The organism is Nocardiopsis sp. SBT366 (assembly GCF_001083815.1).
GTDB lineage: Bacteria > Actinomycetota > Actinomycetes > Streptosporangiales > Streptosporangiaceae > Nocardiopsis > Nocardiopsis prasina.
In genome coordinates this window covers 57,672-110,689 of sequence record NZ_LAVM01000004.1, presented here as the reverse complement: position 1 = coordinate 110,689, position 53,018 = coordinate 57,672, and the positions used below count along the sequence as shown (strand labels likewise).

45 protein-coding genes and 2 pseudogenes (1 of these 47 only partly in view) are annotated in these 53,018 nt (G+C 70.6%); 19 read left to right on the top strand and 28 right to left on the bottom strand.

Going from position 1 to position 53,018, the window contains the following annotated elements:
- A pseudogene (locus ADX84_RS26520) lies at positions 1-723 on the top strand (hypothetical protein); the annotation flags it as partial.
- A gap of 16 nt (positions 724-739) precedes the next feature.
- Here the strand turns inward: ADX84_RS26520 and ADX84_RS02270 are convergent.
- Positions 740-2,359 (bottom strand): antitoxin YezG family protein, encoded by a 1,620-nt coding sequence (locus ADX84_RS02270; RefSeq protein ID WP_234003819.1) that lies wholly within the window; start codon positions 2,357-2,359, stop codon positions 740-742.
- Between the two features lie 77 nt (positions 2,360-2,436).
- The gene (locus tag ADX84_RS02265; RefSeq protein ID WP_049566560.1) at positions 2,437-2,847 is read right to left on the bottom strand and encodes a YchJ family protein; all 411 of its coding nucleotides are present in this window, start codon (positions 2,845-2,847) and stop codon (positions 2,437-2,439) included.
- 88 nt (positions 2,848-2,935) lie between these two features.
- Here ADX84_RS02265 and ADX84_RS02260 point away from each other — a divergent pair, with 88 nt between their 5' ends.
- Positions 2,936-3,499 carry an NUDIX hydrolase gene (locus ADX84_RS02260; protein WP_082206254.1) on the top strand — a complete coding sequence of 188 codons (564 nt, stop codon included), beginning with the start codon at positions 2,936-2,938 and terminating at the stop codon, positions 3,497-3,499.
- Positions 3,500-3,702: 203 nt separating this feature from the next.
- Here ADX84_RS02260 and ADX84_RS02255 read toward each other — a convergent pair whose 3' ends face one another.
- Entirely contained in the window at positions 3,703-4,302 is a 600-nt protein-coding gene (locus tag ADX84_RS02255; protein WP_049566557.1) for a histidine phosphatase family protein, read from the bottom strand.
- Positions 4,303-4,504: 202 nt separating this feature from the next.
- Here ADX84_RS02255 and ADX84_RS02250 point away from each other — a divergent pair, with 202 nt between their 5' ends.
- Positions 4,505-5,236 (top strand): class I SAM-dependent methyltransferase, encoded by a 732-nt coding sequence (locus ADX84_RS02250; RefSeq protein ID WP_082206253.1) that lies wholly within the window; start codon positions 4,505-4,507, stop codon positions 5,234-5,236.
- An 82-nt stretch (positions 5,237-5,318) separates the two neighbouring features.
- On the opposite strand, the gene ADX84_RS02245 is transcribed toward ADX84_RS02250, so the two are convergent.
- From ADX84_RS02245 to metH, 7 genes are all read right to left on the bottom strand, one after another.
- The gene (locus tag ADX84_RS02245) at positions 5,319-7,100 is read right to left on the bottom strand and encodes an ABC transporter ATP-binding protein (protein ID WP_049566552.1); all 1,782 of its coding nucleotides are present in this window, start codon (positions 7,098-7,100) and stop codon (positions 5,319-5,321) included.
- 65 nt (positions 7,101-7,165) lie between these two features.
- On the bottom strand, positions 7,166-8,179 hold the full coding sequence (locus ADX84_RS02240; protein ID WP_049566548.1) for an ABC transporter permease: 1,014 nt from the start codon (positions 8,177-8,179) through the stop codon (positions 7,166-7,168).
- A 94-nt stretch (positions 8,180-8,273) separates the two neighbouring features.
- Positions 8,274-10,022, bottom strand: a complete 1,749-nt coding sequence (locus tag ADX84_RS02235; RefSeq protein ID WP_049566544.1) for an ABC transporter substrate-binding protein — start codon at positions 10,020-10,022, stop codon at positions 8,274-8,276.
- Between the two features lie 98 nt (positions 10,023-10,120).
- Positions 10,121-11,152 carry an ABC transporter permease gene (locus ADX84_RS02230; protein WP_049566541.1) on the bottom strand — a complete coding sequence of 344 codons (1,032 nt, stop codon included), beginning with the start codon at positions 11,150-11,152 and terminating at the stop codon, positions 10,121-10,123.
- A gap of 627 nt (positions 11,153-11,779) precedes the next feature.
- Positions 11,780-12,250 carry a hypothetical protein gene (locus ADX84_RS02225; RefSeq protein WP_049566538.1) on the bottom strand — a complete coding sequence of 157 codons (471 nt, stop codon included), beginning with the start codon at positions 12,248-12,250 and terminating at the stop codon, positions 11,780-11,782.
- Positions 12,251-12,491: 241 nt separating this feature from the next.
- Positions 12,492-13,205 (bottom strand): HAD family phosphatase, encoded by a 714-nt coding sequence (locus ADX84_RS02220; RefSeq protein WP_049566593.1) that lies wholly within the window; start codon positions 13,203-13,205, stop codon positions 12,492-12,494.
- Between the two features lie 90 nt (positions 13,206-13,295).
- Positions 13,296-16,766, bottom strand: coding sequence for a methionine synthase (gene metH / locus ADX84_RS02215; protein WP_082206257.1), 3,471 nt, complete (start codon positions 16,764-16,766; stop codon positions 13,296-13,298).
- Between the two features lie 302 nt (positions 16,767-17,068).
- Between metH and ADX84_RS02210 the strand changes: the two genes are divergently transcribed.
- A complete protein-coding gene (locus ADX84_RS02210; protein WP_049566533.1) occupies positions 17,069-17,908 on the top strand; it encodes a PAC2 family protein in 840 nt (279 codons plus the stop codon).
- Between the two features lie 229 nt (positions 17,909-18,137).
- Positions 18,138-19,334, top strand: a complete 1,197-nt coding sequence (locus ADX84_RS02205) for a glycosyltransferase family 4 protein (RefSeq protein ID WP_049566531.1) — start codon at positions 18,138-18,140, stop codon at positions 19,332-19,334.
- Positions 19,335-19,377: 43 nt separating this feature from the next.
- Here the strand turns inward: ADX84_RS02205 and ADX84_RS02200 are convergent, their stop codons facing one another.
- Both ADX84_RS02200 and ADX84_RS02195 read right to left on the bottom strand, forming a co-directional pair.
- Entirely contained in the window at positions 19,378-19,803 is a 426-nt protein-coding gene (locus tag ADX84_RS02200) for an ABATE domain-containing protein (protein WP_049566589.1), read from the bottom strand.
- A 197-nt stretch (positions 19,804-20,000) separates the two neighbouring features.
- Entirely contained in the window at positions 20,001-21,230 is a 1,230-nt protein-coding gene (locus ADX84_RS02195) for a hypothetical protein (protein WP_049566526.1), read from the bottom strand.
- A 105-nt stretch (positions 21,231-21,335) separates the two neighbouring features.
- Here ADX84_RS02195 and ADX84_RS02190 point away from each other — a divergent pair, with 105 nt between their 5' ends.
- A complete protein-coding gene (locus tag ADX84_RS02190) occupies positions 21,336-21,881 on the top strand; it encodes a nitroreductase family deazaflavin-dependent oxidoreductase (RefSeq protein ID WP_049566523.1) in 546 nt (181 codons plus the stop codon).
- A gap of 79 nt (positions 21,882-21,960) precedes the next feature.
- Here ADX84_RS02190 and mshC read toward each other — a convergent pair whose 3' ends face one another.
- The 3 genes from mshC to ADX84_RS02175 all read right to left on the bottom strand — a co-directional run bounded on the left by mshC (position 21,961) and on the right by ADX84_RS02175 (position 23,967).
- A complete protein-coding gene (mshC, locus tag ADX84_RS02185) occupies positions 21,961-23,184 on the bottom strand; it encodes a cysteine--1-D-myo-inosityl 2-amino-2-deoxy-alpha-D-glucopyranoside ligase (protein WP_082206252.1) in 1,224 nt (407 codons plus the stop codon).
- A gap of 94 nt (positions 23,185-23,278) precedes the next feature.
- Positions 23,279-23,467 carry a hypothetical protein gene (locus tag ADX84_RS02180; protein WP_053107235.1) on the bottom strand — a complete coding sequence of 63 codons (189 nt, stop codon included), beginning with the start codon at positions 23,465-23,467 and terminating at the stop codon, positions 23,279-23,281.
- A gap of 197 nt (positions 23,468-23,664) precedes the next feature.
- The gene (locus tag ADX84_RS02175; protein WP_049566517.1) at positions 23,665-23,967 is read right to left on the bottom strand and encodes a hypothetical protein; all 303 of its coding nucleotides are present in this window, start codon (positions 23,965-23,967) and stop codon (positions 23,665-23,667) included.
- 241 nt (positions 23,968-24,208) lie between these two features.
- On the opposite strand from ADX84_RS02175, the gene ADX84_RS02170 reads away from it, so the two are divergent.
- Together ADX84_RS02170 and ADX84_RS26935 are read left to right on the top strand one after the other, a co-directional pair.
- A complete protein-coding gene (locus tag ADX84_RS02170; protein ID WP_049566514.1) occupies positions 24,209-25,021 on the top strand; it encodes a family 16 glycosylhydrolase in 813 nt (270 codons plus the stop codon).
- A 41-nt stretch (positions 25,022-25,062) separates the two neighbouring features.
- Positions 25,063-25,194 carry a hypothetical protein gene (locus tag ADX84_RS26935; protein WP_255352542.1) on the top strand — a complete coding sequence of 44 codons (132 nt, stop codon included), beginning with the start codon at positions 25,063-25,065 and terminating at the stop codon, positions 25,192-25,194.
- A gap of 80 nt (positions 25,195-25,274) precedes the next feature.
- Here ADX84_RS26935 and ADX84_RS02165 read toward each other — a convergent pair whose 3' ends face one another.
- A complete protein-coding gene (locus ADX84_RS02165; RefSeq protein ID WP_049566581.1) occupies positions 25,275-26,054 on the bottom strand; it encodes an NRDE family protein in 780 nt (259 codons plus the stop codon).
- Positions 26,055-26,317: 263 nt separating this feature from the next.
- Here ADX84_RS02165 and ADX84_RS02160 point away from each other — a divergent pair, with 263 nt between their 5' ends.
- The 4 genes from ADX84_RS02160 (at position 26,318) to ADX84_RS02145 (ending at position 31,851) form a co-directional block, all read left to right on the top strand.
- Positions 26,318-28,789 (top strand): HAD-IC family P-type ATPase, encoded by a 2,472-nt coding sequence (locus ADX84_RS02160; RefSeq protein ID WP_369801039.1) that lies wholly within the window; start codon positions 26,318-26,320, stop codon positions 28,787-28,789.
- Positions 28,790-28,897: 108 nt separating this feature from the next.
- Positions 28,898-29,488: an NUDIX domain-containing protein gene (locus ADX84_RS02155; RefSeq protein ID WP_049566511.1), complete on the top strand. Its 591-nt coding sequence runs from the start codon at positions 28,898-28,900 to the stop codon at positions 29,486-29,488.
- A gap of 60 nt (positions 29,489-29,548) precedes the next feature.
- Complete coding sequence (locus ADX84_RS02150; RefSeq protein ID WP_049566509.1) at positions 29,549-29,920, top strand: helix-turn-helix transcriptional regulator; 372 nt, start codon at positions 29,549-29,551, stop codon at positions 29,918-29,920.
- The gene (locus ADX84_RS02145) at positions 29,917-31,851 is read left to right on the top strand and encodes a cation-translocating P-type ATPase (protein WP_049566506.1); all 1,935 of its coding nucleotides are present in this window, start codon (positions 29,917-29,919) and stop codon (positions 31,849-31,851) included. The genes ADX84_RS02150 and ADX84_RS02145 overlap by 4 nt, the downstream gene beginning before the upstream one ends.
- Positions 31,852-31,855: 4 nt before the next feature.
- On the opposite strand, the gene ADX84_RS02140 is transcribed toward ADX84_RS02145, so the two are convergent.
- Entirely contained in the window at positions 31,856-32,335 is a 480-nt protein-coding gene (locus tag ADX84_RS02140) for a GNAT family N-acetyltransferase (protein WP_049566503.1), read from the bottom strand.
- A gap of 103 nt (positions 32,336-32,438) precedes the next feature.
- Between ADX84_RS02140 and ADX84_RS02135 the strand changes: the two genes are divergently transcribed.
- On the top strand, positions 32,439-32,927 hold the full coding sequence (locus ADX84_RS02135) for a nucleoside deaminase (RefSeq protein ID WP_049566501.1): 489 nt from the start codon (positions 32,439-32,441) through the stop codon (positions 32,925-32,927).
- Positions 32,928-33,093: 166 nt separating this feature from the next.
- Here ADX84_RS02135 and ADX84_RS02130 read toward each other — a convergent pair whose 3' ends face one another.
- Positions 33,094-33,420, bottom strand: a complete 327-nt coding sequence (locus tag ADX84_RS02130) for a nuclear transport factor 2 family protein (protein WP_049566498.1) — start codon at positions 33,418-33,420, stop codon at positions 33,094-33,096.
- 206 nt (positions 33,421-33,626) lie between these two features.
- Here ADX84_RS02130 and ADX84_RS02125 point away from each other — a divergent pair, with 206 nt between their 5' ends.
- The gene (locus tag ADX84_RS02125) at positions 33,627-34,340 is read left to right on the top strand and encodes a potassium channel family protein (RefSeq protein ID WP_049566495.1); all 714 of its coding nucleotides are present in this window, start codon (positions 33,627-33,629) and stop codon (positions 34,338-34,340) included.
- A gap of 6 nt (positions 34,341-34,346) precedes the next feature.
- Here ADX84_RS02125 and ADX84_RS02120 read toward each other — a convergent pair whose 3' ends face one another.
- Positions 34,347-34,943 carry an FxsA family protein gene (locus ADX84_RS02120; protein ID WP_049566492.1) on the bottom strand — a complete coding sequence of 199 codons (597 nt, stop codon included), beginning with the start codon at positions 34,941-34,943 and terminating at the stop codon, positions 34,347-34,349.
- Between the two features lie 161 nt (positions 34,944-35,104).
- The gene (lnt, locus tag ADX84_RS02115) at positions 35,105-36,748 is read right to left on the bottom strand and encodes an apolipoprotein N-acyltransferase (protein ID WP_049566490.1); all 1,644 of its coding nucleotides are present in this window, start codon (positions 36,746-36,748) and stop codon (positions 35,105-35,107) included.
- Positions 36,749-37,387: 639 nt separating this feature from the next.
- Here lnt and ADX84_RS02110 point away from each other — a divergent pair.
- Positions 37,388-38,608 carry an ABC transporter ATP-binding protein gene (locus tag ADX84_RS02110; protein ID WP_049566487.1) on the top strand — a complete coding sequence of 407 codons (1,221 nt, stop codon included), beginning with the start codon at positions 37,388-37,390 and terminating at the stop codon, positions 38,606-38,608.
- Between the two features lie 140 nt (positions 38,609-38,748).
- Here ADX84_RS02110 and ADX84_RS02105 read toward each other — a convergent pair whose 3' ends face one another.
- A complete protein-coding gene (locus tag ADX84_RS02105; protein WP_049566483.1) occupies positions 38,749-39,246 on the bottom strand; it encodes a TspO/MBR family protein in 498 nt (165 codons plus the stop codon).
- A gap of 193 nt (positions 39,247-39,439) precedes the next feature.
- Between ADX84_RS02105 and ADX84_RS02100 the strand changes: the two genes are divergently transcribed.
- The 4 genes and pseudogenes from ADX84_RS02100 (at position 39,440) to ADX84_RS02090 (ending at position 44,445) form a co-directional block, all read left to right on the top strand.
- Positions 39,440-41,620, top strand: a complete 2,181-nt coding sequence (locus ADX84_RS02100; RefSeq protein WP_049566481.1) for a prolyl oligopeptidase family serine peptidase — start codon at positions 39,440-39,442, stop codon at positions 41,618-41,620.
- A gap of 274 nt (positions 41,621-41,894) precedes the next feature.
- A complete protein-coding gene (locus ADX84_RS02095; protein ID WP_049566476.1) occupies positions 41,895-43,109 on the top strand; it encodes a JmjC domain-containing protein in 1,215 nt (404 codons plus the stop codon).
- Between the two features lie 72 nt (positions 43,110-43,181).
- Positions 43,182-43,373: pseudogene (locus tag ADX84_RS25205) on the top strand (ABC transporter permease); the annotation flags it as partial.
- A gap of 211 nt (positions 43,374-43,584) precedes the next feature.
- The gene (locus tag ADX84_RS02090) at positions 43,585-44,445 is read left to right on the top strand and encodes a (2Fe-2S)-binding protein (protein WP_049566574.1); all 861 of its coding nucleotides are present in this window, start codon (positions 43,585-43,587) and stop codon (positions 44,443-44,445) included.
- Positions 44,446-44,478: 33 nt separating this feature from the next.
- Here ADX84_RS02090 and ADX84_RS02085 read toward each other — a convergent pair whose 3' ends face one another.
- The 7 genes from ADX84_RS02085 to ADX84_RS02060 form a co-directional block, all read right to left on the bottom strand.
- Entirely contained in the window at positions 44,479-45,273 is a 795-nt protein-coding gene (locus ADX84_RS02085; RefSeq protein ID WP_049566473.1) for a DUF4352 domain-containing protein, read from the bottom strand.
- Between the two features lie 502 nt (positions 45,274-45,775).
- Complete coding sequence (locus tag ADX84_RS02080; protein WP_369801037.1) at positions 45,776-47,101, bottom strand: MFS transporter; 1,326 nt, start codon at positions 47,099-47,101, stop codon at positions 45,776-45,778.
- Positions 47,102-47,175: 74 nt separating this feature from the next.
- On the bottom strand, positions 47,176-47,415 hold the full coding sequence (locus ADX84_RS02075) for a hypothetical protein (protein WP_156208005.1): 240 nt from the start codon (positions 47,413-47,415) through the stop codon (positions 47,176-47,178).
- A 163-nt stretch (positions 47,416-47,578) separates the two neighbouring features.
- Entirely contained in the window at positions 47,579-47,983 is a 405-nt protein-coding gene (panD, locus tag ADX84_RS02070; RefSeq protein WP_049566464.1) for an aspartate 1-decarboxylase, read from the bottom strand.
- A gap of 418 nt (positions 47,984-48,401) precedes the next feature.
- A complete protein-coding gene (locus ADX84_RS25900; RefSeq protein ID WP_156208004.1) occupies positions 48,402-49,031 on the bottom strand; it encodes a hypothetical protein in 630 nt (209 codons plus the stop codon).
- A gap of 521 nt (positions 49,032-49,552) precedes the next feature.
- Positions 49,553-52,396: an RNA helicase gene (locus ADX84_RS02065; protein ID WP_049566462.1), complete on the bottom strand. Its 2,844-nt coding sequence runs from the start codon at positions 52,394-52,396 to the stop codon at positions 49,553-49,555.
- A gap of 12 nt (positions 52,397-52,408) precedes the next feature.
- On the bottom strand, positions 52,409-53,018 hold the 3' portion of the coding sequence (locus ADX84_RS02060) for a diacylglycerol kinase family protein (RefSeq protein WP_049566459.1). The gene runs 287 nt beyond the window's last position; the window shows 610 of its 897 coding nt (coding positions 288-897); its start codon lies beyond the right edge, outside the window; it ends in the stop codon at positions 52,409-52,411.

The window sequence follows — 53,018 nt, the reverse complement described above, 5'->3', positions numbered from 1 at the left end:
GGGGCGGTCGCCCTGGACCACCGCCCCACCCACGCCACGGGGCCGGACGGTCACGGCCACTGCACCGTCGAACTCACCGCGCTGGGCCGTTACGGGGTACGCCAGCTCCTGCTGGAGGTGGGCATCCACGCCCCGTTGGTGGACACCCTCGCCGAGGCCAGCGCCGCGCGCTTCCTGGACGCGCTGTCGGTACTGCCCGTCGAGGAACGGCTCTCCGAGGCCGGGCCCTGGTTGGACCGGCGCGGTCCCGCCGAGGCGCTGCGGCAGATCAGCGCGGTCGTCCACGGGCCCGGCGTGGCTCTGCGCCGCTGGGTCGGCACCCAGGTCCTCAACACCACGAGTTCCGAACTCGAACCCGAGCTGCGCTCCCTGCTGTACTCACCGCGCCCCGCTGTGGCCAGCATGGCGGCGGTGGTCCTGCTCTCCTCGGGAATGCTCACGCAGCGAGGCATCGACCGGGTCCTGGGCGAGCACGGACCGTGGGTGGTGATCGACATGATCGCCGCGGCGATCACCCCCGACAACGCGGACCTGCCGGAGTTCCTGTCCGCCCAGGGCACCCCGGACGTCGAGCGGACCGTGTTGGAGGACCCGGATCCGGTCCGGCTGAGAGCGCACCCGGACACCCTCCCCGTCCTCGATGCCCTGTCCCGCCATCACCCCGATCCGGACACCGCCTCCCGGGCGGGCGAGCTGGCCCGGCGCCTGCGCGAACGGCGCTGACCGCCGGGCCCGCGTCTCAGCCCCGACGCGCCAGGGAGTCGACGAGGGGGACGAACTCGTCGTCCGAGGTGTGCAGGGTGACCGACCTGGTCTCGTGGTCGAGGGTCATCCCAACCGGTCGCAGGTCGAGCGGCTCCCCCAGGGCGCGGTCCCGTGACCCCGGGTGCCACCAGTACAGCTGCGGGCTGATCGGCTTCTCGGCGTCCTCGACGAACCGCTGAGCGAGCTGGCCCAGGTGGTCCATCCCCGCGATCGGGTGTCCCTGACCGAGCGGGTGGGCGAGGATCACCTCGGGTACGGGGAAGGCCACAAGGACACCGTGCGGGGCCTCACCCACGAACCGGTCCAGCGCGTGCGCCTGCGCCGCGACGTACGGGTGCTGGGCGCCGAGGTGAACGATCCTCGCCCCGCTGAGCTCGTGTTCGCTCGCCTCCACGGGCTCCTCCAGCGCGCTGGCGACGGCCTCGGTGAAGACCTCGGCGTCGGGGCGTCCGGACCGCTCGTGGGTCACCCGCGACAACGGCTGGAGTGACTCGGGGCTGTCGATGACCACCGTCTGCCACAGGCCGGGGGCGATCTCCCGCGCCAGGAGCTGTTCCGGTACGTCCTCGGGGAAGGCGCTGGCAGGGTAGAGCCGGACTTTCAACCGCCCGGAGGCGGGGGTACTCACCGCCTGGTTGTTCCGCGTGGCCTGGGCGAACTGTTCGAGGGCGGCGCGGGCGAACGCGGAGGCGTGCTGGTTGACCTGCTCGGGGGTGGCCCCCTCCACCCCGGAGCGGAAGGAACCGATGTCCGTGCTGATACTCGGGCCGTCGGGGAGCTGGACGACCAGGGTGTTGATTCCCTGGAAGGAGGCCTGCGCGCCGACCTCGTGGAAGGCGTGACGGAGCGCGGACACCACCACGGCGCCGTCTGCGGTCAGGGCGGAGAGGATGCCCTGTTCCCGCGCGCTGTCCAACAGGTGGTTCGCGACACTCGCGGCGATCCCGGACCTGGCCTCGGCGGAGCTGACGGCCGCTCGTTCGAAGGTCTCCCGCAGGTCGCTGTCCGGGAGTGCGCCGATCCCGGGCACCTGCAGACTCACGCTGGTGGGAGGTGTGTGCTCCGCGCTCAGGCCGACCTCCCGGCAGGCGGCGGCCAGGTCAGCGCCGAAGTCCGCGTACAGCCGGTCGAGATCCTCCGGCCGGGCGCGCTGCAGTTGAGCGCTCCACCACTGCGGCAGCGTGTCCTCGCCCCGGGGGTAGCGGCGCAGCTCCTGGAGGTAGGCCACGGGCGCGACGTCCTCGGGGAGACCGGGGTCGGTGTCGTGGTTGTACTCGGCGCGGAACTTCCCGGGGGCCTCGAGCGAGAGCGTCATGGACAGCCAGGTGCCCTTCCCCGCCTCGTGGAAGAGGTCCTTCAGGGCCAGGGCTCCCTGCGTGGCCTCCGGAGGCGGGGGGAACTCCAGGACCGAGCCGTCGGTGCTCGCCGCGACCACGTCCTCGTGGGAGAAGCCCCCCACCCGCCAGAACCCGTACGTCACGTTCTGCCAGTTCTCCGGCATGATCGCGGCCAGGCTCGCGGCGATGGACTCCAGTGTCTCGCCCTGACGCACCGGGTCGGGGATGCCGCTGGTCTCGGGGGTGTGGGACGACATGTCAGGCTCCGGTCGGTCGGGGGGTGTTCACGGTTCCTTCCTACCGTGTCGCACCGACGGCCGTCCGGTGTCCGGCCCTACAGGGCGTCGAGGTAGACCCAGGCGCCGTCGTGGCGCAGGAATCGGCTGTGCTCGTGCACCAGCCCCGCCTGGCCGTCCTCCCGGTAGTGGGCGCGGAACTCGACGGTGCCCTCGTTGTGGAACGGTGTCCCCTCACCGGTACCGAGGATCTCCAGCCCGACCCACTCGGTGGCCGGGTCCAGCCCGACCTCGGCCGGGCGCGTGTCCGGGTGCCATGAGCGGAGGAGGTGGGCCTCGTCGCCGACGGCGAAGGCGCTGTACCGCGAGCGCATGAGGTCCTCGGCGGTGGCGGCCTTCGCGGAGCCGTCGTGCAGCCTCCCACAGCACTGGCCGTACGCCCGGGTCCTGCCGCAGGGACAGGGCTGGTCGGCGGACAGGGGTGGCTGGAGGCGTGGGCGCTTGGACATACGTCCATTGTGACGGCCGCCCGCCACTCGATGGGCCCGGCCGGTGCGTGGACCGGTCGGGTCGTACCGGGGCGCTACGGTCGCGGGGATGCGACGAGATCCCCTTGAACAGCGGTCCCTGGACGCGGTCCTGGGCGACACCGGTCGTGCCCGAAGAGAGTTCGATGGCGCGCACGCGTGGCTGGTGCGAGCGCTCGACACCCACATGAACCCGGTTTCGGCGGAGGTCTGGGCCTTTGACCGCGAGTTCGAGCACGTGCTCCTGGTCCGGCACCGCTGGCGGGACTGGGTCTGCCCGGGCGGTTCGGTCGACCCGGGTGAGAGCCCCAGGGCGGCGGCCTCCAGGGAGTTCGCTGAGGAGACCGGTCTGCGGGCCCGTGTGTCGGTCGTACCGACCGCAGCGTGGGTGCGCTCCTACCGCGCGGACTGGGAGCCGACTCTCGGTCTGGCCTACACGACGGTCCTGGACAGGGCCCTGCCCCTGGGTGGGGAGGCCGGTCAGCCTGCGGCCTGGTTCCCGCTGGACCGTCCCTGGGAGGGCGCGTTTCCGGAGGACCGGGAGCGCATGGCCGTGGAGGCCCGGCGTCTGCGGGTGGAGCGGACGTCCGTGCCGGGAGAGGGGGCCGACACGGGCGGCGGACCGGTCTACTGACCGGGGCGGTTGGGGTGGCGTGGGTCAGGGGGCGGGAGCGAGCGGGGAGGTGGCCCGTCATCGGGTGCGGGACGTGGACGGGGGATCGGGAGTACGTTTCCTGTTCGCGCTTCGATGTCCATCCACGGGGACCGTACCCAGAAGACTGGCGGGCACAAAACACGAAATCGCCTTTTCCTCGCGATCATGCCTTTTTCGATGCCTCATTCCGGGGACTCCCAGGAACGGTTCCAGGAGGTCAGGACGGGACGCCCGTGTTCCGTCCCGAGAGAGCTGACCGAACCCGTGTCGAGACGGAAGAGAGCCCCTCCCGAGGGCGGTAGCCCGAGCCTTCTGGCGGTCAGGACGCGCAGGAGGTGGCTGTGGGCCACCAGGACGACGTCGCCCCTTTCCAGCGCCGGGGCGAGGTGGTCGAGCACCCGGTCGGCTCTCACGCCCACCTGTTCCGGGTCCTCACCGGGGAACCCGTTCGCCCCCGGCGGCACCCCGTCCGTCCACAGGTTCCAGTCGGGCGTCTCCCGGTGGATCTCGGCGGTGGTGATCCCCTCGTAGGCGCCGTAGTCCCACTCCACGAGATCGGGATGGGTGTCAGCGCCCACGAGCCCGGACAGTTCGGCGGTGCGCACCGCCCGACCCAGCGGGCTGGTGAGCACGAGCGCGAACTCCCGGTCCGCCAGCATCGGGCGCACCGCCCCCGCCTGACGCTCGCCCTCCTCGGTGAGGGGAAGGTCGGTACGGCCGGTGTGCCGACCCACCCTGCTCCACTCGGTCTGCCCGTGCCTGACCAACACCAGTTCACCCATCCCGGTTTCCTTCCCGGCACACGGCCAGCGCATTCTCACGCGATCGAAAAGCCTCCGAAAGTAACATCTCCGAAAAAGCAACGTTAACCCAGACAAAAAACGACTGCCCTCTCCGAAAAGGACCCCCATCCCACGCGGGGATAGGATTCGAGGCGATTCACCAGCACGAACGCGGAACCCACCCCCGGGAGGAAGAAGAGAAATGCCCACCGTTGATTGGAATCGCCGGACCTGGGGAGGTACGCACACCTGGGAGCGGAGCGGTGACGAATGGGCCCACATGGCCGCGTACTGCGGTCAGCCCTACGAGGAGTGGAAGGCCGGGCTGGTCGAGGAGCTGCTCGCCCCGGGGGCGGCCCGGGGCACCTCCCTGGAGATCGGTCCGGGACACGGCCGCTGGACCGAGCACCTGCTGGAGCACTCCACCCGGGTCTGGATCGTGGACGTCAACGAGAGCTGTCTGGACCGCTGCCGTGAGCGGTTCGAGGGCCACCACGGTCTCGACGTCCACCACACCCGCGGGTACTCGATGGACCCGGTCCCCGACGCGTCGATCTCGTTCGTCTGGTCCTTCGACGTCTTCGTCCACCTGGACCCGGACGTGATCTCCGGGTACCTCGGCGAGGTCGCGCGTGTGCTGGAACCGGGGGCGAGCGCGGTGATCCACCACGCGGGCAAGCCCGACTGGTCGCTGCGCCTGGCCCCGGTGAACCGCCGGGCGGGCCGCCCCGGCAGGATCGCCCAGCGCTGGCTGAGTCAGCGCCGGTGGCGCGACGACGGCAACCGCTCCGACGTCTCCCCCGAGGCCTTCGCCGACTGGGCCCGGGAGGCGGGACTGGAGGTCACCGGGCAGCGAACCTCATGGGGCCCCGAGGGCCAGTACACCGTCGACAAGTACCGAGACTGCGTCACCGAGCTCCGCAAGCCCGTGTAGGCGCACCCGTCCCGGGGAACGAACACGGGGCCCCGGCCACTGTCCTCCAGTGGCCGGGGCCCCGTCGCGCTCGTCCTGTCGACTAGGCGGCGTCGGCGGCGCGCTTGGCGACTCGCTCCGCGCGCAGTTCACGGGCCTCGTCGGGGTCAAGGACCGGGGCGGCAGTGAGCAACTGCCTGGTGTAGTCGCTCTGCGGATTCTCGTAGACGGAGTCGCTGTCACCCATCTCCACGATCTCGCCCTTGCGCATGACCGCGACGCGGTCGCTGACCTGGCGCACCACGGCCAGGTCGTGGGCGACGAAGATGTAGGTGAGACCGAAGTCGTCCTGAAGCTCCGAGAGCAGGCGCAGCACCTGGTCCTGGGTGGACACGTCCAGCGCGGAGACGGGCTCGTCGCAGATGATGAGCTTGGGCTTGAGGATCAGCGCGCGGGCGATGGCGATGCGCTGGCGCTGGCCTCCGGAGAAGGCGTGCGGGAACCGGTTGTAGTGGTTGGGCTCCAGACCGACCCGCTCCAGCAGCTCCTGCACCTGCGAACGGATCTTCTTCCCGTCCCGCTCGCCCTGCACGCGCAGGGCGGTGCCGATGCTCTCGCCGATGGTCAGGCGCGGGTTCAGCGACGAGTAGGGGTTCTGGAAGACCATCTGCACGTCGCGGCGGAGCGGGCGCAGCCCGCGCTCGGGCATGTGCGTGATGTCCCGGCCCTCGAACTCCACCGTGCCCTCGGTGGGCTCCAGCAGCCGCATGACCATCCGGGAGAGCGTGCTCTTGCCCGACCCGGACTCACCCACGACGCCGAGGGTCTCGCCCTTGTACAGGTCGAAGCTCACACCCTTGACCGCCCAGAAGTCGGTTGCCCGGCCCCACGTCCCACCGCGCACCCTGAAGCGCTGGGCCACGTCCCGGACCCGCAGCAGCGGCTCCTCCTCGGTGGAGGCGGGCACGAAGGCCTCGAAGTCACCCGGCTTGGTGACGGTACCCTTGCGCTTCTCCCGGTCCACGCGGTTGGCCCGGTCCTGCGCGCGGCGCTCGGCCCGTGACATCTCCACGCGCGGAACGGCGGCCAGCAGCGCCTGCGTGTAGGGGTGCTCGGGTGCGGACAGCACCTTGCGCACGTCGCCGCGCTCCACCGCCTGGCCGTGTCGCATGACCACGACCTCGTCCACGGAACCGGCGACGACGGCGAGGTCGTGGGAGACCAGGATCAGCGCCATGTTGAGGTCGCGGCGCAGCTCGTCGAGCAGGTCCAGGATGCGCGCCTGCACGGTGACGTCCAGGGCGGTGGTGGGCTCGTCGGCGAGCAGCACCTTGGGGTCGCACATCAGACCCATGGCGATGACCACGCGCTGGCGCATGCCGCCGGAGAACTCGTGCGGGTAGGAGTTGATCCGCTTGGCGGGCTCGGGGATACCGACCCTGTCAAGCGCCTCCACCGCGCGCTCCCTGGCGGCGGCCTTGCCGGCCTTGGGGTGGTGCACCAGGTAGGCCTCGACCAGCTGGTTGCCGATCGTGTACTGGGGGTGCAGCGACTGCATCGGGTCCTGGAAGACCATCGCGATGTCGTTGCCCCGCATCGACCGCAGCTTCCTGTCGGTCGCGGTCACCACGTCCTGGCCGGCCACCTCGATGGACCCGGTGATCTCGGCGCGGCTGCCCCGGTGCAGACCCATCAGGGCCAGCGAGGTCACGCTCTTGCCGGAACCCGACTCACCCACGATGCCCAGCGCGCCACCGGCGGGCACCTCGAAGGAGAGACCCTTCACCGCGTGGACGTCGCCGTCCATCGTCGGGAAGGTCACCCGCAGGTCATCCACGCGCACGACTGCGTCAGAGGCAGCCGATGCCGGTCCGGTCGAGGCCATGTCACATTTCCTTCAGTAGAGCTGGTCTGGTTCAGCGCTCGGCGCTGGGGCGTGTGCGGCGCGCCCTACCTGGCGATGCGCACCCGTGGGTCGACGACCGGGTACAGGAGGTCGACGATCAGGTTGCAGACGACGATGAACACCGCGCCCAGGAGCGTGACGCCCAGGACGACGGGCAGGTCCTTGGACACGATCGAGGTGATCGCGTAGGCACCCACGCCGTTGAGGGAGAACACCGTCTCGGTGAGGATCGCGCCGCCCAGGACCATGCCGATGTCCAGACCCAGGATGGTGACGATGGGGGTCAGGGTGGGCCGCAGGGCGTGCTTGAAGATCACCTTGCGCTCGCTCAGACCCTTGGCCCGTGCGGTGCGGATGTAGTCCTCGTTGAGGGTCTCCAGCATGCCCGCTCGGGTCTGCCGCGCGTACTGGGCGGCGTGCAGGAACGCCAGCGTCACCCAGGGAAGGAACATGACCTGGAACCAGGCCACCGGGTTCTCGGTGAACGGCACGTAGCGCGACACCGGGAACAGACCCCACTCGTGGACCAGGAAGGCCAGGGCGAGCAGACCGGTGAAGTAGATGGGCAGGGAGACGCCGATGAGGGCGACGCCCATGGCCAGGCGGTCGAAGATGCTGCCCCTCTTGACAGCGGAGAGCACGCCGACGGCCACACCGCCGATGACCCAGATCACCGCGGCGCCGAGGCCGAGGGACAGGGTGACGGGGAGGCGGTCGAGGAGCTGCGGCAGCACCGGGGAGTTCGTGGTGAAGGAGTACCCGAGGCACGGGGCCGCGCACTGCACCGTCTCCCGGCCGAAGGTGAACTCCTGGCCGAGCAGCAGCGTGCGGATGAAGTCGTAGAACTGGACCGCGACGGGCTGGTCGAGGCCAAGGCGCTCCACGGTGGCGTCGAGCGCCTCCGGGGTGGGCGCCTTGCCCACGTACATCGCCGCCATGCCGTGCGGGGTGACGCCCGCCCACCTGGGCAGGACGTAGAAGATCCAGAAGGTCACCGCCGTGACGACGGCGAGAAGCAAGAGACCCGCACCAAGGCGGCGGAGAACATAATTCAGCATCGCGGTCGGCGGCGGGGACACCCGAGGGATCGCCTCGGGCTCCCCGCCGCTTTCACCTGCCTTCTCGTACTAGTTCAGGCTGGTAGTTCGGGACCTAGCCCCGGTCGACGCCCAGCGCCATGAAGTCGTACATCATGTACGCGGGGTGGTAGTAGGCGTTGGTGAGCTCGTCGGAGCGGTAGATCAGCGTCTTGTCGAAGACCACCGGCAGGATGGCGGCGTTCTCCATGACGAGGGTGTCGATCTGGGTGTACAGATCGGCGCGCTCGTCCGGGTCCTCGGTCTTGAGGGCGTCGTCCCAGAGGCCGTTGATCTCGGGGTCGTCGAGCTCGGAGGTGTTGAAGTTGCCGGTCTCCATGATCGCGTCGCCGTGCGTGATCTTGGAGGCGAAGCCGTAGCCGGTCGGCCAGTCCGGGCCCCAGCCCGAGACGCTCAGGCCGATGTTGTTCTCACGGACGTAGTCCTGCGAACCGGCGTACTGGCCGAAGAAGTCCCCGGACGGGAACGACTTGATCTCGACGTCGATGCCGACGCGGGCCAGCGACTGCTGGAGAGCCTCGGCGGTCTGGACGTCCTTCTCACGCTCGGTGCGGACCGCGATGTTGGTCTTGAAGCCGTCGGACTCGCCGCACTCGTCGAGCTTCTCCTGGGCCTTGTCCAGGTCACCCTTGTCGTCAGCGGACGAGTACAGGTCCGAGTCGGTGTTGGAGCCCGGGATGGCCGGGGGGAGCAGGGTGGTGGCGAGGTCACCACCGGTCGCGCCGCCCCAGGCACGCCACATGCTGTCGCGGTCGGCGGCGTACATGATCGCCTGGCGGCAGGCCACGTCCTCGATGATCGGGAGGTGGATGTTCACGTAGCGCAGGGCGCCGGAGAACGGGTTGTCCAGGTTGCCCTGGGCGCTCTCGTCGTCCAGGAGGCGGGCGTTCATCGCCGGGCCCACGCCGGTGCCGGCGAGGTCCACGTCGATCTCGCCGCTGAGCAGGCGCTCGTCGATCTCGTCCTGGGAGACGCCGATCTCGACCTCGATGCGGTCGGGCAGGGCCTGACGGACGGGGTCGGTGTCGGAGTCCCAGTGCTCGTTGCGCTCCAGGTTCAGCTTGACGCCGGGCTCGTACTGACCGTCGAACTTGTACGGGCCGGAGGAGAGGACGTTCTCCTGGTACAGGGCCTCGCGGTCGGCCTCGATCGGCACCGGGGCGGTCTGCGGCTGGGTCAGCACGTTCGGGAACTCGGAGAACGAGTCCTTGAGGTGGAAGACCAGGGTGTGGTCGTCCGGGGTCTCGATGGAGTCGAAGCCCGCGAGCGGGTCGTCACCGTTGTCGTAGACGTTGTGGTCGTCCTGGTCCAGGTGGGCCTTGAAGTACTGCGGGCCCTCGGTGAACACGCCGCCGTTGAAGTTGGCGCGGGCGATGCCGTACTTGATGTCCTGGGCCGTGATCGCAGTGCCGTCCTCGTACTTGAGGCCTTCCTGGATCTTGACGGTCCACTCGGTGAAGTCGTCGTTGGGCTCCGGCAGATCCACGGCCATGTCGGGGATCAGGTCGGTGGCGTTGTCGCCCGGCTCGGGGTTGAAGGCGAGGAGCGTACGGGCGTAGTAACGGGAGAAGTTCCAGTTGAACGCGTAGTACGTGTTGCCCGGGTCGGTGGAGTCGAAGTCCGCGGCGAGCGCGTACTTGAGCGTGCCGCCGGCCTTGTCCGAGGCGTTGACGACCTCGGTGGAGCCGAGGTCGAAGCTGTCGGCCGAGTCGGAGCCGCCGCCGGTGGCGGCGCCGCCGCAGGCGGACAGGAAGAGGGACGCCGCCGCGCCGAGCGCGACGAATCCGAGGGTGCGCTTCATCAAGGAAGTACCTCTCTGAACCTGGTATGGGGATGGTCGGAACATGGGTTGACCGGACTTCTGAGCGGCTTGGGAGACGGGCCTCCCCGCTCGGGGTCGGGTCAGTCCGAGGTCCGGGGATCGAAGGCGTCGCGCAGGCCGTCACCGAAGAGGTTGAACGCCAGGACGGTGATGAAGATGGCCAGGCCGGGGAAGATGATGAAGTAGGGCGCCGTCTGGTAGAAGGGCACCGCTTCGGAGAGCATCTTGCCCCAGCTCGGCGTGGGCGGGTTGATGCCGACGCCGAGGAAGCTCAGGGCCGCCTCGAACAGGATGTTCGTGGGGATCAGGAGCGTGGAGTAGACGATGATCGGCGTGACCAGGTTCGGCAGGATCTCCTTGAAGAGGATGTGCCGGTTGCTGGCGCCGAGGCTCTTGGCCGCCTCGACGAACTCGCGCTCGCGCAGGGCGAGGGTCTGTCCGCGGACGATGCGGGCGATGTAGGGCCAGTTGAAGAACCCGATGATGAAGACGATGACGCCGATTCTCAGCCCGTTGCCGGTCAGTCCGAAGACGCCGTCGGGGATGACGCCGACGAGGGCGATCGCGAACAGCATCAGCGGGAAGGCCAGGAAGATGTCCATGGCTCGGCTGATGACGGTGTCGACCCAGCCACCCATGTAACCGGCGATGATGCCGAGCAGGGTGCCCAGGGCCACGCACACCAGCGTGGCCAGGAAGGCGACCAGCAGTGAGATCTGGGCGCCGTAGAGGATACGGCTGAACAGGTCACGACCGGTGGTGGGCTCGACGCCCAGCAGGTGGTCGGAGCTGATCCCGCCCCAGCGGTCGATGCCCGCGTCCGGGTTCTCGGGGTCGAGGTAGGGGACGCGACGGCTCGGGTCGATCAGGTCCTGGTGGAACTGGGTGGGCGGGTGCCCGAACAGCTTGACCAGGAAGGGCGCGAAGATCGCGGCCAGGATGAGCAGGATCACGACCAGGCCGGAGACCATGGCGACCTTGTCTCGGCGCAGTCGTTGCCAGGCGATCTGCCTCAGGGACCGATTGTCGGCGTCGCTGCGACCCGGGGCCGACGCGCCGGGTTCCGAGTCGACCGGTTCGGTCGTCTCAGGGGCATGCGAGGGCGCGCTCATCAGGCCACCACTCTCCACTCATGCTTCTGGCCGAGGGGACTGATCCCACGCGTGAGCCACTAGGGGGTGACCCTTCCAGGTCTCACGGTGGGGCCGGCCGGTTCTCGACTCTGGCTGGCGTGGGCGTTGGACCGACGGGGCGAGAGGATGGCCCGTCTCGTCGGTACTGGCACGTGACGCGCCCAACCGTTGAGAGGTTGGGCACAACCACGGACCTTTCCGCCCGGGATGTTACACAACGACCAATTTACTCGCCCTTTGAGCGCACGTCGTCCAAAGTCTGCCTGTGTAGCCAAAACGTAACAAACGCTAACAAACAACCCATATGGCCACTAAAGACCGCAAACCACGCATTCATCGGACGACCGGGGCTGAGCAGGGACAAGACCGGAACCGCGCCCGGCCAACGATACGACCAAAACACCGCGAACCAACCCGATACAGGGGTTCTATGGCAAGTGCTATGAAACCGTGAGTGTCCGCCGCATTCCCCTACGTGAACCACGCCACGCAGGGGTGCGTCCAGCGCCACATGGCGGGGTGCGCGTTGGCGGACACGACCGCGCGCACGGAAAGAGGGCGGTCCCGCTCTGGCGGGGCCGCCCTCGTCGTCGCGGAGGGGGTGGGCTACTCGATGCCGCGCTTGCGCAGCATCGCCTCGATGTCATCGAAGTCGTCGTCGGCCGCGGGCGCCTTGGCCTGCTTCGGGGCACCGACCTGGCCCGCCGGGGCCGGCGCGGCACCCGCCGCGGGGGTGTCCCCGCCCTCGGTCCTGGCCCGCGCCTTGTCCTCGGGCCGCGCACCGGGCCTGACCCCGATGCCCTTGGACTTCATGAAGCCCGAGACCACGTACAGGACCACCATGAGCACGGCCAGCCCGAGGCCGACCCACGACTGGAGTTTGAAGGCCATGGTCAGCAGGATGCCGAGCACGCCGAGGACGAACTGCAACACCACGTCCATCAGCAGGAGGAGGCCCGCGATCACGGGCAACAGCGACCAGGCGACGCCGCGCAGGCCGTAGGCCGCGCCCTTCCTCCGCCACACGAAGTAGGAGATGACGAAACCGACCACCGTCAGGGCCGCCCCCAGCCCCATACCGACGTTCTCACTCAAAGTCTCAGGCATGCGCCCAGTCTCCCATCCCGCGTCCCCACGCACATCCGGCCGATCCCCTAGGGCGTCCACCGGCGGGGACGGCGCCCGGAGCCGTGCGGCCCGGCGCCTCTCCCCGCTCCCCCACGCTACCCACCCCTGAGCGGGTCACCAAGGGACCGATCGCCCGCGGGGCGGCTGGCCCCGCGGGGAGGGCGGGAGTCCGCAGGTGAGTACGGGCTGCTCAGGCTTCGGAGACCAACGACTCCAGCCACGCCAGGTCGACCCCGACCAGGCTGTCCCTGAAGACCACGCCCTCGCGGGGTGCGACCTCGACGTGGTTGGGGATCGCGACGGTGACGCACCCGGCGTCGGCTGCGGAGGTCACCCCCACCACCGAGTCCTCCACTGCCACACAGCGCCTCGGGTCCACGCCCAGGCGGCGGGCGGCCCTCAGGTACGGGTCGGGATGGGGCTTGTTGGCCTCCACCTCGTCGCCCGCCACCGAGTCCACGAAGCTCTCCAGACCGATACCGCCGATGGCCGTCTCGATCAGGGTGCGTTCGGTGGAGGTGACCAGGACCGCCGGGACCCCGGCCTCGGCGAGCATCGTCACCAGTTCCTTGGCGCCGGGGCGCAGGTCGGCCCCGCCCTCCAGCTTGGCGCGGAAGCGGTCGTAGAGCATGTCCGCCACCTGGCGCGGGGTGAGGTGGTCCGCCCCGGTCAGCTCGATGATGTAGCGGCCCACCGGCTCGGCGGCGTTGCCCACGTTGGCCTCGTGGTCGACCTCGGTCCACTCGCCGCCCAGTTCGGCGACCAGCTCGGCCTCCGCCTCACCCCACAGGTGCTCGCTCTCGATGAGGGTGCCGTCCATGTCCAGCAGGACGGCCTGGAGTCGGCGTTCCACCGGGGCGTCGGTCTCGGTCAGTTCGGAACTCACTGTGCTCAATTCGCTCATCTCGACTCGTGGCGTGGTGGCGGTGGTGCTGACCCCCATGGGGAGGGCCCCGCCGGTGTCCGTCATCGGCGGGGCCCACACCTTGGCTGGTCAGACGTTGAAGTATGTCGCCTCTGGGTGATGGATGACGATCGCGTCGGTGGCCTGTTCGGGGACGAGCTGGAACTCCTCGGACAACGACACCCCCACCCGCTCGGGCGCCAGCAGCCGCACGATCTTGGCACGGTCCTCCAGGTCCGGGCAGGCGCCGTACCCCAGCGAGAAACGGGCGCCCCGGTAGCCGAGCTTGAAGAACGCGTCCAGCTCGGCGGGGTCCTCCCCCGCGAAGCCCAGCTCGGCGCGGACCCGGGTGTGCCAGTACTCGGCCAGGGCCTCGGTGAGCTGCACCGACAGCCCGTGCAACTCCAGGTAGTCGCGGTAGGCGTTCTTCTCGAACAGCTCAGCGGTGGCCCGGCTGATCGCCGCGCCCACCGTCACCACCTGGAAGGAGACCACGTCCAGCTCACCCGACTCCTTGGGCCGGAAGAAGTCGGACAGGCACAGGTGCCGGTCCCGGCGCTGGCGCGGGAACGTGAACCGGGTGCGTTCGGTCCCGTCCTCGTCCAGCACGACCAGGTCGTCGCCCTCGCTGTAGCAGGGGTAGTGGCCGTGCACGACCGCCGCCTCCAGCAGGCCCTCGGTCTGGATGCGGTCCAGCCACATCCGCATGCGGGGGCGGCCCTCGGTCTCCACCAGTTCCTCGTAGCTGGGGCCGTTGCCGCCACGGGACGCCTTGAGTCCCCACTGCCCCATGAACGTGGCGCGTTCGTCGAGGAAGGCGGCGTAGTCGGCCAGCGGGATGCCCTTGCTGATCCGGTCACCCCAGAACGGCGGGGTGGGCACCCTGTTGGTCGTGGAGACGTCGCTGCGGGCGGGCATCGCCTCGGGTTCGGTGACCTTGAGGGTGGCCCCGCGCCGGACCCGGCGCTGGCGCAGTTCGGGGAGCTTGGCCCCCTCCTCGCCGCGCTTGACCGCCATGAAGGTGTCCATCAGGCGCAGGCCCTCGAAGGCGTCCTTGGCGTAGCGCACCTCGCCGCCGAACATCTCGGCCAGGTCCTGCTCCACGTAGGAGCGGGTGAGGGCGGCGCCGCCCAGGAGCACCGGGAAGCGCTCGGAGATGCCCCGGGAGTTCATCTCCTCCAGGTTCTCCTTCATGATCACGGTGGACTTGACCAGGAGTCCGGACATGCCGATCACGTCGGCCCGCCTCTCCTCGGCCGCCTCCAGGATCGCCGACACCGGCTGCTTGATGCCGAGGTTGACCACCTCGTAGCCGTTGTTGGACAGGATGATGTCCACGAGGTTCTTGCCGATGTCGTGGACGTCGCCCTTGACGGTGGCGAGCACGATGCGGCCCTTGCCGTCGTCGTCGCTCTTCTCCATGTGCGGTTCGAGGTAGGCGACCGCGTTCTTCATGACCTCGGCGGACTTGAGCACGAAGGGCAGCTGCATCTGCCCGGAGCCGAACAGCTCGCCGACCGTCTTCATGCCCTCCAGGAGGGTGTCGTTGACGATGGCCAGGGCCGGGCGCTCGGCCAGCGCCTCGTCGAGGTCGGCCTCGATGCCGGTGAGCTCGCCGTCGATGATCCGGCGCTCCAGGCGCTCCCACAGCGGGAGGGCTGCCAGTTCCTCGGCGCGGGAGGCCTTCATGGCCTTGGCGTCGACGCCCTGGAACATGTCGATGAACTCCGACAGGGGGTCGTAGTCGCCCTCACGCCGGTCGAAGACGAGGTCGAGCGCCACCTTGCGCTGGTCCTCGGGAATCTGGTTGATCGGCACGATCTTGGAGGCGTGCACGATCGCCGAGTCCAGGCCCGCCTGGACGGCCTCGTGCAGGAACACGGAGTTGAGCACGATCCGCGCGGCCGGGTTGACGCCGAAGGACAGGTTGGACAGACCCAGAGTGGTCTGCACCTCCGGGTAGCGGGCCTTGAGCTCGCGGATGGCGTTCAGGGTCTCGATGCCGTCTCGCCGCGTCTCCTCCTGCCCGGTGGTGATGGGGAAGGTGAGGCAGTCGATGACGATGTCACTGGTGTTCAGCCCCCAGTCGCCGGTGATCTCGTCGATCAGGCGGCTGGCCACCCGGACCTTCCACTCGGCGGTGCGGGCCTGACCCTCCTCGTCGATGCACAGGCCGACCACGGCCGCACCGTGCTCCTGGGCCAGCCGCATGATGCGGGTGAAGCGGGAGTCGGGGCCGTCGCCGTCCTCGTAGTTGACCGAGTTGACCACCGCGCGCCCGCCCAGGGCCTCCAACCCGGCCTCCAGGACCTCGGGCTCGGTGGAGTCGAGCATGAGCGGCAGGGTGGAGGCGGTGGCCAGGCGCGAGGCCAGCTCGCGCATGTCGCGCACGCCGTCGCGGCCCACGTAGTCGATGTTGAGGTCCAGCACGTGGGCGCCGTCGCGGATCTGGTCGCGGGCGATCTCCACGCAGGCGTCCCAGTCCTCGGCCAGCATGGCCTCACGGAACTTCCTGGAGCCGTTGGCGTTGGTGCGCTCGCCGACCGCCAGGTAACTGGAGTCCTGGCGGAAGGGGACGCTCTGGTACAGGGAGGACGCGGCCGCCTCGACCAGCGGCCTGCGGGTCTTCAGGCCCCGGCCCTGGACCCGTTCGACGACCTGGCGCAGGTGCTCGGGGGTGGTGCCGCAGCAGCCGCCGACCAGGCTGAGCCCGAACTCGGCGGTGAAGGTGTCGTGGGCGTCGGCCAGTTCCGCCGGGGAGAGGTTGTAGACCGCCCCGTTGGGACCCAGCTCGGGCAGGCCCGCGTTGGGCATCACCGAGATGGGGATGGGCGAGTGGTGCGACAGGTAGCGCAGGTGCTCGCTCATCTCGGCGGGACCGGTGGAGCAGTTGAGGCCGATGACGTCGATGTCCAGCGGGGCCAGGGAGGTGAGGGCGGCGCCGATCTCCGAGCCCATGAGCATGGTGCCGTTGGTCTCGATGCTGACCTGGGCGATGATCGGCACGTCCCGACCCAGGGCCGCGCGGGCCCGCCTGGCGCCGACCACGGCGGCCTTGACCTGGAGCAGGTCCTGGCAGGTCTCGATGAGGATGGCGTCGGAGCCGCCGTCGATGAGCCCGTGCGCGGTCCGCTCGTAGTAGTCGCGCAGGAACGTGTAGGGGGCGTGGCCCAGCGTGGGCAGCCGGGTTCCGGGACCGACCGAGCCCAGCACGTAGCGGGGCTGGTCGGCGGTGGAGTGGGCGTCGGCGGCCTCGCGGGCGATGCGCGCCCCGGCCTCGGCGATCTCGTAGGTGCGGTCCTCGATGCCGTACTCGTAGAGGCCGCCGTAGTTGGCGGAGAAGGTGTTGGTCTCCACACAGTCGGAACCGGCCTCGAAGAAGGCGGCGTGGGTGTCCCGGACGATGTCGGGCCGGGTCAGATTGAGGATGTCGTTGAGGCCCTCGTGGCCCTCGAACTGGTCGAGGTCGAGATCGTGCGCCTGCAACATGGTGCCCATCGCCCCGTCCGCGACGATGACTCGCTGGGACAGTGCTTCACGGAACGTCCGTCGATCTCTCATGTTCAGCAACTCTAGTCTCGGGGCCCCGCGGGAGCCCAGCTCGATCCCGGTGATGCTTGGCACGGGGACCTGCGGCGCTGGGCGGACCCACGGCGCGGGGCGGGGCGGGGTCGGCGTCCGGGGACAGCGGTGTGTCCCGGTCAGTCGCTGGTCGCGAGGCTACCTCATCGGCGTTTCGCCACGTGAGACAGGCGTCCCAAAGTTGCGCCTGAGGCCAGCGTCGACCGTCCCAGGACAACGGTTTCTCGCTCACCTCGGCACCCCATAGGGTGGTGTGGTCCGCGTTCAGGAAGGGGCCGTCCATGATCCAGCTCGACCGCGAGCTCGTCGAGCCTGTCATGGTGGCGGCGTTCGAGGGATGGAACGACGCCGGTGAGGCCGCGAGCCTCGCCGTGTCGCACCTGTCCGAACAGTGGGACGCCCCGGAGCTGTGCGCCCTGGCCCCGGACGACTACTACGACTTCCAGGTCACCCGGCCGAGGATGACGGTGACCGAGGGCACGCTGACCGAGATGGAGTGGCCCACCACCCGTGTGCGGGTGGTCCGCCCGCCGGGTGCGCGCCGCGACGTCGTCCTGGTCAGCGGGCCCGAACCGAACATGCGCTGGCGCTCCTACACGGCTGACCTGCTGGCCATCGCCCGTGAGCTGGGGGTCCGGCGCGCCGTGATCCTGGGGTCCCTGCTGGCCGACGCACCGCACACCCGCCCCATCCCGGTGACGGGGATGTGCTCGCCGCCGGAGCTGGGCACCCGGTACGGCCTGGAGGCCGCGACCTACTCCGGGCCGACCGGGATCGTCGGCGCCGTGCACGAGACGTTCAGTGCCGTGGGCGTGGAGACCGTGTCGCTCTGGGCGGCCATCCCGCACTACGTGGCGCAGCCGCCCTGCCCGAAGGCGACGCTGGCCCTCCTGGGCTGGGTCCAGGACTTCGTGGAGACCGAGGTCCCTCTGGGAGACCTGCCGGAGGATTCCGTCTCCTGGGAGGCCAGTGTCAACGACCTCACCGCCGAGGACGAGGACATCGCCTCCTACGTGCGCGGGCTGGAGGAGGCCAAGGACACGGTGGACCTCCCCGAGGCCACCGGCGACGCCATCGCCAAGGAGTTCGAGCGCTACCTGCGCCGTCGCGACGACAGCTGACTCCGAGGGGACTCCGACCCGTCTGGAAGTCCAGCTTTTCTGTTACCGCGCCTTTATGCCGATATAGCTATCTTGCGAATGATGGCTCGCGGATCGGGGGAACTGGGCCAGGGGCCCGGAGTGCGTGTTACGGGGGTACGCGCTCTCCGGGACCGGGTGGGGCCGCCGTCCTCCGAGGCCTGGGACAAGCGCCCGTCCCGACCGCGCGGGGTGGGGTCTGGGGCTACTTGTGAGGATCGCCTTCGTCATCGCCAACGGCTACGCCATGGGTGGCACGGTACGGACCGTGCACAACCTGGCACGGGGGTTGTCGGCACACCATGAGGTCGAGATCGTGAGCCTGGTCCGCAAACGCCGGAAACCGTTCTTCACACCCGACGAGAACGTGAGCCTGGTTCCGCTGAGCGACGACACGGACGAGTCGCGCATCAGACTTCCCAGAAAACGGGTCATGGACCACTGGCACGAACAGGCCGAACGGATCGTGCCCGAACCCGAGCGGCGCCGGAACAAGAACTACACCCCGGAAGCGGTCACCGGTCTGCGCCGCTACCTGCGTACCACCAAGGCGGACGTGGTGATCGGGACCCGCCCAGGGATCAACCTGCTCCTGGCCGAGTGGGCGCCGTCGCGCGTCCTGACCATCGGCCAGGAGCACCTCAACCTGGGCGAGCACAACACCAAGGTGCGCAAGGCCATCACCAAGGTGTACCCGAAGCTCGGCGGGCTGAGCGTGCTCACCGAGACCGACCGCGCCGCCTACGCGGAGCTGCTCGGCTCGCCCGAGGGATGGCTGACCGCCCTGCCCAACGCGCTGGAGCCGGGTGAGCCGCCCCGGTCCACTCTGGACGAGCCGATCATCGCGGCCGCCGGACGGTTCTCCCCGGTCAAGCAGTACCCGCTGCTGGTCGAGGCGTTCGCCCACGTGGTGGCGGAGCATCCGCAGTGGCGGCTGCACATCCACGGTGGCGGCGACCGGGACGAGGAGCTGCGCGAGACGGTGCGGCGGCTGGGCCTGGAGGACAACGTCGGCATCATGGGCCGGACCACCGACATGCTCGGCGAGCTGTCCAAGGCCTCGATGCTGGCGGTGAGCTCGCGGGTCGAGGGGTTCGGGATGACCATCATCGAGGCGTTCTCCGTGGGGGTCCCCGCGGTGAGCTTCGACTGCCCCCACGGCCCCAGGGAGATCATCGACCACGGCCGCAACGGCCTGTTGGTGCCGCCCCAGGACACCGAGGCGCTGGGGGCGGCGCTCAACCGCCTGGTGGCGGACCGGGAGGAACGCCACCGCATGGGCACCCAGGCGCTGGCCTCGGCCTCCGACTACAGGTTGGAGGACGTGACCGCGCAGTGGGAGGGATTCCTGGAGCGGCGTCGGGCGCAGCGTCCTCGGAGGGGACCGCTGGCAGCGCTGTTCGGCTGAGCCCGGACCGCCCCGGCCGGGCGTGGCCGGGGACGGTCGGGGCTCACAGGCGCAGGCGGCGCCACTCCCCCGTGGCGAGGACGGCGGCCCAGGCGCCGGCGATGCGTGCGAGTCCGCGGCGGACCTCGTCGACGACGGCGGGCGCCAGCGGGGACTCGGCCTGTTCGGCGGGCTCCAACCGCACGGTGACGCGCAGCCCGTCCAGGACCTTCTGGGCACGACCCAGGGTCTCGGGGTCGGGGGCGCTCTCCCGGTCGAGCAGGGCGCGGATCCCGTCGCGCAGCGTGATGGCCTCGTCGAGGTCGGCGAGGGTGATGGTGATGGCGCCCTCGGTGACGAGTCGGTGCTCCCTCAGGAACCGGGCCAGGTCGGCGCGATCAGTGAGGCTGCCGCCGGTCGAGACGAAGTCAGCGATGAGTTCCGCCGCCGCGCTGGGCCGGGTGGGGGTACTGGTCGTGGTCGTGGTCATGGCCGCCATCCCATCACGGCCCGCCCGACGGTGGTGTCGATTCGGCGATGTCGTGGCCACAGGTGGTCACCACGATCTCCACCGAAACGGACGCTGTCGGACAAGTGCACCATGCACCCCTCCATCCCCTCCTTCCCCACCACCGGCAGACGGAAGTCGTCCCGCCTGGAGCGACGCGGGCCCTCCCGGACGGGCGGTCAGGGGTGCGCGGCCAGGGCCGCCAAGGCCCCTCGGTCCGAGGGAAGGCCGAGCCCGTGAAGGACGAGGGTGAGGTCGGCGACGTGCGTGGCCCAGAGCCGGTCGTTGTCGACCACCGCCGTGAGGTAGGCGCGTTGGAGGTCGGTGGGGTCCACGACCTCGGGCACGGTCGTTCCCTCCCTGACTCCCATGGCCAGGCGGAGCAGACCGCTCAGGTCGGACTCGGAGGTGAACACGCTGGCCACCGCCGCCAGGGCCCGGAAGGCCGGGAGGAGGTCGGCCGCGTCCTCGGGGCCGGAGCGGTCCACCAGGGCGGCCACCAGCGAGAACCGTACGCGGCCGGGGAAGAAGCCGGGGCGGTCCTGGAACCAGGCGTCGGCGCCGCTCGGATCGGCCAGGGCCGCCCGGAGCTCTCCGAGGGCGACGGGATCATCCCCCAGGTGCTCCGAAAGCGCGGCGCAGGCACGAATGGCCTGGTCGGGATGGGTGAGGAAGGCGGAGGTGTCCCCGCCGCCCTCCACCAGGGCGAGCACGATCGCCGCTCCTTGGTCCCGGTTCTCGGCGAGGTCGGCGGCGCCGGACAGGTCCACCTCCGGTGCGTCCCCCAGGCGGCTCAGCGCGCCGCTGGCCGTCACCGCCTGTTGACGCACCCGACCGTCCGCGTGCGTGAGCAGCGGCCGCACCGCCCCGAGGAGCGCGGGCGCGGCCAGGTGCAGGTCCCGGAGGGCGGCGTGGAACAGGGTGTCCAGGAGCGGGTCCTCCCAGGGATCCCCGTCACCCTCCGCGTCGCGGTCGGCCCTCCGGGACAGGAGCGCGTCGAGTTCGTCCCGGCGCTCCCCCGGGTCCGCCAGCTCGACCAGTTCGGCGACCGAACGCCCGGCGGATGCCTCCGTGACCGCGCGGGCCACGTCGGCGAGGAACCCGAGCAGGCGCGGGCGGAGCGGATCGGAGGGTGCACCGGCCGCCTCACCCCACGGTTCCGACACCGGGAGGTCTCCCACGCGGTCCGCCAGGAGGCTGGCGACGAACAGGGCCGCGGGCGGGGTGGCCGGGTAGACGGTCCCCCGGCGCAGGATCGCACCGTTCAGGTAGCCAAGCGCCTTCGACCACTCCTCCTCCTTCTCGGAGAGCAGACCAGCGAGGATCTCCGGTGCGTCGGTCGCCGGACCGTGGGCGTGGAAGGTCCTCGACCAGTCGGTCGAGTGGAGGATGTCAGCTCTGGTGTCCATGGCCGCATCCTGGCAGCGGACACCGACCGTTGGCGTGGCGTCCCAGCCCCGGTGCCGGGCGGATCACTACACTCGGGCGCTGGAACCCCAGGTCAGGAGGCCGCCATGACGTTCGCCCAACCCCCGCGCGACCCACTCGGGCGCGCGATGTACCGCGCCCCGATCTGGATCTACCGACTGGGCCTGGGTGCGCTCCTGGGCGAGCGCTTCGTCCTGCTCACGCACCGGGGACGCACCACCGGTGAGGCACGCCAGGCCGTCCTCGAGGTGGTGGGCCGCAACGACGCCACCGGGGCGGTGTTGGTGGCCTCGGGCTACGGGGACCGGTCCCAGTGGTTCCGCAACATCCGCGCGCAACCGCGGGTCCTGTTCCAGGTCGGCAACCAGCGCCGCAGAGGGGTGGCCGAACCGCTCCCCCCGCGGGAGTCCGGACGCGCGCTCGCCCACTACGCGCAGCGCCACCCGGTGGCGGCCGCCGAGCTGATGCGCGGGCTCGGTCACGACGTGGAGGGATCCGAGGCCTACGAGCGGATCGGGTCCGACCCCGCCAACGGCGTCCCCGTGGTGCGGCTGCTCCCGGACGCGGAGACGGTCCGGTTCCCCGACTTCACCGCCCCCACGGGGCCGGGGGTGCCACGGCCCAGGGGCTGAGACAAGGCTCCGTGCCCGTCCCTGACGAACCGGACGGGAACGGGCACGGAGGTGTGAGGATACCGTGGACGGCGGTCGTCTAGAGCACGACGCCGAGCAGTGTGTCCACGGTGGTGCGCGCCAGACCGGGGGCCGAGGTGTCGGTGCCGCCCTGGGTCAGCGCGGTGGCCGCCCAGGCGTCCACGGCCGCGAGCGCGGAGGGGGAGTCCAGGTCCTCGGCGAGCGCGGCACGTACCGCGGCCAGCACGGGGGCCGCGTCCGGCCCCGCTCCGAGGGCCACCGCCGCACGCCAGCGCTCGGCGCGCTCGGTCGCGGCGGGCAGCTCGGCGTCGGTCCACTCCCACGGGGCGCGGTAGTGGTGGTCGAGCATGGCCAGCCGGATGACGGCCGGGTCCACGCCCTCCTTGCGCAGCTTGGACACGAAGACCAGGTTGCCCAGCGACTTCGACATCTTCTCGCCGTTCAGACCGACCATGCCCACGTGCAGGTGGTTGTGGGCGTTGGGCTGACCGGTGGCGCAACGGGTCTCGGCCGCGCCCATCTCGTGGTGCGGGAAGATGAGGTCGCTGCCGCCGCCGTTGAGGTCGAACGAGGGGCCGAGCCGGTCCAGGGCGATGGCGCTGCACTCGATGTGCCAGCCGGGACGGCCGCGCCCGAGGGGGCTGTCCCACGCGGGTTCACCGGGGCGCTCGGCACGCCACAGCAGCCAGTCCAGGGGGTCCTTCTTGTCCGCGCGCGTCGGGTCGCCGCCCCGCTGGCCGAAGAGGTCGAGCATCTCCTCGCGGCTGAGGTTGCTGATCTCGCCGAACTTCGACGCGGCCTCGACGGAGAAGTAGAGGTCGCCGTCCACCTCGTACGCGGCGCCGGTCTCGCGGATGCGGACGGCGAGCTCGCTGATGAGGTCGACGGACTCCACGACGCCCACGTACGACGTGGGCGGGATGATCGACAGGGCGGCCATGTCCGCACGGAAGACGTCGATCTCCCGGTGGGCGAGGTCGCGCCAGTCGACTCCGGTGGCCTCGGCCCGCTCCAGCAGGGGGTCGTCGATGTCGGTGGTGTTCTGGACGTAGTTGACGTCGTGCCCGGCGTCCCGCCACACGCGGTTGACCAGGTCGAAGGTCAGGTAGGTGAAGGCGTGCCCCAGGTGGGCGGCGTCGTAGGGGGTGATGCCGCAGGCGTACATACCCGCGGTGGAGCCCGGCGTGGTCGTCCTTATCCGTCCGGTGGCGGTGTCGTGGATACGGAGAGGGCCGCCGGAACCCGGCAGGGGGACGATGTCAGGCGCAGACCATGAACGCATACCGGGAAGCCTATCCGCACGTGCACGCGACAAACGCACAGATAGCGGGTGGGGTGGAAGGTGATGATTTCCCCAGGTGGGGCGGGAATACCGGTCACCGTTCCTGTGGCGCGGCGGGGATCCTGACCCGGCCGATGAGCAGGACGCTGAGGAGGGCGGTCCCGCCGCACAGGGTCGCCAGGAGTTCGTTGCCCAGGCGCCAGTGCAGGAGGGCGCCACTGAAGGAGACGACGTAGAGCAGCCAGTACGCCCCGGATTCGATGAGGTTGCCGCTTCGGCCCATGGTGGTGCCCCCTGCTGTGTACGCGTGCGTTCCACGCGTGTCCGACGGCGAATGCGCCGTCTCTCAGAGAGACGCCGCGATCACGCAGGGGGTTTACGCATTCCTTAGGTCGTGGCTCACGCCGCGGTGTGCCCTCGACCTCGCTCCTCCACCCTAGACAGGTGGCGGTCGGCCGAAGGCGCACGACGCACCGGCGGTCACGGGTGGGCGGCCAGCTGGAGATCGAGAAGGTCCAGGTCAGCGGCGCCCGGGAAGCCGGGGTCGTCCTTGAGCGCGCGCAGGCGGCGGCGGACCGGCCCGGCCTCGGACCGGCGGGTGAGCGGCTCGGCGACCAGACGCCCGCGGCCGGAGAGGGCTCCGGTCGGGGTACGCAGCGCCCAGCCGGTGTGGTCGGCGCGGGTCAGGAGCCCGACGGTGCCGTCCTTCTTCACCCGTACCCACTGCCCCACCAGGTCGGCGGGGTCGAACAGGGGCGCGGGGACGGCGTGGGCGCTCAGCATGTGGGTTCCTCGGTGGATCGTCGAACGTCTTTCCTGAAGGAGACGATCCACCACGGCGCCTATGACGCGCTTTCGAAAAACTTCTGAGAAAACCCGGAGAACCCGGTCTTGTGCTTCCGAATTACTAAACGTACAGTAACTTTTCAGAACCAAAGGTCACCAGGTGACCACACTGGGTCGCGACACGCGTGTCGGACCCGGTACTCCACCGCCCCTGTGGGGCTTCCCCCCGGAGTAGCCCATGCACCGCGCCCTGTTCATGGCGGTCATCACCGCCGCGGCCCTGCTCTCCCCCGCCACCGCCTCAGCGTCCACCACGGAGTCCGACATGCGGGCCACGCTCGTGTGGTCGGACGAGTTCAACGGCCCCGCGGGAAGCGCCCCCAACCCCGCGAACTGGAACCACGAGACCGGTGACCACGGCTGGGGCAACAACGAGCTCCAGAACTACACCAACAGCCGCGCCAACTCGGCACTCGACGGTAACGGCCACCTTGTCATCACGGCCCGCCAGGAGGCCCACGGCGGTTACACGTCCGCCCGCCTGACCACCCAGAACAAGGTCCAGCCCCAGTACGGCCGGGTCGAGGCGCGCATCCAGATCCCGCGCGGCCAGGGCATCTGGCCCGCCTTCTGGATGCTGGGCTCGAACTTCCCGAACACGCCGTGGCCGGACTCCGGCGAGATCGACATCATGGAGAACATCGGCCGCGAACCGCACCTGGTGCACGGCAGCCTGCACGGGCCCGGATACTTCGGCGGCAGCCCGCTGACCGGCTCCTACATGCACCCGCAGGGATGGTCGTTCGCCGACACCTTCCACACGTTCGCCGTGGACTGGCGGCCGGGTTCGATCACGTGGTCCGTGAACGGCATCGCCTACCAGACCTACACGGCGGCGGACACCCGGGGGAACCCGTGGGTGTTCGACCAGCCGTTCTTCATGATCCTCAACGTGGCCGTGGGCGGCAACTGGCCCGGCTACCCGGACGGAACGACCCAGCTCCCCCAGGAGATGCGCGTGGACTACGTCCGCGTGTACTCCCTGGACTAGGTCCTTTGGAGACCCGGCCGAGGGCACGGCAGAACGGGGCCGTGAACCAGACCGATCCCGACCCCTTCACCCCCGGTGACGCGGAGCGCCTCCGCGGCAACGCCCTCGTCGCCCTGACCGCCTTCACCTCGGTGACGCTCCTCGTGGCGCTGGCGTTCCTTTTGACGGTCTGACACCCGGCTCCACACGTGCGGCCCCGCCCTCCAAGGGCGGGGCCGCACGTCCTTCGCGTCCGTCCTTGGACCACCCGCGCCTAGACGTCGATCATGCTCCACGGTTCGGGGGCGGCGGGGGTGTCGGTGAAGGCGTAGCGCACCGTGTCTCGGTCCAGGGCGACCAGGGTGACGGAGCCGGTGGCCCACACCTGGCCGTCGCCCAGGTCCGCGTGGGCGATCAGGCCCGTCGGGTCACCTCCCGGGGTGGTGCCCGCCGACCGGGGCCGCTCGTGGGCCGCCTTGCCGATGAGCGCGGGCCACTCGCCCCAGATCTCCTCCGGGGTGGTCGCCTCGGGCAGGTCCGGGTCGGGTCGCGTGCGGGCGAACTCCGGGGTGTGCCGCGCGGCTCGGGGGTCGGCGGGGTCCAGACCCGTGTTGACCAGCGTGGTCACGCCTCGGGGAAGGGAGCGGACGTCCATACATCGTCCGTCCCAGCTGTACAGGGTCGCGCTGTACGCGTCGGCGTCGAGCAGGTGGAAGGGCGCGTAGCGGGTGGGGTCCTCGCCAGCGAGGGGGTCGCGCTGGGTGGACAGCGCCCTGAGCGGCAGGTCGCCCCTGCTCGCGGGGTAGGTACCCTCCCACGGCATCGTGCCGTCCCACGGCCAGCCGTTGAGCAGGGCGGCCATGCGTCGCCTGCGGGGATCCACGGCCAGCCAGGTGCCTCCGGCGAGCTGGTCACGGCCACCGACGAGGTGGGGACGCTCGGGCCAGTGCGGCGCGGGCCAGGCCCACGGGCGTGAGCGCATCTCGTCCCTCAGCGCGGCGACGACCAGCGGTGTCCTGGAGTCCGGATCGAAACCGACGATCACCGTGCACATCTCGTTGTCTCCCACGCGTTCGGGTCCCTTGCCAAGGACTCTACGACGCGAACCCCCGTGCGTGCCCGCTGGGGACACGATCCCTGGTCAGGGTGGTGCTGGCCCCAAGACGGGGGGTCGGCCGGGCACCACGGCGCGGCCGGGGTGTGCTCTTCTACTCTGGGGGCTCCCTAGTCTTGTGTGCGTTGACGCCAGGACCGTTTGAGCGGGGGTTTCACCGCTCCGGTCCCCCTTCGCCCTCCTTCGCCAACCAGGAGCCCTCCGTGCCCGAAGAAACCGACCGGTCCCGACTGGGTCCGTTCCCGACCGAGCCCGCGCCGGGCCGGTCCGTCCTCCTGGGGCCGCTCCCGGAGGAGGGGTTGTCGAGGGATGACGTCGCCGAACGCGTCGCGGACGGACGGACCAACGACGTCCCCGTCCGGGCGAGCCGCAGTGTCGGGCAGATCATCCGAGGAAACGTCTTCACCCGCATCAACGCGATGATCGCCGTCCTGTTCTCGGTCATCGCGGTGATCGGACCGGTGCAGGACGGCCTCTTCGCGCTGGTCATCGTGATCAACACGCTGATCGGCATCACCCAGGAGCTGCGCGCCAAGCGCACCCTGGACAGGCTCGCGATCGTCAACGCCGCGCGACCCCGGGTGGTACGCGCTGGCGCCACCGTGCGGGTGTCCACCCAGGAGATCGTCCTGGACGAGGTCCTGGAGGTCGGGGTCGGCGACCAGGTGGTGGTGGACGGCGTCGTGACCTGGGCCGGGGGTCTGGAGATCGACGAGTCGTTGCTCACCGGAGAGGCCGACCCCGTGCTCAAGCAGGCCGGGGACACGGTGATGTCGGGCAGCTTCGTGGTGGCTGGGGCCGGGCGGTTCCGGGCGACGAAGGTGGGACGGCACGCGTACGCGGCGCGCCTGGCCGAGGAGGCGAGCCGGTTCTCGCTGGTGCGGTCCGAGCTGAGGTCGGGGATCAACGCGATCCTGACCTGGATCACCTACGCCCTGTTCCCGATCGGCGCCCTGCTCGTCTACAGCCAGCTGTTCATGAACGGTCAGGTCGCGTTGGACCAGCCGGACTCCGGGGGCGTCCCGGGGCCGCTGGCCGACGCCCTGCGCGGCATGGTGGCGGCGTTGGTGTCGATGATCCCCGAGGGCCTCATCCTGCTCACGAGCATCGCCTTCGCGGTGGGGGTGATCCGGCTGGGGCGCCACCGTTGCCTGGTGCAGGAGCTGCCCGCGATCGAGGGTCTGGCCCGGGTGGACGTGGTGTGCACGGACAAGACCGGCACGCTGACCGAGGTCGGTATGAAGCTGGCCGAGATCCGTGACCTGGGCGGTTCCTCGGAGTCCCCCACTCTGGTGCTGGCCGCGCTGGCCGCGAGCGACCCGGACCCGAACCCGAGCATGGCCGCGATCGCTGAGGGGTGCGCGGCCGGTGGGCGGAAGGCCCCGGACTGGACCGTCACCGCGCTGGCCCCCTTCTCCTCCGCCCGCAAATGGAGCGGGGCGAGCCTGCTGACACCGTCGGGTGAGGGGCACTGGGTGCTCGGCGCCGCCGACGTCCTGGCCGAACCGGCCTCTCCCGCCGCCGCGGAGGCGGCCCGCCTGGGCGCCCAGGGGCTGCGGGTGCTGTTGCTGGCGCGGGCCTCGGCCCGGGTGGACGACGAGTTCGCCCCGGGAACGGTGGAGCCGGTGTCTCTGGTGGTACTGGACCAGCGGGTACGCGAGGACGCCCGGCCCACCCTGGACTACTTCGCGGACCAGGGCGTGGACGTCAAGATCGTCTCCGGCGACCACGCGGCGTCGGTGGGCGCGGTCGGCCGCGAACTGGGATTGTCCGGGGCCGACCGCCCGATGGACGCCCGGGACCTGCCCGAGGAGCCGGAGCGGATGGCGCGGGAGGTGGAGGGCCGCTCGGCGTTCGGCCGGGTCACCCCCGAACGCAAGCGCGACATGGTCCGCGGCCTGCGCGACCGCGGGCACACGGTGGCGATGACCGGTGACGGCGTCAACGACGTGCTCGCCCTGAAGGAGGCCGACATCGGCGTGGCGATGGGTTCGGGCAGCCCCGCCTCGCGTTCGGTCGCCCAGCTGGTCCTGTTGGACAACCGCTTCGCGGTCCTGCCCAGGGTGGTGGCCGAGGGTCGCCGGGTGATCGGCAACATCGAGCGGGTGGCCAGCCTGTTCCTGACCAAGACCGTGTACACGATGACGCTGGCGATCATCGTGGGCCTGCTGGCGGTGGCCTACCCGTTCTTCCCTCGGCACGCGACGCTGATCAACGCGGTCACCTTCGGCATCCCGTCGTTCTTCCTGGCCCTGGCGCCCAACACCGACATCGCCCGGCCGGGGTTCGTCCTGCGGACGTTGCGGCTGGCGATCCCCTCGGGGCTGGTGGCGGGGCTGGCCGCGGTGACGACCTACCTGCTGGTGCTCGGCGGGCGCACGGTCCCGGACCCGGCGGACCGCACGGCGGTGGTCATCACTCTGTGCGCGACCACGCTGTGGGTGCTGCTGTTGGTGGCCAAGCCGTACGTGTGGTGGAAGGTGGCGCTGGTCGGCTCCATGGTGGGTCTGCTGACTCTGGCCATGGTGACTCCGTGGGGGCGTTGGTTCTTCGACCTCGACGTGAGTGATCCGACCAAGGTCCTGACCGGGCTGGCAGTGGCGGGGGTGGCGATCGCGGTGATCACGGTGATCCGCGTGGTGGACGACCGGATGACGAGCCGCGCCGCCGCCTAGCGGGGGTTCGGGGTACCACCTCGGGGCCGGTCAGCGTGGGAACTGTTCAGGGCCGGTGCCGAGCCGCGATCCTGGGGGCGCCACGTGTCCGGATCGACAGGAGCCACATTGAGCATCCCCAACACGCATGTCCGCGCCGTGCTGGACGGCTATCTGGAGCGCTTCCCCAAGGAAGTCGACGCGGCCGACCCCCTGGTGCGGGCCCTGGACGGCGGGCACGAGCTGTCCTCGCCCAAGGAGTTCCGTGTGGGACACGTGACCGCGGGGGCCGTGGTGCTCGACCCGTGTTGGCGGGTGCTGATGGTCCGGGAGGGCGAACAGGGCCCCTGGCTCCTGCCGGGCGGGCACCTGACCACCGAGGACGGTGCGCTGGACGAGGCGTCGCTGGGTCGTCTGACGGAGTCCACGGGCCTGGCCCCCGAGCGGATCGAGGTCTCCCGGGCGGGGTCGGACGCGCAGGCGCTCCCGTTGGACCTGGACGTCCACCGCGTCCAGGAGGACCCGGACCGGGGCGAGCCCGAGCACGTGCACTTCACGTTCCTGTACCTGTACCGGGCGACGGCCGCCACGGTGCCCGCGAGGGGTGGCGCCTCCGACGCCCTCGCGTGGCGGCCCCACACGGACGTGCCCTCGGCTCGGTTGGCCGCGAAGATCTCCCAGACGCTGGCCGCTTCGAGAACGGCGGCCGAGCACGTGTGACCGCGGGACCGCGACGGGCCCCCGTACTGATTCATCGTCAGAACAGAATATGATCGTCGCATGACGATCAATGATGACGTGGAGGGGGCCTGCGCGGGCTCCGGGCTGGACGCCGCCGAGGCCCTCTTCCACAGCCTCTCCGACGGGACCCGCCTGGCGATCGTGCAACGCCTGGCACGGGGCGAGGCACGCGTGACCGACCTCGTGGACCAGCTGGGCCTGGCCCAGTCCACGGTCTCCAAGCACGTGTCGTGCCTGCGGGACTGCGGGCTGGTCGACGGCCGCCCCCAGGGTCGCCAGGTGTTCTACTCCCTCAGCCGCCCCGAACTGATCAACCTGCTCGCGGCCGCCGAGACGCTCCTCGCCGCCACGGGCAACGCGGTCGCCCTGTGCCCCACCTACGGAACCGACAGCGGCGACGGTGCGCGGTGAGCGACACCTGCTGCGGCGACGCCCCGACCGCTCCCGGGCGGACGACCGAACCCGAGGAACCCACCCGGCTCCGGCAGGTCCCCGAGATCCGCTTCGCCGCCGTCGCCGCGCCCCTGCTCCTCGCCGGGTACGCGGCGGCCTGGTTCGGGACCCCCGACCCACTCCCCCTCCTCCTGAAGTCCGCGGCGCTGGTGGTCGCGGGCTGGACCTTCGTCCCGGTCACCCTGCGCCGCCTGTTCGGACCGGGTCCGTTCCGGGACCGGATCGGCGTGGGCACCCTCATGACCCTGGCCGCCTTCGGAGCCGTGGCCCTGGGCGAGGTGGGGGAGGCGGCGATGCTGGCCGTGCTCTTCACCGTCGCCGAGGGCCTGGAGGGTTACGCCGTCGCCCGCACCCGGCGCGGTCTTCGCGCCCTGCTGGACCTGGTGCCCGCGCGGGCGACCGTCCTGCGCGACGGGATCGAGCACACCGTCTCCCCCGACCGGATCCGGCCCGGGCAGACCCTCGTGCTGCGTCCGGGCGAGCGATTGGCCACCGACGGCGTGATCTCCTCTGGGCACACCAGCCTGGACACCTCGGCCATCACCGGGGAGTCCGTGCCCGTGGAGGCGGGCCCCGGCGAGGCCGTGTACGCGGGATCGGTCAACGGAACGGGCCCGCTGGAGATCACCGTGACCGCCGGTGCCGAGGACAACTCCCTGGCGCGGGTGGTGCGCGTCGTTGAGGCCGAGCAGGCACGCAAGGGTCAGGGGCAGCGGCTGGCCGACCGGGTCGCCCGTCCCCTGGTCCCCGGGGTCATGATCGTGGCCGCCCTGGTGGCGGTGGTCGGGTCGCTCATGGGCGACCCCATGACCTGGGTCGAACGCGCTCTGGTCGTGCTCGTGGCGGCCTCGCCGTGCGCGTTGGCGATCTCCGTGCCGGTGACCGTGGTGGCCGCCGTCGGCGCCGCCTCACGCCAGGGCGCGCTGGTCAAGGGCGGTGCCGCGCTGGAGGCGATGGGAAGGGTCAGGGTGGTGGCCCTGGACAAGACCGGGACCCTCACCCGGAACGCGCCCGCCGTGGTGGAGGTGGTGCCCGCCCCCGGACACACTCGGGAGCGGGTCCTGGCCCTGGCGTCGGCGCTGGAGGCCCGCAGCGAACACCCGCTGGCCCGAGCCGTACTGGCCGCGCACCCCGTGCCCCCTCCCGCGCGGGACGTCCGTGCGGTGCCCGGACACGGGTTGACCGGCCGGGTGGAGGGCGTGGAGGTGCGTCTGGGCCGTCCCGGCTGGGTGGCGCCGGGGCCCCTCACGAGCGAGGTCGAACGGTTGCTGGACGCGGGGGCCACCGTGGTCGTGGTGGAGGAGGACGGCGCCGTGGCGGGCGCACTCGCGGTCCGGGACGAACCGCGGCCCGAGGCTGCCGAGGTGGTCGCGGAGTTGCGCCGCTCCGGCCACCGGGTGGCGATGCTGACCGGGGACCACCCCGTCACGGCCCGGGCACTGGCCGCCGAGGTCGGAATCGACCCGGACCAGGTGCACGCCGGTCTGCTGCCCGAGGACAAGGCGCGGGTGGTCGGTGAGCTGCGCGCCGGGGGCCCGGTGGCGATGGTCGGCGACGGGGTCAACGACGCCCCGGCTCTGGCCGGGGCCGACCTCGGCGTGGCCATGGGGGCGATGGGCACCGACGTGGCCGTGGAGACCGCGGACGTCGCCCTGATGGGTGAGGATCTGCGTCACCTGCCCGTGGTGCTGGAACACGCCCGCCGTTGCCGGACCGTCATGTGGCAGAGCGTCGGACTGTCGTTGGCGATCATCGTCGTCCTGGTGCCGTTGGCCCTGTTCGGCGTGTTGGGCCTGGCGGCGGTGGTCCTGGTGCACGAGGTGGCGGAGGTGGTGGTCATCGCCAACGGCATGCGTGCCGGACGCCGACCCCGCACGCTCGGGCGGTGACGGCTCACAGGCTCCGGTAGTAGTGCACCACCGGCGAGGCCACGAAGCCGGCCTTCTCGTAGACGGCCCGTGCCGGGGCGTGCGCCTCGTCGCCGCCGGTCCGGATCACGGCGACGGCCATGCCCTCCTCCCGGATTCGGTCCACGGCGAACTCGGTGAGCGCGGTGCCCGTGCCCCGCCCCTGCTGGTCGGGGTCGACCCCCAGCAGGTGGACCAGACCGGTGCCGCCCTCGCGGTCGAACCGGACGGTGACGAACCCGCTCACGTGGTCGTTCACCGCCACCCACGCGAGCGCCTCCTCCGAGTCCAGGTCCTCACGGACGTCGCGCGCGTGCGCCCGGCGCCAGTCTCCGACGACCTGTCGGTGGAGTCGCGTCCCCAGGGTCCGCTCCAGGGCCCGGTGGGCCGGTTCCCACGCTCGCAGCGCGATGTCGACCACGGTCTCGCGGTCGCCCGGATCGTAGGGCCGGATGCTGATCTGCATGGGTCGCAGCGTAGCCACACGCGCCCGGGTCGGCCAGTGGTTTGCCCCGGCAGGGCGGGCCCCGCGATACGTTGGCGCCCAACCCGAGGGAAGGAGCCCCGTGATGGTGGACGAGACCGATCTGCGTCACCTGCGGCGCGCGGTCGACCTGGCCGCCGAGGCGCTGGACAGTGGCGACGAACCGTTCGGTTCCGTGCTGGTGGGCTCGGACGGCGCGGTGCTGTTCGAGGACCACAACCACGTGGCCGGGGGCGACTCCACCCGGCACCCGGAGTTCGCGATCGCCCGCTGGGCCGCCGAGCACCTGTCCCCCGCCGCACGCGCGTCGGCGACCGTCTACACCTCGGGCGAGCACTGCCCGATGTGCTCCGCCGCCCACGCCTGGGTGGGCCTCGGGCGCATCGTGTACGCCAGCTCTTCGGAGCAGTTGGGATCCTGGCTGGAGGAGTGGGGTGTCCCCGCCGGTCCGGTGCGGGCGCTGCCGGTCAACGATGTGGCTCCGGGGGTTCCGGTGGAGGGTCCGGTGGGCTCCCTGAGCAAGGAGGTCCGGGGTCTGCACGCCCGGCTCCACGGGCGTGCGACGGACCTCTGATTCGGGCGCGGCCCGGAGGCGGGAAACGGATTGCGCCCACTCCCCTGATCGAAAGTGATCGAAACGATCAGTGCCGGTGAGCCGAACATCCTGTCGTCCGATATGCCCCCGGACGCACCGGTGGCCGGTCCGCGATCCCACCCTCCGGGGGTCGAGGTGTCGCCGGTCACCCCTCCCTGATGGTCATCCGGGCGATGCGGTCCCCCTCGACGGAGAACGCGAAGGAACTGGGTCCGTTGGCGTGCTGGGACCGCCAGTCGCCGACCACGGTGACGCCGTCCCCGGTGGCTTCGGCCGAGCGCACGTCCAGCACTCCCCGGGCACCGATGAACTCCACGTCGCTCCACCGTTTGATGGCCTCGCGCCCCCGGAACTCGCGCCCCCAGTCGTCCACCACACCGTCCGGGGTGAAGGCGTCCAGGAACCCCTGCTCGTCGTGGTCGTTGACCCTGTCGATGAACGACGCGACCGGCTCGGGGATGCTCGCGCTCATGGTGCTCCTCCGCGTTCGGGCGCGGACCCTGGTGGCCCCGCTCCCTGAGGATGCTCGCAGCCGATAGGTCTGCCGAGTACCGACGGCGCTCCAAAGTCGGGCAAACACCTCCCGCGCCTCACACGGCCGTGTGCGTCCCCGGGCTAGCCTCCCGGCGACCGGTGGCGTCGTCCGGGGCGCCGTCGGTGCAAACGGAGGGGGCGTGCATGCGTGGTCGACCGGGGCTCACACACCCCCTGGTGGCGTTCCTGACCGCCTCGGTACTGCTGCACTTCGCGTATCCGCTGACGTTGCGCGGACAGGTCTGGGAGATTCTGTACGTCCTGCTGTACCCGGCCGTGGTCCTCCTGGGCGTGCGGGTGGTGCGGGCCGAGGGCCATCGCCTGGTCCCCGTGGCCGTGCTGTCCGCGGTGTTCCTGGCCGCCGGGTTCTGGGCGGCCCTGCACCCCGAGGTCCCCACCGCCCGTCTCTGGCTGTTCTGCGCCGTGGTGCTGTTCCAGGGCTATCTGATCCTGAAGCTGCTCGTGTTCGTGTTCACGTACCGGCAGCGGCACAGGGGCGAGACCGGACCGCAGCTGATCATGGCGGCGATCTGCGCCTACCTGCTGCTGGGCGGGGTGTTCGCGGCGCTGTTCGGCATCGTGGAGGCGCTGTGGCCGGGCGCGTTCGAGGACTCCCTGGCCCCGGGCACGGCAGTGGACTGGCAGGACCTGACCTACCTGAGCTTCGTCACCCTGGTCACACTGGGCTACGGCGACCTGGTGCCGCTCACCCCGTGGGCGCGGTCGCTGGCCACCGCCGAGGCGGTGGCGGGGACCCTGTTCCTCACCACGGTGATCGCCCGCATCGTCGGCGCCTACGTGTCCGTCACCGAATCCGGCGGGTCCGGGACCGGGGCCGAAACGGACGGGAGCGCCTGACGCGCCTCAGGCGCGGTCGTCGTCCTCGGGCTCGAACTGGCCCTGGATGACACGGCCGCGGTTGGTGGCGGAGCGGTCGCCGCCGTCCGCGCCGGGGGCGCTTCCGGGGGTGGTGCCGAACGGATTTGCGGGCGTGCCGGAACCCGCGGGACCGCCGGGGCCGAAGGGGGCCTGGTTCGGGATGGTGGCGCCACGGGCGGCGAACTCCTCGTTCACGCGCTCCTGCATCTTCTTCATCCGTCGGGCCGCCCAACCGGCGAACACCCACCGCAGGGCGGGCCGGGTGACCGGGGTGGCCAGCAGCAGACCGACCGCGGCGGTGAGGAAGCCGGGGATCACAAGCAGGATGCCACCGGCCATGAGCATCAAGGGGTCGAGCAGGCCCTTGCGCGGCTGTTCGCCGGTGCGCATGGCCTCGTCGGCCTCCTGGACGACCTCGCGGAAGGCCCGGCCGGTGTGGCGCAGGACGGCCACTCCCAGGACCATCAGCGAGACCAACGCCGCCAGTGTCCACGGCACGCCGATCTGTCCGCCGACCCAGATCATCAGGCCCACCTCAAGGAAGGGCAGTGCCATCAGCGCCAGCACAATCAGCAGCGGCATCGCGAATCATCCTCAGTGTCGTGGGCCGGAGTCGGGTCTCCTCTTGCTGGAGAGAACGTACCCGTGGTGTGAATGGTTCCCGGTCCGGACGCTCCCACCCGCGTCGGGCGCCGCCGGTCCGGCCCGCGAGGGGACCGGACCGGTGGGGCGGAGCCGTGGGTTCAGGCCCGGGACCTGCGCGAGACGACGACCGAGGCGACCACCGCGCCCAGACCGAGCGCCGCCAGCAGGGCCTCGGGGGCCGGGCCCAGACGCGTGGCGACCGTGGGGCCCTCCATGGCGGTGAGTTCGGCGACGTTGATGTCGCGCTCGGCCTCCGGCGACTCGTAGGCCACCCGGCCGTTCGGCTCGATGACCGCGCTGACACCGCTGGTGGAGACCACCACCGCCGGTCGACCGTGTTCGACGGCGCGCAGCTGGGTGATGGCCAGCTGCTGCTGGGACTGGCCGGTGAAGTTGTAGTTGGCGTTGTTGGTGGGGATCACGATGATCTGGCCGCCCGCGGCCACGGACTCGCGCACGGGCGAGTCGAAGGCCACGTCGAAGCAGATGCCCATGGCCAGTGTGGTGCCGCCGATCTCCAGGGCGCCGGGGTCGGTTCCGGGGATGGCGTCGGAGCTGACCTGGCCCAGGCGGGAGACGAACCGCGTGAAGAACTCACGGTAGGGGACGTACTCGCCGAACGGGACGAGGTGGCGCTTGTCGTAGGCGTCACCCGGACCGGTCTCGGGGTCCCACACGAGGCTCTGCACGTGGCGCGTGCCGTCGTCGTTGAACCGGCTCAGCCCCCACAGGAGGGGCGCGCCCACGTCCTGGGCGGCGCCGTCGATGGTCCTCGCGGCCTCGGGGTCGCGGAAGGGGTCGATGTCGCTGGCGTTCTCGGGCAGGAGCACGAGGTCGGGCTGGGGGTACTCACCCTCCCGAACCGCCTCGGCCAGCTCCGAGACGCCGTCGGCGTGGTTGTGGAGGACCTGGGCGCGTTCGCCGAGGATCGAGATCTCACCGACGTTGGGCACGTTTCCCTGGACCATGCCGACGGTGACGGTCTCCAGAGGAGCCGGGCGGCCGATCGCGGGGGCCACGAGGCCGCCCAGGACGATCGCCGCGCTGGTGGCCAGGCCCAGGGCCGGAAGGAGCACCCGCGCGCGGCCCCTGGCGGTCACGGCGCGCAGGACCGTCCACACCAGCATGGCCCCGGTCAGGGCCACGACGAAGGACACCAGCGCGGAGGACCCCAGAGCGGCGTATCCCACGAAGGGAGTGTCCGGCTGGGCGAAGGCGAGTTTGCCCCAGGAGAACCCGCCGAGCGGCCAGCGGGCGCGCACCGCCTCCTGGGCCACCCACAGGGCGGCGGTCCAGACCGGCCAGTAGGGCAGCCGCGCGACCAGGGACAGCCCCATGGCCATGGGAAGGAAGTAGGCGGTCTCGAGGGCGGCGACGGCCAACCACACGTCGAAGCCGAAGATGTCCTGCCAGTGGACCAGCGGAACCATGAGCGCGGCGCCGGACAGGGCACCGAGCCACGCGGCGCGTCGCATGCGCGTTCCGCTCACGGCCAGGAGGAGCAGGGCGGCGCTGAGCGGCCCGAGCCACCACAGCCCGTACGGCGGGAGCGCGAAGAGCTGGGCCAGACCCGCTCCGACGGCGGCCAGGGTGCGCCACAGCGGGTCGAGGCGTCCCCAGCGGTGCCCCGGGGCCAGGGGGGACCACGTCGTGGCCCGCGCCTCGGACTCCGGCGCCGTGGTGTTCGGCGAGGGTCTTTCGGGGCTCGGAGCTGGCTCCGACCCCTTCTGCTCGGCAACCACGTGGGATGCTCGCTTTCCGCTGGGTACTGAGGTCCTGGCGGTCAGCATATTGGGGGGACGCGGAAAAGGCCCGAGCCACCCTTCGGACCGGCTCCGTCCCGTCGGCGGCGAGCTCGGAAGACCGTTGTCTACTGGATGTTCGGGCCTTTTCCGGGTCCAACCCCCCGCCCGGTCGCGGTACTCCGCTCCTCACCCGATCCCAGCTGCACCTGGCGCGTGATGCAGCGTCCAATCGGACGAGTGGGGGCCGCACAACCGGTCCGTCCAGTGCTGGACTGGTCGTTAGGTTACCCAGACTCCCCGACCCCTTGTCTCAACCCGGCCGCCGTGTCGTGGCCGCCGACCCAAGTGGTGGGAGGGGAGAACGTGATGAACCGTGCGCCAGGCTAACGCACCTGAGCCGCGCACGCCAGCTGACCGGGTGCGGTTTGCGCATGACCGCAATCGGATCGAAATCAAAACCGCTCTGGACATTTTGATCGCGATCAGGTCTGATGTGATCAAGAATTCAGCCCGTTTCGATCAACTTCGAACATCGGGCTCGGGTGGAGGGGTTCCTGGCGGGGTCAACGTGCCCCGGAAACCTCCGCCCACCATCGGATACGCCACATCACCGAGCCAACGCGGGAGCTGACAGCCATGGCGGAGATCGTCCTTGAGGGCGTCGACAAGATCTACGGCGGCGACGTCAAGGCCGTCGACGACCTCAACCTCCGGATCAACGACGGCGAGTTCATGGTGCTCGTCGGCCCGTCCGGTTGTGGCAAGTCCACCGCGCTGCGCATGATCGCGGGACTGGAGGAGATCTCCGCGGGGACGCTGCTGATCGGCGACGAGATCGTCAACGACCGTCCGCCGAAGGACCGCGACATCGCGATGGTCTTCCAGAACTACGCGCTCTACCCCCACATGACCGTCGAGCAGAACCTCGCCTTCGGTCTGAAGCTGCGCAAGGCCCCCAAGGCCGAGATCGCCCGCCGTGTCGGCGAGGCCGCCGACATGCTCGGTCTGGAGCCCTACCTCAAGCGCAAGCCGGGCGCGCTCTCCGGCGGTCAGCGCCAGCGTGTGGCGATGGGCCGCGCCATCGTGCGCGAGCCGCAGGCCTTCCTCATGGACGAGCCGCTCTCCAACCTGGACGCCAAGCTCCGCGTGCAGATGCGCGCCTCCCTGAACCAGCTCCACGAGCGTCTGGGCGTCACCACCGTCTACGTCACCCACGACCAGATCGAGGCCATGACCCTCGGCGACCGGGTGGCGGTCCTGCGCGACGGCCGCCTCCAGCAGGTCGACACCCCCAAGCGACTCTTCGACTCCCCCGTCAACCTCTTCGTGGCCGGATTCATCGGTTCCCCGGCGATGAACTTCGTCGACGCCGACCTCTCCCGCGACGGTGACGGCGCCGTACTGAGGTTCGCCGGGCACGAACTCCCGGTCCCGGCCGGGATCCTCAAGGAGCGCACGGGCCTGAGCGAGTACGTGGGCCGTTCGGTGATCCTGGGCATCCGTCCCTCGGACTTCAGCGACGCCGAGCTCGACGGCAGCGGTGACACCCGCATCGAGGTCACCGCCGACGTGACCGAGGAGCTGGGAACCGAGATCAACGTGATCTTCGGCATCGACGCTCCGCCCGTCCGCCACGAGGACGCGGCCGCCCTGGCCAAGGACGCCGCCGGCGACGACGAGGAGAGCGCCGAGGCCGCCCTGCCGCTGGGCGACAACCGCTCGCAGTTCACCGCCCGCGTGAGCCCGCGCAGCAGCGTGCGCCCGGGCAGCACCATCAGCCTGGCGGTGGACGTCAGCCAGCTGCACTTCTTCGACCAGGAGAGCGGCCTGGCGATCGGCCACCCCGACAACGTCTGATCGACCCTCCCCAGGTCCGGTCCACACCTCCCCGGACCGGACGCGCGGGCGGCGCCCCATCCTCCGGGGCGCCGCCCGTCTCCGTCGTCGCGGTCCCTCGCACCTCCGGCGACGGCTCGGGCGCCGCAGGGTCGGACCCGTCAGTTGGCCAGCCAGATGGCGGCGTTGAGCGCGGCCGCGAAGGCGACCCACAGCAGGTAGGGGACGAGGAGCAGGGCAGCCGTCCTGCTGTGCGGACGGGCAAGGAACAGCGTGCCCGCCACCGCCACGACCAGGAGCAGGATGTCCACCAGCGCGAGACCGTAGAGCCCGGCGCCGAAGAACAGCGGCGTCCAGGCGGCGTTCAGCAGCAGTTGGAGGACGTAGACACCCAGGAAGACCACAGCCCCCTGGATCCCCGCCGCTCGCCACACCAGCCAGCCCGCGACCGCGATGAGCACGTACAGGACGGTCCAGACCGGGCCGAACAACCACGCGGGTGGGGCCCACACCGGCAGGTCGAGGCCGGCGTACACGGCGCCGGAGTCAGCCGCCGCGGTTGCGCCGACCAGTGCCGTCGCCAGGACCGCCGCCGCGAAGCACAGCGCCGCTCCCAGCGAACGGCGCGGCCCGGGGGTCCTGCGCTCGGTGTTCTCCACGGTCCACTCCCCACTCCAGCGGTCACCTCGGGACGGGGCCGCCCCTTGGCGGAGACCTACCCTGTCCAGCGCTCGACCATCCCGGCGGTCCTGGCTGGCCCGACCCACAAACCTTCCCTCAGGGACACAGTCGCGTCCCTCAGGGCCAGGTATCTCTTCCTTGACCGTCGCGTCGGGCCGCTTGAACCATGTGATGGTGCGTAACCGAGCCCCCGGAACCGCCCCGGCCACCGACCCCGTGTCGGTCGTCGACACCCTGCACGGCCATCCCGTCCCCGACCCCTACCGCTGGCTGGAGACGTCCGACTCCCCCGCGACCCTGCGCTGGTTGGCCGAACGCGGGCGGGAGTACGAGCGCGAGGCGGCCACCTGGCCCCTGCGCGAACCGCTGGCCGAGCGCATCCGCGCCCTGGTGGCCAGCGACCTGTGGTCGCCGCCGGTCCACCGCTCCGGAGCGCTGTTCTGCACGGTTCGCCACTCGGGGAGCGAACACCCCCGCCTCGTGGTGTGGCCCGGGGATCCGAGCGGATCCGCCACCGCGGGCCCCGACACGGAAGAGCACTCCTCCACCTCGGACACCGGTCCGCTGACCGTCTACGACCCCTGCGTGGACGACCCCACCGGGAGGACCACCCTGGACTCCTGGGAGCCGAGCCCGGACGGCCGCCTGGTGGCCCTCCAGACCTCCTCGGGAGGAGTGGAGCGCGGCGGTCTGCGCGTGGTCCGGACCGACACGGGCTCCACCGTGGGCCCCACCGTGTCCGGTGTCCGCTACTCGCACGTGGCCTGGCTGCCCGGCGAGCGGCGGGCCTTCTACTACGTGCGTCGCGACGGCGCCCGAGGCGTGCGCGGCGTGTGGCTGCGCCGGGTCGTGGACGGCGCGGAGACCCTCGTGTACCCGTGCACCGGCCCCGGCACCGTGCCGGGCGTGCGCGTTCTGGACGAACGTTGGCTGCTGGTCACCGAGAGCCACGGCACCGGACACCGCACCGACCTGTGGCTGGCCGACCTGGCCGCGCACCCGGTCGAGCGGCCTCGGTTCGTGCCGCTCCAGGTGGACCACGACGCCGAGACCGAGGTGCGCCCGGGCCCGGACGGCCTGCTGTACCTGCGCACCACCCTGGACGCGCCCCGCCGCCGCGTGTGCGTGGTGGAGCCCGGCGCCCCCGCCGACCGGCTCTCGCCCGAGCACTGGCGGGAGGTGGTCCCCGAGGACCCCGGTGCGACCCTGGACGCCTTCTGCCCGTACCGAGCGCCCGGTGGCACCGCGCTGCTGGTGGTCCGCACACGGCTGGGCATCAGCGAGGCCTCCGTGCACGACGCCGTCACCGGTGCCCGCTCGCACACCGTGGAACTGCCGGGTGAGGGTATGGTCTCGGGGCCCGTCGCCGCCCCGGACGGCGCCGTGTTCCTCGGCTACGCGGACGTGGCCACCCAACAGAGGGTCCTGCGACTCTCTCCGGGCGAGACCGCGCCCGAACCCTGGCCCCTCCCCGACGGTCCCGCCCCCCGAACACGCACCGGTACACGCACCGGTTCCGAGGGTTCCTCCTCCGTGGTCCGCACCGTCCTGTGGTGCCGGTCCTCCGACGGCACCCGCGTGCCGGTCACCGTCTTCGACGCCTCCGGCGGCGACGGTTCCGCGCCGACCCTCCTGCACGCGTACGGCGGCTTCGGACGCCCTCGGCAGTTCGGGTTCAGCGCGACCGTGCTGGCCTGGCTGCTGTCCGGCGGCCGCTACGCCGTGGCACACGTGCGGGGCGGGGGCGACGCCGGACGCCGGTGGCACCTGGAGGGGTCGGGCCGCCACAAGCCGCGCGCGGTGCGGGACCTGGTCGCCGCCGCCGACGCCCTGGTGGCCTCCGGTTGGTGCGCGCGCTCCGAACTGTGCCTCTCCGGCGGTTCGGCCGGGGGTCTGCTCGTGCTGGCTGCCGCCACGGCCCGCCCCGACCTGTGCGCGGCGGTGATCGCCTCGGCCCCGCTCGCGGACATGGTGCGGTTCGAGCGCCTCGGGCTGGGCCGCATGTGGACCCGCGAGTTCGGCACCACGGCCGACCCCGACGACTTCGCCGCCCTGGTCTCCTACTCCCCCTACCACCGCGCGTTGGACTCCGCCATGCGCACACCGGGGCTGCGACATCCCAGCGTCCTGCTCACCGGGTTCGACGGCGACACCCGGACCGACGCCGCCCACCCGCGCAAGATGTGCGCGGCGCTGCTGGCGGCGGCGGGCGAGGAGGGGGACCGCCCGGCCGCCCTGCTGCGCTACGAACGCGACGTCGGGCACGGCCCGCGCGCGGTGAGCAGGGCCGTGGGACTGGCCGCCGACGCACACGCGTTCGCGGCCCACAAGACGGGGCTCACCGGACGCTGACGGCGTCCGGCCCTGCCCTGGCCAAGAGGATCGACGGCACACAGAAAGCGAGGTGCGGTATGGACCCCATCGAGGTTGAGGTCGAGGATCTGGCGGAGGTGACCTCCCGCGACACCACCGCGGGCGGCGACAACGACGGCACCGACTCCAGCTCGGACTTCATCTGATCCGTGCCCTCCCGGGCCGCGCCGCCACGGCGCGGTCCGGGAGGGCCCCTCCACGATCCGCGCGCCCGCACGAACCGCAACGTCCGACCCCCGGAAAGGGGACAGCCGTGACCGATCCCGGCAGCCTGTTCACCCGAACCCTGTGCGACGTCGTGGGCCGCGACGCACTCACCACCCGTCTGTCGGAGGAGTTCGTCTTCGCCGACCTCGGCTCGGACGCCGTGCGTTCGCTCCTGACCTTCGACGACCTCAACGGCCTGCTGGCCGAGAGCGCCCCGGAACCGCCCCGGCTACGGCTGCACAAGGACGGATCGCCGGTGCCGCTGGACCGCTACACCGATCCCGCCAGGGTCTCGCGAACCGAACGCCGGATCGTGCGCCCCGAGTCGCTGTACCGGGAGCTGCGCGCCGGGGCGAGCCTGGTGCTGGACGGCATCGACCGCATGCACCCGCCGATCGGTGCGGCCACCGACGACCTCATGCGACTGACCCGGGAGCGGGCGCAGACCAACCTGTACCTGATCTGGGGGGAGTCCCGGGGGTTCGACACCCACTGGGACGACCACGACACGGTGATCGTGCAGGTGGAGGGGACGAAGCACTGGCAGGTGCACGGTCCCGGTTCTCGCCCGTACCCGATGAAGAACGACACCGACCACGCGCACACCCCGCCCCGCGACGCGGACGGTGAGCTGCACCTGGTGTGGGAGGGGGTGCTGCGGCCCGGTCAGGTGATCCACGTGCCGCGCGGTTGGTGGCACACGGTGACCGGAACCGGTGAGGTGAGCATGCACCTCACCTTCGGGTTCACCCGCGCGACCGGCATCGACTGGGCCGACGCCCTGGTGCGCGGCCTGTTCGAGGAGGAGGCGTTCCGCCGGGACCTGCCGCGGTTCGCCGATCCGGACTCGCGCCGAAAGCACCGGCACGAGCTGGTCGCGCGGATCACGGAGCTGGCCGAGAGCCTGGACCTGGACACCTTCCTCGCCGAGCGGGACGCGCGCTTCCCCAGGCGCACGTCGTTCTCCCTGCCCTGGCCGGTGGAGGACGGTGCGCCGCCGGAGCACGCGCGAGTGGAGTTCGTCCCGATCCTGCCTCCCCCGGTGGAGCGGGAGGGTGAGGGCGGGGACGCGCGGGTCGTGGTCACCGTCGCCGGGAAGCGCTACCGGCTCCCCGTGGTGGCGGAGCCGGTCCTGGAGGCGCTCGCCCGACACCGGGAGCTGTCCGTCGCGGGACTGGCCGAGCGCGCCGGTGTGGACGCGCCGGTGTGCGCCCAGGTCGTGGCCGCGCTGGCCCGTCACCACCTGGTCGTGGTGCGCTGAGCGCGGCAGGGGCGGGTAGGGCCCGCCCCTCGGCTCATCGGAACCGACCGGGGTCCCGGCGCTCGGAGTCGTGCCCCGATCGCGGAGTGGAACCCGTTGTCCGCCGTGGTCACCGCCACCCGGGAACTGTTCGGCAACCCGGTGCTGCCCTCGGACACCTGGGCGGCGCAGAACGCGCTCCTCCTGGCCTTGGCCGTGCCAGCGCTGCTGGTGGCCGTGTGCGTCCCGCTGTCACTGCGACGGTTCCGTGCCCTGAGTCCGTGAAGGCGCCGGGCCGCCGCACCCGTGGCGCGGTCATGGTCCGGGGCACTCGGTGTCCAGGATTCGGCGAACGTCCAGGCTGACGCATTGCCACCGCCAGGCGGGTTAGGGTAGCCTCACTTCACAGGCGCAAGTGAACCCGATCCTGTCCGGCGGTCGCTACGGCCGCACGCTCCGGACCTGTCGGTTCCGCTCCGCGACGAAGGGTTTCCAGGTGACTCCAGATCCGCTCGACGCCCTCCTCGGCGTCCGCGCGCGGCTGAAGTTCGCGCCGCTGCCCGAGTTCACGGACTCGGAGCGGCTCCACGGCCGACCGGTGGACGGCGTCCAGTTCCACAGCGTCGCCTTGATGACCGGGTACGGCTGGCTGCCGGTCCTGTTCGACAAGCTCCGGACCGAACACGGTCCCGGCCACCGGCTCCCCGCCGCCACCAACTTCCTGAGGGTCACCCTGCGCGAACCCGTCTTCCTGGTGGCGGCCTGCCTCTACCTCACCGGACGCGGCCCGCTGCTCACCCCCGACACCCTGTACCTGCCCTGGGACACGGCCCGGAGCAGGTTCGGCACGCCCACCGTGGTGGATCCGCGCACCGTGGTCCTGCCGGACGACCCCGCGGCCGAGCACCCCGACACCGTGGTCGCCCGCGACGAGGACGAACAGCTGCGTCTGGTCGCCGAGGCCCTCTTCGCCACCGTCGAACCCCTGGTCGAGACCCTGCACGCGCACTCACGCGCGGGCAAGCGCACTCTGTGGGGCTGGGTCCTGGACACCATGCACTTCTACATGCTCAACCCGGCCCGCTACCTCGGCCAGGACGCCGAACAGGCCTGGGAGCTGGCCACCCGGCTGGGCGACGCGGTGGTCGAAGCGGGGGCGGTCACCCGCAAGCGTCCGCGCCTGTTCCCGTTCGCTCCCGACCACCCCCGGGGCACCTGGGCGGTCCGTGGCACCTGCTGCTTCGACTACAAGGGCGATCCCGAGCACGGCTACTGCACCACCTGCCCGCTCAAGTGCGACAGCGAACGCAAGGAGGCCCTGTCCGAGTGGCTGCGCGATCCCGCGCTCGCTCCCTGACAGGACCTCTCCGCGTGCCCGTGGCGCCGCCGCTCAGGTCACCGGGACCTCCACGGGGCCCGTGAAGTAGGGCTCGAAGAGCACCCGTTCCGGCTCGATCTCACCGACGACGGTGATCGCGCCGTTGGCGGTTTGCCCCGGGTCCAGGGTCTGCACGCCGAGTTCGTTGGCGTCCATCGCGATCGCGTCGCCGGGACTGTGCTCCGTCCCCTCGGTGTCCACCACGAGGAAGTAGAGCGGATTGACGTCCAGGGCGTCCGATCCGGTGTTGGTGACCGTCACCTCGACGCTGGTGAACTCGCCCTCCACGTAGAGCGAGCTGGGCTCGAACTCGGTGGCGGTGGCGGTCAGGTCCGCCTCCGAGGGCACCTCCTCGCTCGGCTCGCCGTCCTCGTTCCGTTCGGCACCCGGGTCACCACCGCCGCTGGGCGCGCCCCGGTCCGCCAGCACCAGCGCCACAGCCGCGCAGCTTCCGAGTGCGAGCAGCAGGAGGAGAAGGACCCCGCAGCCGATCCCGATGATCTTGCCCCAGGGAGTCGGCTTCGACGGCGGCGGGCCGTAGCCGCCCTGACCCGGAGGACCGTAACCGCCAGGGGGAACGTAGCCGCCCTGGGCACCGTAGTCGACCGGTTCGTTCGGGAAGCTGCCGTAGCCGGGCGCGAACCCCTCGTGCTCGTACCCCGCGCTCCCCGGGCCGCTGGGTCCCTGTGAGTACTCACCGGAGCCCGCCGGGTCCGATGCGCCGCCGTACGGTCGGGGCTCGCCCGGAGGCGGACCGTAGGGGGGACCCTCGCCCCACTGGGCCTCCGAGGCCGAACCCCCGGGCACCTGGCCTCCAGGAGGTTGCCGCCACGTGGGCTGCCCGACCGAGGGCGGGCCGTCGAAGCGAGGCCCACCAGGCGGATGGCCGCCCGGAGGCGGCCCCCCAGGCGGGGGTGGTCCCTCCGGGGGCGGCGGTCCCTCGTTCGGAGGCGGACCTCCGTGCAGTGCCCCGCCCGGATAGGGCCCCCCGGGAGGGGGCTCGTAGGACGGCTGTCCCCACCACGGGGTGCCCTCCCGGTGGGCTCCGCCGGGAGCAGGGCCGTGACGGGGTTCCCCGGGCGGCTGCGGGCCGCCCTCGATCGGATCGCCGGGGTCCCCCGGGCGCCACTCCTCCGGCGGGTGGTGGTTGACCGGATCCTGGTCCGGCCGCTCACCGGCACCCTCCTCGGGCTCCCGATCACTCACCCAGAACACCCCTTCGTCCAGCGGCACGGTCCGTCCCGCCGAACGAACCGGCGGGCACTTCAGAACCGCACCGTAACCGTGCGAACGAGGGCGGGAGCGGAGCTCACCGGGCGTTTCCGGTAAAGGTCCGGAAGTGTTTGCCCCGCGCCCGGAGGGCGAGCACGAACACCGGGACGGTGAACAGGGCGGCGAACAGGTTCAGCCCTCCGAACCCCACCGCCGCCAGGACCACGCCGGACACGGCGGCGGCCGAGGCGGCCCCCAGGTTCATCGCCAGGTCGCTGAACCCCTGCGCACGGGGGCGGACCTCGGCGGGCAGTGACTCGGCCAACAGCGCGCTGGCCGAGACCAGCCCGAAGGACCAGCCCACCCCGAGCAGGACCAGTCCGGTGGTCACCAGGGCCTCACTGTGCCCGGCCGTTCCGGCGACGGCTGCGGCCACCAGCAGGATCACCTGCCCGGCCAGGAGCGTCGGCGTGCGGCCGAAGCGGTCCGCGAGCCAGCCGACCAGCGGGGAGAGGCCGTACATCCCGGCGATGTGCAGGGAGATGGTCAGTCCGATCACCGTGAGTTCGGCGCCGTGGTGCGTCAGGTGGACCGGTGTCATGGTCATCACCGAAACCATCACGGTGTGGCTGGCCACGACCCCCACCACCGCGAGGAGCGCCGAGGGGGTGCGGCCGATGGCCCGCAGCGCGTCGGCCAGCCCGACCCCGTCCCTGGGCGCCCTCCCCTGGTCGGCGTCGGCCCTGGCCGCCTCCGCGGTCGCGGTGAGCAGCGGGTCGGGGCGCAACAGGACCAGGATGAGCACGGCCCCGCCGAGGAACCCGGCCGTGGTGAGCAGGACCGGCCCCAGAAGGTCCGGAAGGCCCAGGAGGACGGCCAGGCCTCCGGTCGGGCCGATGAGGTTGGGTCCCACCACCGAACCCACGGTGGTCGCCCACACCACCACGGACAGGTCGCGACCCCGGGTGCGTTCCGTGGCCAGGTCGGCGGCGGCGTGCCGGGCCTGGAGGTTGGTCGCGGTCCCGGCGCCGATCAGGAGCATGCCGAGCAGGAAGAGGGCGAAGAGGTCCAGGATCGTGGCGGCGATGACCACGGTCCCGCCGAGCGCTCCGAAGAACCAGCCCAGGGCCAGGCCGGGGCGGCGACCGCTCCGGGCGGCCAGCGAGGCCAGGGGCAGGGCGAACGCGGCCGCGCCCAGGGTGATCATGGTGGTGGCCATCCCCGACCACGAGTCCGAACCGCTCAGGTCGAGGGCGATCAGCGCGCCCACGGCCAGCATGGCGCCCATCCCGATGCTGCCGACGACCTGGGCGAGCATGAGCACCAGGACGGTGCGTCGTTGCAGGCGGGACCGCGCCGACTCGGTGAGGGGCTCCCCGTTCCGGCTGGTTTGTGTGGACACGAGGTGGGTTCTCCGATTCATCCGGCCAACGGATGAATCGTAGCCCTCGGCTCCGGTTCGGGCCAGGTCTGCGGTCACGTTCGACCAGCGGTGGATCAGCCCCGCCCGTAGCGCCACCGCAGGAAGTCGTGCTCGCGCTCGACGTAGCGCATCTCCGCGTAGAGCAGGTCGGGGTCGTCGGCGTGCACCACCACCCCGCCCGCGGGGATGACCGGCCAGCAGGCGAACGCCCAGAAACGCCGGGTGTAAGGGCCCCAGAGGACGACCCAAGCACCCTGCTTCTGCCACTCGATGTGTTCGGCGACCCGGCGCCGCTCCTCGTCCCGTTCGTCCATGGCGCCCCTGGACATACCCGGGACCCGCATGTCTGACCAGGCCGGAACCGGCCATTCTGAGGGTCTTTCCGCGCGTTTGGCCGCTGAGTCGGTGGCCCGGTCCGCGCCCTCACGCACAAACGACGCCCGTGAGCTCACACGGGCGTCGTGTGGTGCGTGTCGGTCAGCGTCCGGCCACGGTGTCGCTGCCGGGGACGGGCTCGGCCGGGTCGTTGCCCAGCGCGACGATCCGGTTCTCACCGTCCACGTGCACGACGTACTGGACGTGGTCGGCCCGCTCCCGCTCGTCCACCTGGGCGTAGCCGATGATGATGACCAGGTCGCCGGGGCTCACCAGGCGCGCGGCGGCGCCGTTGATCCCGATGACGCCACTCCCGCGCTCACCGACCAGGGCGTAGGTGACCAGGCGGGCGCCGTTGTCGATGTCGACGATGTGGACCTGCTCGCCGTCGACGATGTCGGCGGCGTCCATCAGATCGGCGTCGATGGTGACCGAACCCACGTAGTGCAGGTCGGCCTGGGTGACCGTCGCGCGGTGGATCTTGCCGTTCATGAGGGTGCGCAGCATGGACGAAGCCTCGTTTCAGGATGTGTCGCGGACTACAGGCCCCCGGAGGGGTCCCGTGCGTATCCCATGATGGCGCCCCGTATGACCCGGTTCGACCACCGGGGCGCCCCTGACTCCTGAACACAGATTGCGGACCACTACATACCTTGTCAACCCTGAGCAGCCAAGACTCCGCTCACCAGCTCGCAGGGGAAACCAGCTTCTCCGTGCTGGCCCGAGCAGCCGGACTCGAACCTGTGCAGTTCTTAGCAGACTAGGTTCAGAGCAGCGAAAACCGTCGGCCGAGCAAAGAAGGTCACTCCGCCGCACGAGCCTCCCCTCGAACGACTTCGCGCCACGTCCGACGCAGAACAAAGTTCGGCGGCCTCAATGACCCCCCATCTCATATGACCAGTTTCACCTGAGGAACATGATCCTCCTATTTAATGCTCGACACCTCAACACCAGGACACTCGACAGACACAGACACTTCCACATCGGCCAATTTAAAGAGAGGCTCCGGAAGATCGGATTCAACGCTACGGGCACTACAGACTTCCCTCCCCTCCACGTCAGAGTCCTTCACATACTCAATGCTTCTATCATATTCATTAAGCACAACGAACCAACCATCTTTGGTCTCCAGAATATAGCCAACCCTGGAATCGCCACCCGAAAGCTGAATCACCTCCGCAGGAGACCAAGGAGTCCTGACCACTTCAGAAAAATGATACCGATCAAACGGGGCACGATAAAGATTATCCAGATAAAGGAAAGGCACCACAGTGACCAGGGATACTCCGATCCCACCCACCAACCCCGCGAAACCGCGCGAGAAATCACCTCGCAGGAAATTCAAGAAAAAGAACCAGACCACCAGCAACACAAGAGCACCGAACCAGTAGCTCACTTTGCCATAGTGCGAGTTACCGAACACCTCCCAGAATCGAATCGAGAAAAGCCCCTGATAGAACTCAAGAGCGTCGGAAACAGCCCCGCTCAACCCTTCCTTCAACCCCATGTAAGCAGGCGAAACAAGCGCAGATAGAACCGTCACCACGATCGCCATGCCAAGCTTTCTATAAAAAAGCAGAGCGACCGCGAGGAGTGGAAGATACGGGGGGACCAGCGGAATAACTGTTCCCAGGAGAGTGGATACAATACTCCCCGAAGAAGCCAAGGTCATCGCACACGAAGTGTCGTAGTTACAGACCAGTATCAATCGAATCGCCGAAGCGAGCAAAATTACCAGAGGCGACATAACGAGCGCCTTGGTGTAATTACTCATCCCTCGCGAATCTGCCACCGAACCCAATAGCCCCCCATGGAGATGGACGCACACTCATCAAGAGCACCGCCAGCTGTCTCACATGGGACGAAGCAGCAACCGAGACGGTTCCGTGTCAGTAGCGAAAATCTTCATTCCCAAACGCACCAAAACTGAATTCAGAGAACAAAATATGACATTGCCCGAACTCGCGGAAACCGACACCTTCTGTATCGCTTCGGGATACGGCGACATTCAACCCATTAGGGCGGGCCGGGAAGCCCCACGGCTGAGCTCCCGGCCCGACACCCGACGCCTGACACCTAGTTGAACGAGGAGTAGGCCACCACTCCGCGCCGGACCAGGTCGGCGGCCCTGCGGGCGTTGCCGCGCACATGCGGGTCGGCGGCGGCCCCCGCGATCTGGCTGAGCATGTCCACGAGCATCTTCGCGGTGCGCACGAAGTCGCCCGCGGTCATGTCGGACTGGCGCAGGATCGCGTCGAGCCGGTCGCCGCGCGCCCAGCGGTGCGCGGTCCACACGAAGCCGAGGTCGGGCTGGCGCAGGAACGACACCCGGTGGCGGGACTCGACCTCGTTGAGCTGGCCCCACAGCCGCGTCATCTCGGTCAGGGCCTCCTCGACCTTCCCCTCGGGCAGCCTCGGGTAGGCGTCGTCGCCCCGCCGCGACTCGTAGACCAGTGCGGCCGCGCAGGACGCCAGTTCCGCAGGGTTCAGTTCGTCCCACACGCCCCGGCGCAGGCACTCGGCGACCAGCAGGTCGAGCTCGGAGTAGATCTTGGCGAGCTTGCCGCCGTCCTCGGAGACGTCGTCGCCGGAGAGGTACTCCAGGTCCTCCAGCACACCGCACACCCGGTCGAAGGTGCGGGAGATGACGTGCGAACGCCCCTCCACGCGGCGGCGCAGCGCGTCGGTCTCCTTCTGGAGGCGGAAGTAGCGCTCCGCCCAGCGGGCGTGGTCCTCGCGGTCGGAACAGCCGTGGCACGGGTGGTCCTTGAGGTCGGCGCGCAGCCGCTGGATCTCCGGATCCTCCTGGGCGCCGCGGCGCCCGCCCCGCTCGAAGGACGGGTCGGTGCCCCGCTCCTTGAGCTTGCTTCGCAGGGTGGCGGCCAGGTCCTGGCGCGAACGCGGTGAGCGCGCGGAGAACGACTTGGGGATGCGCATGCGCCCCGAGGGGTGCACCGGAACCGGGAAGTCGCTGGAGTTGACCCGCTTGACCTGCTTGTCGACCGTGAGCACCAGGGGCGCGGGAAGATCGTGGCGCAGCCCCGGGTCCAGGACGACGGCGTGCCCGGAGTAGCGCCCGGCCGGGATGCGGATGATGTCGCCCGGGCGCAGCCGCTCCAGGCTCTCCAGGGCCTCGTCGCGGCGCTGGGCCGAACGGTTCCTGGCCAGCATGGACTCGCGGTCGCTCAGGGCCCTCCGCAGGGCCGCGTACTCCATGAAGTCGCCGAGGTGGCACTCTGCCGCCTTGGCGTAGCCCTCCAGGGCCTCCTCGTGCTTGCGCAGCTGCTTGACCAGGCCCACCACGGCGCGGTCGGCCTGGAACTGGGCGAAGGAGGCCTCCAGCATGTTCCGGCTGCGCTGGCGGCCGACCTGGCCGACCAGGTTCACCGCCATGTTGTAGGAGGGCTGGAAGCTGGAGTTGAGCGGGTAGGTGCGGGTGCCCGCGAGGCTGGCCACCGACTCGGGGTCGGTCCCCGCCTGCCACACGACGACCGCGTGCCCCTCGACGTCGATACCGCGTCGACCGGCACGGCCGGTGAGCTGGGTGTACTCGCCGGGCGTGAGCGAGGCGTGGGTCTCGCCGTTCCACTTGTCGAGCTTCTCGATCACGACCGTGCGCGCGGGCATGTTGATGCCCAGCGCCAGGGTCTCGGTGGCGAAGACCGCCCGGATCAGCCCGCGCGAGAACAGGTGCTCCACGATCTCCTTGAAGGTGGGCAGCATCCCCGCGTGGTGCGCGGAGATGCCCGCCTCCAGGGCGCGCAGCCAGGAGTCGAAGCCGAGCACGGTCAGGTCCGCGCGCGGGATGTCCGCGCACCGCGACTCCGCGTACTCGCGGATGTGGGCGGCCTCGTCCGGGGTGGTGAGCACCAGCCCGGAGGCCACGCACTGGCGCACGGCGTCGTCGCACCCGGCCCGGCTGAAGATGAAGGTGATCGCCGGGAGCAGGCCCTCCGCGTCCAGCTCCTCGATGATCATCGGCCGTGACGGCGGGGCGAAGCGGGTGCGCGGACGCACGTTGCCCCGGGCGCGGGTCTGCGGGTGCCTGCGCCGGTTGGCCAGCTGGGTGGTGCGGGCGTCGTCCTCGGCTGTGCGGCTCAGGTACGGGTTGATGAGCAGCTTGCGCCCGCCCACCTGGATCTCCTGCGGACGCTGGTGCTGGGCACGGCGGCGTTCGCGCCTGCGCCTGCTCCGGCCGCCACCCTCCTCGTCCTCCTCCGGGCCGCTCTCCTCCGGCTGCTCGTCGACGAACAGGTCGTGGATGCGCCTGCCCACCATCACGTGCTGCCACAGCGGGACGGGGCGCTTCTCGTCGACGATCACCGTGGTGTCGCCGCGCACCTGCTGGAGCCACTCGCCGAACTCCTCGGCGTTGCTGACGGTCGCGGACAGCGCGACCATCCGCACCGACTCGGGGAGGTGGATGATCACCTCCTCCCAGACCGCGCCCCGGAAGCGGTCGGCGAGGTAGTGCACCTCGTCCATGACCACATAGGCCAGCCCGCCCAGGGTGGACGAACCCTCGTACAGCATGTTGCGCAGCACCTCGGTGGTCATCACGACCACGGGCGCCTCGCCGTTGACGCTGTTGTCACCGGTGAGCAGACCGACCTGGTCGGCGCCGTAGCGCCGGACCAGGTCGTTGTACTTCTGGTTGGACAGGGCCTTGATCGGCGTGGTGTAGAAGCACTTGGTGCCCTCGTTGAGGGCCTGGTGCACGGCGAACTCGCCGACCACGGTCTTGCCGGAGCCGGTCGGCGCGGCGACCAGCACCCCGTGTCCGCTCTCCAGGGCCTTGCAGGCCCTGATCTGGAAGGGGTCGAACTCGAACCCGTACAGCCCCTGGAAGGCCTCGATCGCGGAGCTGGAGGCGCTCTGGCGCCTGCGGAAGGCGGCGTAACGCTCGGAGTGACTACTCATAGGATTCCCAGCCTATGAGGTCAGGTCCAGCATCTCGACCGACTTCGGCACCACCTCGCACACGAGTGTCGGGGCGCCGGTCGGTTCCCCGTCGGCGTAGGCGGTCCCCGCCTCACCCCGGATGGTGACGGTGCGCCCCCGCTTGAAGACCACCTCCTCCAGTCCCAGGTGACTGCCGGCGAAGACCCGGGGGAACAGGCGCAGGAAACGCCCGAGCGACCCGTGCTTCACGAAGACCACGTCGAGCAGCCCGTCGTCGGGGACGGCCTCGGCGCACACGTGCATGCCGCCGCCGTAGGCACTGGTGTTGCCGACGGCGACGAGCATGCCGGGTTCGGCGATCCGCTCGTCGTCGACGTCGATCTCGAAGTCGATGGGCCTGAACGAACGGAGTTCGGCGACGAGCCCGATGAGGTAGCCGAACCGGCCCATCCCGAACCGGAAGTTGTTCACCCGTTCGTTGACCCGGGCGTCGAAACCGCAGGCCAGAACGCTCATGTAGTACCGCTGTCGGCCGTCCGCGGTGGTCAGGCGGACGACGTCGCTGGCACGGGTGCGTCCGGCCAGGATCGCCTCGGCGACCTCGTCGGGAGAACCCTTGGGGACTCCGAAGACGCGGGCC

Excerpts from the sequence above, each read along its gene's own strand:
- ADX84_RS02270 (WP_234003819.1), bottom strand. The coding sequence starts at position 2,359 with ATGTCGTCCCACACCCCCGAGACCAGCGGCATCCCCGACCCGGTGCGT.
- ADX84_RS02265 (WP_049566560.1), bottom strand. The coding sequence starts at position 2,847 with ATGTCCAAGCGCCCACGCCTCCAGCCACCCCTGTCCGCCGACCAGCCC.
- ADX84_RS02260 (WP_082206254.1), top strand. The coding sequence starts at position 2,936 with ATGCGACGAGATCCCCTTGAACAGCGGTCCCTGGACGCGGTCCTGGGC.
- ADX84_RS02255 (WP_049566557.1), bottom strand. The coding sequence starts at position 4,302 with ATGGGTGAACTGGTGTTGGTCAGGCACGGGCAGACCGAGTGGAGCAGG.
- ADX84_RS02250 (WP_082206253.1), top strand. The coding sequence starts at position 4,505 with ATGCCCACCGTTGATTGGAATCGCCGGACCTGGGGAGGTACGCACACC.
- ADX84_RS02245 (WP_049566552.1), bottom strand. The coding sequence starts at position 7,100 with ATGGCCTCGACCGGACCGGCATCGGCTGCCTCTGACGCAGTCGTGCGC.
- ADX84_RS02240 (WP_049566548.1), bottom strand. The coding sequence starts at position 8,179 with ATGCTGAATTATGTTCTCCGCCGCCTTGGTGCGGGTCTCTTGCTTCTC.
- ADX84_RS02230 (WP_049566541.1), bottom strand. The coding sequence starts at position 11,152 with ATGAGCGCGCCCTCGCATGCCCCTGAGACGACCGAACCGGTCGACTCG.
- ADX84_RS02225 (WP_049566538.1), bottom strand. The coding sequence starts at position 12,250 with ATGGGGCTGGGGGCGGCCCTGACGGTGGTCGGTTTCGTCATCTCCTAC.
- ADX84_RS02220 (WP_049566593.1), bottom strand. The coding sequence starts at position 13,205 with ATGAGCGAATTGAGCACAGTGAGTTCCGAACTGACCGAGACCGACGCC.
- metH (WP_082206257.1), bottom strand. The coding sequence starts at position 16,766 with ATGAGAGATCGACGGACGTTCCGTGAAGCACTGTCCCAGCGAGTCATC.
- ADX84_RS02210 (WP_049566533.1), top strand. The coding sequence starts at position 17,069 with ATGATCCAGCTCGACCGCGAGCTCGTCGAGCCTGTCATGGTGGCGGCG.
- ADX84_RS02200 (WP_049566589.1), bottom strand. The coding sequence starts at position 19,803 with ATGACCACGACCACGACCAGTACCCCCACCCGGCCCAGCGCGGCGGCG.
- ADX84_RS02195 (WP_049566526.1), bottom strand. The coding sequence starts at position 21,230 with ATGGACACCAGAGCTGACATCCTCCACTCGACCGACTGGTCGAGGACC.
- ADX84_RS02190 (WP_049566523.1), top strand. The coding sequence starts at position 21,336 with ATGACGTTCGCCCAACCCCCGCGCGACCCACTCGGGCGCGCGATGTAC.
- mshC (WP_082206252.1), bottom strand. The coding sequence starts at position 23,184 with ATGCGTTCATGGTCTGCGCCTGACATCGTCCCCCTGCCGGGTTCCGGC.
- ADX84_RS02180 (WP_053107235.1), bottom strand. The coding sequence starts at position 23,467 with ATGGGCCGAAGCGGCAACCTCATCGAATCCGGGGCGTACTGGCTGCTC.
- ADX84_RS02175 (WP_049566517.1), bottom strand. The coding sequence starts at position 23,967 with ATGCTGAGCGCCCACGCCGTCCCCGCGCCCCTGTTCGACCCCGCCGAC.
- ADX84_RS02170 (WP_049566514.1), top strand. The coding sequence starts at position 24,209 with ATGCACCGCGCCCTGTTCATGGCGGTCATCACCGCCGCGGCCCTGCTC.
- ADX84_RS02165 (WP_049566581.1), bottom strand. The coding sequence starts at position 26,054 with ATGTGCACGGTGATCGTCGGTTTCGATCCGGACTCCAGGACACCGCTG.
- ADX84_RS02150 (WP_049566509.1), top strand. The coding sequence starts at position 29,549 with ATGACGATCAATGATGACGTGGAGGGGGCCTGCGCGGGCTCCGGGCTG.
- ADX84_RS02140 (WP_049566503.1), bottom strand. The coding sequence starts at position 32,335 with ATGCAGATCAGCATCCGGCCCTACGATCCGGGCGACCGCGAGACCGTG.
- ADX84_RS02135 (WP_049566501.1), top strand. The coding sequence starts at position 32,439 with ATGGTGGACGAGACCGATCTGCGTCACCTGCGGCGCGCGGTCGACCTG.
- ADX84_RS02130 (WP_049566498.1), bottom strand. The coding sequence starts at position 33,420 with ATGAGCGCGAGCATCCCCGAGCCGGTCGCGTCGTTCATCGACAGGGTC.
- ADX84_RS02125 (WP_049566495.1), top strand. The coding sequence starts at position 33,627 with ATGCGTGGTCGACCGGGGCTCACACACCCCCTGGTGGCGTTCCTGACC.
- ADX84_RS02120 (WP_049566492.1), bottom strand. The coding sequence starts at position 34,943 with ATGCCGCTGCTGATTGTGCTGGCGCTGATGGCACTGCCCTTCCTTGAG.
- ADX84_RS02110 (WP_049566487.1), top strand. The coding sequence starts at position 37,388 with ATGGCGGAGATCGTCCTTGAGGGCGTCGACAAGATCTACGGCGGCGAC.
- ADX84_RS02100 (WP_049566481.1), top strand. The coding sequence starts at position 39,440 with ATGGTGCGTAACCGAGCCCCCGGAACCGCCCCGGCCACCGACCCCGTG.
- ADX84_RS02080 (WP_369801037.1), bottom strand. The coding sequence starts at position 47,101 with ATGAATCGGAGAACCCACCTCGTGTCCACACAAACCAGCCGGAACGGG.
- ADX84_RS02075 (WP_156208005.1), bottom strand. The coding sequence starts at position 47,415 with ATGGACGAACGGGACGAGGAGCGGCGCCGGGTCGCCGAACACATCGAG.
- panD (WP_049566464.1), bottom strand. The coding sequence starts at position 47,983 with ATGCTGCGCACCCTCATGAACGGCAAGATCCACCGCGCGACGGTCACC.
- ADX84_RS25900 (WP_156208004.1), bottom strand. The coding sequence starts at position 49,031 with ATGGCGATCGTGGTGACGGTTCTATCTGCGCTTGTTTCGCCTGCTTAC.
- ADX84_RS02065 (WP_049566462.1), bottom strand. The coding sequence starts at position 52,396 with ATGAGTAGTCACTCCGAGCGTTACGCCGCCTTCCGCAGGCGCCAGAGC.